Below are 55,859 nucleotides of genomic sequence, written 5' to 3'. Positions count from 1 at the left end.
CGAGCGACACGATGCCGGCGTAACCCAGGATCAGGTCGAGCGAGAGCGCGAACAGGCCGATGATCATGATCTGGCTGACCAGCACCAGGTAGTCCGGGAACAGGAAATACGACGCGACCGGCAGCAGCCAGAACGCGATTTCCAGCGGCTTCCAGCGGTCGTTCGGCAGGCGCAGCGCGGACCGGTTCACGGCGCCGGCGGGGCCGGCTTCGCGCACGGCCTCGGGCGCGGGGGTGTTGGCCTGGGCGGCCGAATTCGAATAAGCCCTCATGCTTTCCTCCGCACTAAACCGAATGGGAACAGGATCAGGAGCACCACCATCAGCGTATAGATGACGAAGGCCCCCACTTCCGGCACGTAGTACTTGCCGGCGACGTCGAAGACGCCGAGGATCAGCGCGGCGATCAGCGGCCCCTTGATCGAGCCGGCGCCGCCGACGGCCACGACCAGCAGGAAGTAGACCATGTACTTGACCGGGAAGCTCGGGTCGAGGCCGAGCACGTCGATGCCCAGGCCGCCGCCCAGGCCGGCCAGGCCCGAACCGAGCGCGAAGGTCAGGCTGAACACGCGGCTGACGTTGATGCCAAGGCCCGCGGCGGCCGTCTGGTTGTCGACCGAGGCCCGGATCTGCGCGCCGAAGCGGGTGCGCTCGATCAGCAGGTACAGCCCCAGCGTGACCAGCACCACGACGGCGATCAGGAACAGGCGGTAGGAGCCCAGGTCCAGGCCCAGCACGTGCACCTGGCCGCGCAGCCAGTCCGGCAGGTTGACCGGCTGCTGGGTCGGGCCGAACAGGAAGGTGGCGCCGGCCACGGCCATGAAGGTAAGGCCGATCGAGAACAGCACCTGGTCGAGGTGGGTGGCCTGGTACAGCTGGCGGTAGAGCGTGCGCTCGAGGACCAGGCCGACGACGGCGGCGACGAGGAAGGCGACCGGCAGCGTGGCCAGGAAGGGCATCCCCAGCTTCTGCAGCAGGGTCACGCAGACGTAGCCGCCGACCATGGCAAAGGCGCCGTGCGCCAAATTAATGAAGTTCATCAGGCCCATCGTCACCGAGAGGCCGACGCTAATCAGGAACAACAGGCTGCCGTAGGCAATCCCGTCGAAGAGCACCCCCATGAAATTACCGATCATGGCTGCCTCCTGCTTGTGATGTCGTGCTGGTTCATGCTTGTCTCCTGCTTATCGTATTTTTACTGCGGTTTCTACTGCACGCGCCGGATCAGACCCGTTCGATCACCATGGCGATGCCCTGCCCGACGCCGATGCACATGGTGCACAAGGCGTAGCGGCCGCCGGTGCGGTGCAGCTGGTACATGGCCGTCGTCACCAGGCGCGCGCCGCTCATTCCGAGCGGGTGGCCGAGGGCGATGCCGCCGCCGTAGGGGTTCACCCTTGGATCGTCGTCGGCAATGCCGAGTTCTCGGAGCACCGCCAGGGCTTGCGAGGCGAAGGCTTCGTTCAGCTCGATGATGTCCATCTGGTCGAGCGTCATGCCGAGCTGTTTCATCAGCTTCTTGGTGGCAGGCGCCGGGCCGATGCCCATCACGCGCGGCGGCACGCCGGCCGTGGCCATGCCGACGACGCGGGCGCGTGGCGTCAGGCCGAACTGCTGCGCCGCCTCCGCACTGGCCAGCAGCAGCGCGCAGGCCCCGTCGTTCACGCCCGAAGCGTTACCGGCGGTGACGCTGCCTTCCGGATGCACCACGCCCTTGAGTTTCGCCAGCGCTTCGATGCTCGTTTCGCGCGGGTGCTCGTCCTGCTCGAAGGCGATGTGGTCGCCTTTTTTCTGCGGGATCAGCACCGGCACGATTTCGTCCTTGTACAGGCCTTCCTTCCATGCGCGCGCCGTCTTCTGCTGGCTCGCCAGCGCAAACCGGTCCTGGTCCTCGCGCGACACCTTGTAGTCGACGGCCACGTTCTCGGCCGTCTCCGGCATCGAGTCGGTGCCGTACAGGTGCTTCATCTGCTTGTTCGGAAAGCGCCAGCCGATGGTGGTGTCGTAGATGGTGGCCTGGCGCGAGAAGCTCGATTCCGCCTTGCCCATGACGAAGGGCGCGCGCGTCATCGACTCGACGCCGCCGGCGATCATGAGCCGGGTTTCGCCGGCCTTGATGGCGCGCGCGGCGATGCCGATCGCGTCCATGCCGGAGCCGCACAGGCGGTTGACGGTGGTGCCGGCGACTTCCGGGGGCAGTCCCGCCAGCAAGGACGACATGTGCGCCACGTTGCGGTTGTCTTCGCCGGCCTGGTTGGCGCAGCCGAAGATGACGTCGTCGACTTGCGTCCAGTCGACACCGGGGTTGCGGCGTACCAGTTCGCGCAGCGGCACCGCGCCGAGGTCGTCGGCGCGCACGTCCTTCAGGGCGCCGCCGTAGCGGCCGATCGGGGTGCGGATTGCATCGCAAATGAAAGCGTCGGTCATGCTTGTGCTCCTTGGTCGGTTGGCGACAGCAGGGGCGCGCTGGTGGCGGACTGCAGCTCATCGAAAGTCAGGCCCGGCGCCATCTCGCGCACGGCCAGTCCTGCAGGCGTCACGTCGAGCACGGCCAGGTCGGTGTAGATGCGGTTCACGCAGGCGACGCCGGTCAGCGGGTAGGTGCATTCGCGGACGATCTTGCTCTCGCCCGTCTTGGTCTGGTGATCCATCATCACGAACACCTGCTTGGCGCCGATGGCCAGGTCCATCGCCCCGCCGACGGCGGGAATGGCGTCCGGCGCGCCGGTATGCCAGTTGGCCAGGTCGCCCTTTTCCGAGACCTGGAAGGCGCCCAGCACGCAGATGTCGAGGTGGCCGCCGCGCATCATTGCGAAGGAATCCCCGTGGTGGAAATAGGCGCCGCCGACCAGCAGGGTCACCGGCTGCTTGCCGGCGTTGATCAGGTCTTCGTCTTCCTCTCCAGGCGCGGGCGCGGGGCCCATGCCGAGCAGGCCGTTTTCGCTGTGGAGGAAGACTTCGCGCTCACGCGGCAGGAAGTTGGCGACCTTGGTCGGCAGGCCGATGCCGAGGTTGACGTAGGCGCCCTCGTGGATGTCCTGCGCCACGCGTGCGGCGATCTGGTCGCGGCTGAATCGGTTCAATACCTGGCTCATGCTGCCTCCTTCACCACGCGCTGGACGAAAATGCCCGGCGTGACGATCACTTCGGGGTCGAGTTCGCCGAGCGGAACGATGTCGGCTACCTGTGCGATGGTGGTCTTGGCGGCCATCGCCATGATCGGGCCGAAGTTGCGCGCCGTCTTCCGGTACACCAGGTTGCCCCAGCGGTCGCCGCGCAGCGCCTTGATCAGCGCGTAGTCGGCGTGGATCGGCGCTTCCAGCACATAGTGGCGGCCGTCGATCAGGCGCGTTTCCTTGCCCTCGGCCAGCAGCGTGCCATACCCCGTCGGGGTGAAGAAACCGCCGATGCCGGCGCCCGCGGCGCGGATGCGCTCGGCGAGGTTGCCCTGCGGCGTCAGTTCGAGCTCGATCTCGCCGGCGCGGTAGAGCGCATCGAAATGATGCGAGTCGGCCTGGCGCGGGAAGGAGCAGATGATCTTGCGCACGCGCTTGGCCTTCAGCAGCGCGGCGAGGCCGGTTTCGCCGTTGCCGGCGTTGTTGTTGACGATCGTGAGGTCGCGTGCGCCCTGCGCGATCAGCGCGTCGATGAGCTTTGATGGCATGCCGGCGTTGCCGAAGCCCCCGATCATGACGGTCGCGCCGTCGTGCACGTCGGCGACGGCCTGCTCCAGCGATGCATAGGTTTTGTCGATCATGTTTTCACCTTGGTGTTTCCACCCTGTCGCGCGCCGGGACCGGCCGGCGCGCTTGAAACGCAGTTGAAATAAATGAGGCGTTGTTCGATAATCGCACTAATGATTGATTACCGCCCAACCCAGTGTAGTAGCACGCTGGCCGAAAGGTCAAGAAAAAAGACCAATCGAAGCGCCCTGCCCTGCTTTAAAATCGCGCCATGACAAATTCGACAACGACACCCTCCAACGAGATCCTCGACGGCGACGCGCCGGACGACCGCGAACCGACGATCGCCGAGCAGATCGACGCCCTGACCGACCCCAGCTTCATGACTTCGCTGGCGCGCGGCCTGGCCGTGGTGCAGGCCTTCAGCGATTCGCGCAAACCCCAGACCATCGCCCAGATCAGCCAGAAGACCGGCATCCCGCGCGCGGCCGTGCGCCGCTGCCTGTACACGCTGCAGCAGCTCGGCTATGTCGACGCCGAACTGAACAATTTTTCGCTGCGCCCGAAGGTGCTGACGCTCGGCTACTCCTACCTGTCGTCGACGCCGCTGACCGTGTCGAGCCAGCCCTATCTGAACGCCATCAGCCAGAAACTCGGCGAATCCTGCTCGCTGGCCGTGCTCGACGACGGCGAAGTACTGTACGTGGCGCGCTCGGCCGCCTCGCGCGTGATGTCGGTGGCCCTGAATACCGGCAGCCGCCTGCCGGCCTACTGCACCTCGCTCGGACGGGTGATGCTGGCCCACCTCGCCCCCCAGGAGCTCGACGCCTATTTCGCGCGCGTAAAGCTCAAGGCGATGACCGACAAGACCGTGACCTCACAAAAGCGCCTGCGCGAGATCCTCGCGAACGTTCGCCAGGACGGCTACGCCATCAACGACGAGGAACTCGAACTCGGCCTGCGCTCGATCGCGGTGCCGGTGCGCGGCGCCTCGGGCCAGGTGCTGGCGGCGCTGAACGTCGGCGCCCAGGCGGCCCGCATCAGCAACGAGCGGATGCGGGAAGAGTTCCTGCCCGTCCTGCAACGGGGCGCGCAGGAACTCGCGGTGCTGCTGCCTTAGAAGTGGTGGCGCAGGCCGACCATGACGCCGGTCTGGGCGAGGCCGGCGCCGACGGTGCCGCCCGCGTCCAGCGCCACCGCCGAGGTGCCGTCGTTGTCGATGCGGCCGACCGCCGTGTAGACGAAGGTGCGCTTCGACATCCCGTAGGTCAGGCGCGCGACCAGCATGTCCACGTCCGATTCCGAGTTCTTGGTGTCGCGGCGCGCGACCTGGGCGTCGATCGTGAAGGCGCCGATCGGGTGGCTGGCGCCGAAGTAATACAGATTCGATTCGAGGGGGCCGGTCGCGGCCTTCAGGTCGCGCGCGATGACGCCGGCGCCGAGCTTGGTCGGGCCCAGCATCAGGTAGCCGTTGACGGTGGTGCGGGTGTCGGTGTTCGCGCTGCTGGTCAGGCCGCCGGCAGCGCCCGTGTTGCCGTACATGCGGTCGTAGGACGCATTCAGGCCGAAGGCCTTGGTCTCGTAGCCGACCAGGCCGGTGTACTGGCGGCAGGCCTTGGAATTGCCCGGCACTTCGCCGGCGCAATTCGTCGCGGCGGGGCCGCCGGCGGCTGAACCGTCGCGGCCCAGGCTGTAGGTGGCGCCCAGCACGAAGCCGCCGAAGTTGCCCATGTAGCCAATCGCATTGTCGCTGCGCGCGTTCGGCAGATAGGGATCGATGCTGCCGATGGCGAACAGGTGCGGCCCCAGCACGTCGGTCTTCAGGCCCGAAATATAGGTCATGTTCTGCTGGCGTCCCAACGTGACCGTCCCCCACGCCCCTTTCAGGCCCAGGTTCGCCGCGCGGCCGAACAGGCGGCCGCCCTGCTGCTGGGTGCCGGTGTCCATCGCCAGACCGTTTTCCAGCACGAAGAAGGCCTGCAGGCCGCCGCCGAGGTCCTCGGTGCCGCGGAAACCGATGCGCGACGGGAAGGAACTGGTCAGCGAGGGCATCTTGGTGACGGAGTCGCCCGCACTATTGACGTTCGTCATGCGCGCAAAACCACTGTCAACGATACCGTAGATCTGGACCGAGGTCTGGGCCTGGACGGCGCCGGTGGCAGAGGCGGCAGCGATGCCGCACATCAGCGCGACGGCGCTGCAGATGGTGTTCTTCATGTTGTCTCCGTGAGTTTGTTGTAGCGTGTGCGATTACCGAACAAGAGGTTGTTAATCGAACGCAAAATGGATACTATGGTTGTCACGGAAAGTTGTCAACAATATGCTTGCGACAGTTATGATGCAGTTGTGATAACGACACGCCGCTGCCCGGGGCGCTCCGGAACAACCGACAAGACCAACCAGAGGAGACAGACATGAAGTTCACGATGCTTGCAACCGCTTGCGCCCTTACTTTCGCTTTCGTCCCCGCCGCCCAGGCGCAGGACACCATCAAGGTCGGCGTCATCGCCCCCTTCTCCGGGCCCTTCGCCGACTATGGCAAGCAAATGCAGGGCGGCATCAACGCCTGGGTGGCCCAGCACGGCGACAAGGTCGCGGGCAAGAAGATCCAGCTCATCTACAAGGACACCACAGGCCCGGCGCCGGAAGTGGCCAAGCGCCTCGCCCAGGAACTGGTCGTGCGCGACAAGGTCGACTTCCTGGCCGGCTTCGGCCTGACGCCCGAAGCGCTGGCCGTCGCTCCGATCGCCCAGCAGGCGAAAAAGCCGATGATCATCATGAACGCGGCCACGTCGGTCATCACCACCAAGTCCGACTACATCGCCCGCTTCTCGATGACGCTGCCGCAGATCTCGGCGCCAATGGCCGACTGGGCCTTGAAGAACAAGATCCAATCCGTGGCAACGGTGGTGGCCGACTACGGCCCCGGCATCGATGCCGAAAAGGCCTTCAGCGACCGCTTCGTGAAGAACGGCGGCAAGGTGGCGGAAGCCATCCGCGTCCCGCTGCGCAACCCGGAATTCGCCCCCTTCATCCAGCGCATCAAGGACGCGAAACCCGACGCCGTGTTCGTCTTCGTGCCCGCCGGCGAGCAGAGCATCGCCTTCATGAAGGGCTACCGCGAACGCGGCCTGGCCGCCGCCGGCATCAAGGTCATCGCCACCGGCGACCTGACCGACGACCACGTGCTGCCGGCCATGGGCGAAAACACCCTGGGCGTGATCACCACCTTCCACTACTCGGCCGCGCACAAGTCGCCCGAGAACGACGCCTTCCTGAAGAGCTTCGCCTCAGCCAACCCGCAGGGCGGCCGCCCGAACTTCATGGCGGTGGCGGCTTACGACGGCATGAACGCGATCTACCAGGTCAGCAACAAGCTCGGCGGCAAGATCGACGGCGCCAAGGCGATGGCGGTGCTCAAGGGGATGAAGATCCAGAGCCCGCGCGGGCCGATCACCATCGACCCGGCGACGCGCGACGTGGTGCAGACGGTGTACGTGCGCAAGGTGGAGATGGTGAATGGGCAGCCGTATAACGTGGAGTTTGATCAGTTCAAGGATCAGAAGGATCCGGGGAAGTAAGCGGCTCGGACACCGCCAACCCGCCTCGGCTGGGTTGGCGTGTCACAGCTGCCCGTGGCGACCTTTGCGGTCGCCCCACTTGCCGAGCCTGGCAGGCCCTCCGGTCAAATCCCCTGCACGCTCAGCGCCCGCACCGCGCCCCTCAACTGCCCCAGCAGTTGCACACGTCCGGCTTCATCCAACTCCGGAAACATCGCCCGCTCCACCTCCACCACCTGCGCATCGCAGGCAGCCAGCACGGCATGCCCCGCCTCCGTCAGGCTGATCTGGATGATCCGCCCATGCGCTGGATCGGGCGTGCGCGCAATCCATCCCTTCCCTTCCATCTGCTTGACCATCTCGTTGGCCGACTGCGGCGAAATCATCGTGCGCGTGGCGAGCTGGGCGTTCGACAGCGAGCCGTGGGCGCGGAACACCGACAGCGCCGTGTACTGGGGCACCGTCAAGCCGGCGGGCGCCAGGCTGTCGCGCAGGCGCTGGTTCAGCACGTGGTCGAGGCGGCCGACGAGGTAGGCCAGACCCATCGGTTTGCTGGCTCCGGGGGCGCCCACGGAGGCCGTTGAAAGTTTTTTTGAAGTGGTCATAAAAAAGTGCTTGTCATGGCAATCAGGTGCGAATAGTATAAGCCACATATCAGGCAGCCTGATAACAAACTTACTAACGAGGAGACATTGTATGTCCAAATACGAAGCGCGCTGGCAAACCGTCAAAGTGGACGTGGAGAACGGTATCGGCTGGATCACCCTGAACCGCCCGGAGAAGCGTAACGCCATGAGCCCGACGCTGAACCGCGAGATGATCGACGTGCTCGAGACGCTCGAGCTCGACGACGAGGCGCAAGTCGTCGTCCTCACCGGCGCCGGTGACGCCTGGACCGCCGGCATGGACCTGAAAGAATATTTCCGCGAGACCGACGGCAAGCCGGAGATCATGCAGGAGCGCATGCGCCGCGACTGCTCGCAGTGGCAGTGGAAACTGCTGCGCATGTACAGCAAGGCCACCATCGCCATGGTCAACGGCTGGTGCTTCGGCGGCGCGTTCTCGCCGCTGGTCGCCTGCGACCTGGCGATCGCCGCCGACGACGCCGTGTTCGGCCTGTCGGAAGTGAACTGGGGCATCCCGCCGGGCAACCTGGTCAGCAAGGCCGTGGCCGACACCATGGGCCACCGCCAGGCGCTGCACTACATCATGACCGGCGACACCTTCACCGGCAAGGAAGCCGCAGCGATGGGCCTGATCAACAAGAGCGTGCCGAAAGAGCAGCTGCGCGAGGCGGTCATCGAACTGGCCGGCAAGCTGCTGGAAAAGAACCCGGTCGTGCTGCGCTACGCGAAGATCGGCTTCAAGCGCTGCCGCGAACTGACCTGGGAGCAAGGCGAAGACTACCTGTACGCCAAGACCGACCAGTCCAACCACCGCGATCCGGAAAAAGGCCGCAAGGAAGGCCTCAAGCAGTTCCTGGACGACAAGACCATCAAGCCGGGCCTGCAAACCTACAAGCGCCCGGGCTGAGCGGCCGGCGCCGCAACGAAATAATTGCGGCCAGTTAATAATAAGAACGTAATCACAGCGTCACAACGTCGGCGGCGCCCGTTAAGCGGGTGACCGCCTTCCATCCAGTTGCCAGAGGAGACCTCTGATGTTCCAAGCAGACCTGCTGTTGGGCGGACAAGCACGCCCCGCATCGACCGGCGCCACCTTCGAGCGCCACAATCCCGCCACCGGCGACGTCGCCACCCGCGCCGCCGCCGCCACCCTCGACGACGTCGACGCTGCAATCGCGGCTGCGCAAGCCGCCTTCCCGGCCTGGTCGGCGATGGCGCCCGGCGCCCGCCGCAGCTTGCTGTTGAAAGCCGCCGACAAGATGGAAGCGCTGCGCGGCCAGTTCGTCGAAGCCGCCGTCGCCGAGGCTGGCGGCGCGCCGATGTGGTACCAGTTCAACGTGACGCTTGCCTCCAACATGCTGCGCGAAGCGGCCGCCATGACGACGCAGATCGCCGGCGAAGTCATCCCGTCGGACGTACCCGGTTCGCTCGCCATGGGCGTGCGCCAGGCCTGCGGCGTGGTGGTCGGCATCGCGCCGTGGAACGCGCCGATCATCCTCGGCACGCGCGCGGTCGCCATGCCGCTCGCCTGCGGCAATACCGTGATCCTGAAATCGTCCGAGCTGTGCCCGGCCCTGCACCGCCTCATCGGCCAGGTGTTCGTCGACGCCGGCTTCCCCGAAGGCGTGGTCAACGTCATCAGCAACGCCCCTGCCGACGCGCCCCAGGTCGTCGAACGCCTGATCGCCCACCCTGCCGTGCGCCGGATTAACTTTACCGGTTCGACCAGGGTCGGCCGCATCATCGCCCAGCAGGCGGCGAAATACCTGAAACCGGTGCTGCTGGAACTGGGCGGCAAGAACCCGGTCGTGGTGCTGGACGACGCCGACCTCGACGCCGCGGTGGAAGCGGCGGCCTTCTCCGCCTTCTTCAACCAGGGCCAGATCTGCATGTCGGCCGACCGCATCCTGGTCGACCGCAAGATCGCCCCAGCCTTTGTCGAGAAGCTGGCCGCGAAGACCGCGACGCTGAAGGCAGCGCGTTCGGACGCGCCGCTGGCCGGCATGGTCGACCCAAGCGCGGCCGCGCGTGTCGAAAGCATGCTGCAGGATGCGCGCGAGCGCGGCGCCAAAGTGACGCAGGCGGGCGCCGGCGTCGAGGGCAACATCATGCAGCCGGCGATCGTCGACGACGTGACGCCGGAGATGCTGGTGTACCAGGAAGAATCCTTCGGGCCGATCGTCTCGGTGCTACGCTTCGATTCCGACGAGGAGGCGATCCGCATGGCCAACGACAGCGAATACGGGCTGTCGTCGGCCGTCTTCAGCCGCGACATCGGCCGTGCGATGGCGGTAGCCCAGCGCATCGAATCGGGCATCTGCCACATCAACGGGCCGACCGTGCACGACGAGGCGCAGATGCCCTTCGGCGGCGTGAAGGGCAGCGGCTACGGGCGCTTCGGCGGCAAGGCGGCCATCGCCGAGTTCACCGACCTGCGCTGGATCACGGTGCAGACCACGCCACGCCACTTCCCGATCTGAACGGAGCACGCGCATGACCCAATCATTGCCTCCCAGCGGTGTGAAGCGGCGGCATGTCGAACTCGGCGATCCGGAAATCGCCGTGTCGCAGACCGGCGGCGTCTGGCACATAGACGCCGTCACCCCGCTCGCCCCCTACCCGGCGCGCTACACCGACCGCCTGGTGTCCGGCGCGCGCGCGCATCCCGAGCGGACCCTGGTCGCCCGCCGCGGCGCCGACGGCGAATGGATCCGCCTGTCCTATGCGCAGGTGCTGGAGAACGCGCGCCGCATCGGCCAGGCCCTGCTCGACCGCGGCCTGTCGGCCGAACGCCCGCTCGTCATCCTCTCCGGGAACGACCTGGAACACTTCCAGCTCGCGCTCGGCGCGATGTATGCCGGCATTCCGTATTCGCCGCTCTCGCCGGCCTACTCGCTGGTGGCAACCGATCCTGCCAAGCTGGCCGACCTGATCGAACAGCTGACGCCGGGCGCCGTGTTCGCCTCCTGCGGCACCGCCTTCGGGCCTGCCATCGCCGCCGTGGTACCGGGGGAGACCGAACTGATCCTGGCCGGCGGCGACGCGCCGGGACGCACGGCCACCGCCTTTGCGAGCCTGCTGGCGACGCCGCCCACCACGGTCGACGCACGCAACGCCGAGGTGGGGCCGGCGACGATCGCCAAGTTCCTCTTCACGTCGGGCTCGACCAAGAAACCGAAGGCGGTCATCACCACCCACGGCATGCTCTGCTCGAACCAGCAGATGCTGCTGCAGACCTTCCCCTTCTTTGCCGAGGCGCCGCCGGTGCTGCTCGACTGGCTGCCGTGGAACCACACTTTCGGCGGCAGCCACAACGTCGGCATCGTGCTTTACAACGGCGGCACCCTGTACCTCGACGATGGCCGCCCCACCCCGCGCGACTTCGGCACCACCTTGCGCAACCTGCGCGAGATCGCGCCGACCGTCTACTTCAACATTCCGGTGGCCTGGGAAATGCTGGCCGAGGCGCTGGAGACGGACGACGCGCTGGCGGCCAACTTCTACTCGCGCGTGAAACTGTTCTTCTGTGCCGGCGCCGGGCTGTCGCAGGCGGCCTGGGAGCACCTGGACCAGGTGGCCATGCGGCGCTGCGGAGAGTCGATCCGCATCATGACCGGCCTGGGCATGACGGAGACCTCGCCTTCGTGCACCTTCGGCACCGGGCCGATCATCAAGGCCGGCTATGTCGGCGTGCCGGCGCCGGGCTGCAAGGTCAAGCTGGTGCCGATCGGGGACAAGCTCGAAGCCCGCTTCCACGGTCCGCACGTGACGCCGGGCTACTGGCGCGCACCGCACCTCACCGCCGAAGCCTTCGATGCCGACGGCTACTACTGCACCGGCGACGCGCTGCGTTTCGTCGACGACGCCCATCCGGAACTGGGCTTCATGTTCGACGGCCGGATTGCGGAAGACTTCAAGCTCAGCTCGGGCACCTTTGTCAGCGTCGGCCCGCTGCGTGCGCGCGTCATCAGCCAGGGCGCGCCCTACGTGCAGGACGCCGTCGTCACGGGCCTGAACCGCCACGCGATCGGCCTGATGGTGTTCCCGCGCATGGACAACTGCCTGCCGCTGTCGGGCCTTCCGGCCGGTACCCCTGCCGCCGAGGTGCTGGCCAGCGAGCCGGTACGCGCATTTTTCAGGAATCTGCTCGACGAACTCAATCGCGGCGCGAGCGGTTCGTCGAAGCGGGTCGAGCGCCTGCTGCTGCTCAGCGAACCACCCTCGGTCGACGCGCGCGAGCAGACCGACAAGGGTTCGATCAACCAGGCCGCGGTGCTGAACCGGCGCGCGGCCCTGGTCGATGCGATGTACGACGGAACGGAAGCACAGACCATCATTGCAGCTTAAGTACTTGCGACATAACACCTACAACGACAAGGAGACGATATGAAACTCAAGACTCTGGCCTGCCTCGGCCTGGCCATCCTGCCCTTCGCAGCCGCCCCGGCCTTTGCCCAGGACACCATCAAGATCGGCGTCATCGCCGCGCTGACGGGACCGTTCGTCAACATCGGGAAGCCCTTCGAAGACGGCATCAAGGCTTACATGAAGCTGCATGGCAACCAGGTCGCCGGCAAGAAGATCCAGGTCATCTACCGTGACGACGGCGGCAGCAACGTCGAACTCTCCAAGCGCGCGGCGCAGGAACTGATCGGGCGCGAGAAAGTCAACTTCCTGATCGGTTTCTCGCTCACCCCGAGCGCGCTGGCCGTGGCGCCCGTCGCCACCCAGGGAAAGACCCCGATGATCGTCATGAACGCCGTGACCACCGGGATCACCGCCAAATCTCCCTACATGCTGCGCACGTCGATGACGATGCAGCAAATGACCGAACCCTTCGGCACCTGGACCGCGCAGAACAAGATCAGCAGGGTGTATTCGCTGGTATCCGACTACAGCACCGGGCACGACGCGGAAAAGCTGTTCGCCAAGGGCCTGACCGAGGGCGGCGGCAAGATCGTCGGTTCCTCGCGTACGCCGATGGCCAACCCGGACTATTCTCCTTTCGTGCAGCGCGTGAAGGATGAGAAGCCCGAGGCCCTGTTCTTCTTCGCGCCGGGCGTGGAAGACGGCACCGGCCTGCTCAAGGCCTTCAGCGACAAGGGCCTGGACAAGGCCGGGATCAAGTTCCTCGGCGTGGGCGACATGACGAGCGATTCGCCGACGCTCGAGGCCCTGGGCGACCGTGCCCTGGGCGCAGTCACCGTGCTGAACTACTCGACCGCGCTCGACAACGAGGCCAACCGGACCTTCCTGAAGGCCTATGCCGCCGCCAACCCGGGCCGCCCGGCACCCACCTTCGTCACCGTCGCCGCCTACGACACGATGGGCATGATCTACGAGACGGTCCGCAGGCTGAACGGCAATGTCACGGGCGACGCTGCCGTCAAGGTGCTGTCGAACATGAAGTGGGATAGCCCACGCGGCCCGATCAGCATCGATCCGAAGACCCGCGACATCGTGCAGAACATGTATATCCGCGAGGTCAGGAAAATCGACGGCAAGCTGGTCAACCACCCCATCAGCACCCTCAAGGACGTCCGGCCGGACTAAGCACGGCCCGCCTTCGCCTCATCCGGCAGGCGAGATGCCGCGCCCCCCCTTGCAGGGGCCGCGGCCGCCGGCCGCCCACACATGTTGTTTTGATCTGTTCCCCAGCAGAGGAGTGCTTACGCATGTACACACGACACATCGGCATCATCGCGGCCCTCGCCGCGCTTGGCCTCACCGGCTGCAGCGACAACGACGACCCTGTCGCCGCGGCGCCCCTTCCGGCCCCGCCCGTGCAGACGCTGCCGCAACTGCCGCAGCTGTCGCCCGCGGCCGGCGCCACCCTTGGCGCCTGCGCCGACCTGGCCACCCGCATCAGCTATCCCGACACCGTCATCACCGCCGCCAACCCGGTCGCCGCAGGAACCCTGACGGTCGGGGGCAAGCCGGTTGCGGCCCACTGCCAGGTCACCGGCCAGATGCTGCGCCGGGTCAGCCCGGTCGACGGCAAGAGCTACGCGATCGGTTTCGAAATGCGCCTGCCGCAAAACTGGAACGGCCGCTTCTTCTACCAAGCCAACGGCGGCGTCGACGGCAGCGTCGTCACCGCCACCGGACCGGTCGGCGGCGGCGGCCCGCTCGACAATGCGCTCAACCAGGGCTTTGCCGTGATCAGCTCCGACGCCGGCCACCAGCCGGCCACGCCCTTCTTCGGCATCGACCCGCAGGCGCGCCTGGACTACGGCTACGCCGCCGTCGGCAAGCTCACGCCGATGGCCAAGAGCGTCATCCAGACCGCCTACGGTAAGGGGCCGGACCGTTCCTACATCGGCGGCTGCTCGAACGGCGGGCGCCACGCGATGGTCGCGGCGGCGCGCTACGCCGACCAGTACGACGGCTTCCTGGTCGGGAACCCCGGTTACCGCCTGCCGCTCGCGGCGATCGCCAACGTCGCCGGCGCCAAGACCTATGCGTCGCTCGCCTCCACGCCCGGCGATCTCGCCACCGGTTTCACGCAGGCGGAACGGGCACTGGTCTCGAACGCGGTGCTCGGCAAGTGCGACGCGCTCGACGGCGCGGCGGACGGCCTGGTCCAGGACGTGGGGGCCTGCCAGGCCGTCTTCGACCTGAACCGCGACGTGCCGACCTGCGCCGGCACGCGCGACGGCAGCTGCCTGAGCGCCGCGCAGAAGAGCGGCATCGCCGCGCTCTTCGCCGGTGCCAAAACCGAAAGCGGCGCCACGATTTACACCAGCTTCCCTTACGATGCGGGTCTCGCGACGAATGGCTGGGCGAGCTGGAAGTTCAGCGCGCCGATCGACCGCGATTCGGGCGCCATCGCCTTCATCTGGTCGGTGCCCCCGGAAGACCCGGCGACCTTCAACGGACGCGAGTTTGTACTGAACCGCAGCCTGGACCAGATGCTGGCGCGCGTGAACGCGACCAGCGCCACCTATCCCGAAAACGCCCTGTCGTTCATGGTGGCGCCAAACGCAACCGACCTGTCCACCCTGAAGAACCGGGGCGCCAAGATGCTGGTTTACCACGGCACGAGCGACCCGATCTTCTCGAGCGACGACACCCGGGCCTGGTACCACGGGCTGCGCACGGCCAACAACTTCGACGCCTCGAACTTCGCCCGCTACTTCCCGGTACCCGGCATGAACCACTGCTCCGGCGGTCCGGCCACCGACCAGTTCGACATGCTGACGCCGCTGGTGAACTGGGTCGAAAAAGGCCAGGCGCCGGACAGCGTGACGGCAAGCGCCCGCGGCGCCGGCAATGCGGGCGGCGTGAACACCGACCTGCCGGCAAGCTGGGCGGCGACGCGTACCCGCCCGCTGTGCCCGTTCCCGAAAGTGGCGCGCTACAAGGGCAGCGGCAGCATCGAGGACGCGGCGAACTTCAGCTGCCAGTAAGGGCGGCGCATCCGCAAGCACGGGCGTCCCGCCGGCCGGGACGCCGGGGAGGCCACCTTGCGGTGGCCTTTTTTCATGGCCCGCCGCAACCGGCGCCTTTACGGGCAGGCTGCCGGCAGGGATCGACGGGTACGCCAGGCCCGGCACATTTGCAGCCGCCGGCTTGCCTTCTGGGCTGGTCGATGCCTATACTCCGCACAGGCGTTCTGTTATCAAACATTCGTTCGATTAACGAACGCGGCCGGCCGGCAGCACGGCCGGCGTATCGCTCGCGATTCCGATCACAACATTGCGGAGACAGGGATGAGTCAACAAGAAGCCACGCTGGTCACCGGCGGCAGCGCCGGCATCGGCCGCGCTATCTGCGAGGCGCTGCTGGCGCAGGGCCGCACCGTCGTCAACCTCGACTACAACAAGCCGGACTGGGGCCACGAACACCTCGTTTCCTTCCAGGCCGACCTGACGCAGCAACAGGAAACGCAGGAGGTCGCGCGCCGGATCACGTCGGCCTATGCCGTCACCGCCCTGGTCAACAACGCCGGCGCCACCCGCCCCGGCACGATCGACACGGCCACGATGGCCGATCTCGACTACGTGGTCGGCCTGCACCTGAAAGCGAGCATCATCCTGGTCCAGGCCGCCCTGCCGGCGCTGCGCGCATCGGGCCGGGGCCGCATCGTCAACATGTCCTCGCGCGCGGGGCTGGGCAAGGCCGAACGCATCGTGTATGCGGCCACCAAGGCCGGGCTGGTCGGCCTCACGCGCACGCTGGCGCTGGAGCTCGGCGGCGATGGGATCACGGTGAATGCCGTGGCGCCAGGCCCGATCGCGACGGAGCTCTTCCGCAAGAGTAATCCGGAAGGCGCGCCCCAGACCAGGCGCATCCTCGACAGCATCGTCGTGGGCCGGCTCGGCACGCCGGACGACGTCGCGCGCGCCGCCATGTTCTTCCTTTCGCCCGACAACGGCTTCGTTACCGGCCAGGTGCTGTATGTGTGCGGCGGCACGACGCTCGGTGTCGCACCGGTTTGACCCGGCTACGCTGCGGGGCCGGGCAAGCGCCCTGCACCCGTGCTTTTCCGTGAACGGGTCCATCCCGTTCGCTTCGCCGGCAAGCGGCATCGTACCGCTGCCGGATTCACCACCCTGGAGACCATTCATGCCACGTTTCGTCCTTGATACCGTCCTGAAGTACCGTACCCGCTCGCTGGCCACCGCTGCGGCCGGCGTCCTGTCGCTGGTCCCCCTGGCCGCGCAAGCCCAGGCTGGCTTTCCGACCAAGACCATCACGATCGTCGTGCCCTTCTCGGCCGGCGGCACTACCGACATCCTGGCGCGCGTCGTCGGACAGTACATGAGCAAGGACCTGGGCCAGACCGTGATCGTCGACAACCGCGCCGGCGCCGGCGGCAACATCGGCGCCCAGGCCGTCGCCCGTGCGGCGCCCGACGGCTACACCCTCCTGATGGGTACCGTGGGCACGCATGCCATCAACCAGAGCCTGTACAAGAAATTGTCCTTCGACCCGATCAAGGACTTCACGCCCCTGTCGCGCGTGGCGCTGGTGCCGAACCTGCTGGTGGCCAATCCCTCGCAACCGTACAAGAACGTGAAGGAAATGATTGCCTATGCCAAGGCCAATCCGGGCAAGCTCACCTTCGGCTCCTCGGGCAACGGCAGCTCGATCCACCTGTCGGGCGAGCTCTTCAAGCAAATGGCCGGCGTCGACATGCAGCACGTCGCCTACCGCGGCAGCGCCCCCGCGCTGACCGACCTGCTTGGCGGCCAGATCGCAGTCATGTTCGACAACATGCCCTCGTCGATCGGACACGTCAAGGCAGGCAAGCTGCGCGCCCTCGCGGTCACCACCCCGCAGCGCTCGCCGGCGCTGCCGGACGTGCCCACCATCGCCGAGGCCGGCGTGCCCGGCTACGAAGCCACGTCCTGGTTCGGCCTGCTGGCCCCGGCCAAAACGCCCGCGCCGGTGGTGGCAACGCTGAACGCGGCCATCCTCAAGGCCCTCGCCGATCCGGAAGTAAAGAGGAAGATGGCGGAGCAAGGCGCCGAGCCGCATGGCGAGAAGCCCGAGCAGTTCGCGGAGTTCATCCGCAACGAGACGGCGAAGTGGGGCAAGATCGTGAAGCAGTCGGGCGCGACTGCGGAATGATCGACAACGCGGGGCCGGAGGCGGCCCGGAACTGGTAAAGCTGTGTTCCGGGCCCTGGCGAATCGCTTCGGCGTTTGTCCCGCGATTCCAGCTGTTAGGGTCCGCGGGCATTCCTGTCTTTATTTCGTCGAGCCCGAAATGCTGCTTGAAAGCTATGCATATTGCATGTGGTAAATTTAATACAACGGCTCCTGGCTGCCTATGATATCTTTACGGAAATTTTATAGGCTTGGAGCATCATGAAAATCGGACTGGCAAACGACGAGAACACCGTCGCCCCGCAACCCACGGTGGCCGAGCACATCGGTGCAGCTGCAAGCGTGGTCAAGTCCTTCCTCGGCCGTTTCGCCCAGCCCCGCAAGTCCGAAGCCTGGCTGTCGGGGTACAACGCTTTTTACGAGGGCGTGAGCGCCAATCCCCATGCGCCCGACACCGAGGCCTGGAAGGAATGGAACCTGGGCAGCAAAGCCTTCGAGCAAGATTTCGAGTGGTGAGCCGGGCTTCGCCCTTCCCCTCTGTTTTCGCCATCCATCCCCACCGCACGCTGCCCATCGCTGCGTGCGCGCAAACCGCATTCCCTGACTGCTGACGATACTCCTCCTGGCTGAGGAGAGAGGCAGGCGCGGCGCTTTCTTCCCTTCGCGTTCCACATGCTTTCGGCCCGGCCGACGCGGGCGGCCTTGCTGCGCGCTGCGCAAGCGCACGCCGCTGTACGATGTCGTGCATGCCGGCGTACCGGCGGCTTGCCGTTGTCAACACGATTGGGGATGGGATGAACGGACGGATGAGCGAACTTCCCGCACTGGCCGGGCTGGCGGCCCGGCGCCGCAGCCTGCTGCTGCGCGTCCACTGCTGGGCGGCCCTGATCGCTTCGCCCTTCATCCTGGTGGCGACGTTGACCGGCCTGGTCTATGTGTTCACGCCCCAGGTCGAAGCGCGGCTGTATGCCCACCTCGAGCGCGTCGAGCCGCGCGGCGCGAGGCTGCCGCTGGACGCGTCGGTGGCGGCGGCGCAGCAGGTCGCCGGCGCCGGGCTCGCCCTGCGGACGGTCACGCCGCCGCATGCCCCCGGCGATCCCGTCCGGGTCGGCTTCGAACCGGCGCAGGCGCACGCAGGCGGCGCACACCATCATGCGCCCGCCGCTGATCCGGCCGCCGCCGCGCAAGGAGCGACGCCGCTGACGGTCTTCGTCGATCCCTACGACGCGCGGGTGCTGGGCTCGCAGGTTCCGGACGAACGTTTCAGCGAGTGGGCGCGCACCCTGCATTCGCGCCTGCTGCAGGGCGAGGGATGGCGCTGGATGATCGAGCTGGGGGCCAGCTGGCTGTTCGTGATGCTGCTCAGCGGCGTCGTCCTGTGGTGGCCTGGGCGCACTCGAGCGTTCCTGCCGCGGCGCGGCAAGACCGGCCGCGCGGCCTGGCGCCAGTGGCATGCCTTTGCCGGCGTGTCGCTCGGCATCCTCAGCCTGGTGATGGTCGCTACCGGCATCACCTGGAGCCAGTATGCGGGCGACCGGGTGCGCCAGCTGCGCGACGCCGCCGGCCAGGCCTCGCCCCAGGTACCTCGGCACTTGCACTCGACGCCGCTCGCGGGCGCCGCATCCCTCAACTGGCAGCAAGCCTGGCAGCATGCGCGCGAGACGGCGCCGGCGGTGGCCATGCAGCTCAGGCCGCCGCAGGGCGCGCAGGGCGTCTGGCGCGCCACCGGCATCGACCGCACCCGCCCCGCCGACCGCTTCGACCTGGTGTTCGACGCCTACAGCGGCCGCACCCTGTACCGCTCAGGCTGGGAGCAGCAGACCGCGTTCGGCAAGGCCACCGCGCTCGGCATCCCTTTCCACCGCGGCGAGTTCGGGATCTGGAACCAGGTGCTGCTGTTCCTGTTCGGCGCGGGCGTGCTGTGCTCGCTGGTGTCGGGCTGGGGGATGTTCTTCAGGCGCAGGCGGGCAGGCCGGCAAGGTGCGCCGCCGCTGTTGCCTACGCTCTTGCCGGCGCTGTTGCCAGGCTCGTGGCGCTCGGTGTCGCCCGTCGCCGTCGCCAGCGCGCTGGCGCTGTGCGCCCTGATTCCGCTGCTGGCGCTGTCGGCCGCCGTCGTGCTGGCGCTGGAGTGGATGATGTCGCGGGGCGACGGCCGGGGCCCGGCCCGGGCCTGATCGGCGCGGGCGCCGGATCGGTGCTCCCTGTCGCCTAGCTGCCCTGGTAGATCAGTACCGCGCAGACGGCGGCGCCGACCGCCAGCAAGCCATACAGGAAGTAGCGCATCGCCGTCGCGAGGCCGGCGACGGCCTTGTTGGCGTCTTCGTTGAGCATGCCGCGCTTGCGGCTGTTATTCATCAGCATCGCGATGAAGACGAAGGTGCCGAACAGGACCAGGACAAATTTCATGCGTAATTGACTAGATAAGGGATCAGATAAGCGATCAGGTGCGTGCCAGCACCAGTGCCAGCGAAATGACGGACAGGAGGCCCGCACCGGCGGCCACCAGCCCGATCGTCGTCATGCGCTCGCGCGCGGTTTCGATGCGGGCGATCAGTTGGGCGTTCTGGTCGGCCAGTTCCGTGATCAGCTTCGACGCTTCGCGCACCTGCCCGTGCAGTTGGGCGATGGTGGCATCCTGCTGCTCGATGCGCGCGGCGAGGATCGCCACGTCTTCGTCGATGGGCGCATGCGCCATCGCTTCGCCCAGGTCGAAACCGGGCTCGGGCACGCCGCGCCGCCCGACCGTTTCCCACAGCCTGCGCGCGCTGCCCGCCACCTGGGGCGCCGCCGCGAGCACCTCGCTCCAGGGTACCGCCTTTAACATCTTGAGCCAACCTGCTGCCGCCATGTCGCATCCTCCGTATGTTCACATTTTTACATTTTCCAATGTACAGAATAACATCGGGCATGCCCTGCCCCCTGCTCGCGGCAGCCAATCGTGCGGCTGACTGTTTTGCAGTACCATGCCTTCCATGTGTGGACGATTTGATCAAAGCCAAACGGCACGGTATTACGCAAGCGTCTTCGGCTGGGCCGATGCGCAGTACGACAGCGAGTCCGTGCCCGCCTTTAACGTGTCGCCCGGCACGTATCGCCCCCTCATGCACATCCAGGACGGAGAGCGCCGCATCGACGACGTGTTCTGGAGTTACCGTGCGAAATGGGCGGAAGGCAAAGTACCGATCACCATCAACGCTCGCCTCGACAAGCTGACCAACCGCTACTGGAGCCGGCTGCTGAAAAACGGGCGCGCGGTGGTCCCGGCCGAAGGCTGGTACGAGTGGACCGGCGAAAAAGGCAAGAAGCAGCCCTGGCACATCCACCGCAAGGACCGCGCCCCGCTGTTCATGCTGGCGCTGGCGAACTTCGGCACCTTTACGGAAAACCGCGCCGAGGCCGGCTTCGTGATCGTCACCGACGATGCCGCCGAAGGCATGCTCGACATTCACGACCGGAGACCCGTCGTGCTCGACGCCGCCGACGCCGCGCTCTGGCTCGACCCCGACCTGCCGCCCGAAGGCGCCCTCGAACTGGCACGCCGCGCCGCCCTTCCGCCCGAAGCCTTCGAGTGGTTCAAGGTCACGCCTGAAGTGAACCGCGCCGGCGCCAACAGTCCGCAGATGGCGCTGCCGATGCCGGAGTAACGTGCCGGCGAAGACCGTTCAAGCCCTTTGCGGGCTGAACGGCCGTGCCATCAATCCATTGCCGTCAGCAGCGCCACCACGCCCATCGATATGCCGATCAGCAGGCCCGCGCGGCTGCGCAGGCGGCGGCCGCGTTCGACGAGTTCCTTGGCGACGCGGCGGCGCGGCCGGCGTCCGCCTTCCGTGCCCGGCTGTGCCGAAGTCTGTTTCCGGTTCATCTCTACTCTGTCCATCGTAGGCTTTCTTTACACTGGCGAATTGAAAAATGGCTGGCGCGCCGCAGCGCGGCAACTGGTCGTTGGGGAATGTGGCCGCGTTCCCGCGGCTCAACAGGAGCAGGCGGATGGGGCCGGGAAGCCGGCCTTGCCCTGGCGCGGGGCACAAAAGAAAACGGCGCAGACCGTGGCCGCGCCGTGGAAGGACGTGAAACTGAACGACTCTTGTTGCTGAATGCGTGACATGCCAGGTACCGTGTTCGATCGGGTGCGCGTGGCCGGCTGACACCGGTCGCCGGGACACCCGCCCCGGCTCGCACCCTGAAAGATTTGATTCTACACGAAGCCCTTGACACATCAATACGCATTTGAACGCAAGGTTTGCGCCGCCTCAAAACGGCGCCAGCAATCGCGGCAAATTGCGTAACGGGCCGGCCGATATCCGCTTGCGCCCCCCATGGGTGCCCTGCGCCGGCCGTAAAAAAACCCGCGCGCCTTGCGGCTGCGCGGGTTTCTCCCGGACTGTGCCGGGAGCGGCTGCCGAGACTGCTTAGTGCTGGTAAGCACCCATGTCGTAGCCGGTGGTCGCGTTACGCGGACGGCCGACGATGTCGGTGGTCGGCGCGTAGGTCGAGATGCCGCGGCCGATCACAGGCGAGCTGGCGCTCGGCTTGAAGTTCGGCATGGCGGCGGTACGCGAGTAGCCGGCCAGCAGCGGATCCGAGGTGATGGTGCCGGTGTGCTTCAGGCCGTTACGGAGCTGCCAGTTGTAGGTCGTGTTCTTGAACACCAGGTTGTTCTTGTAGGTGTTCGCGGTGCCCGTCTTGCCCTGCTCCGAGATGCCGTACTTGTTGTCGTACACGATGTTGTTGTGCACGTGGACGTTGTTCGCGCCGGCCGAGGTGAAGTAATAGTTGCCGCCGCCGACGATGATGCCGAAGACCGAGGAGCTCACCGTGTTGTTGATGATCTTCAGGTTGGTTGCATCGTGCCACAGGTGGATCGCGGCCGAACCGACGCGGTAGACCACGTTGTTCTTGATCGAGCCCGAAGTGCTGTGATAGATGCCCTGGACATAGGTGCAGCCGGCCGGGCCGATGTCGTGCACGACGTTGCCGATGACGTCGCCCATCACGCCCTTGTAGTAGCTGTCGACGCCGATCGCCGAGCCGCCGGCGCTCGAGCAGGCGATGGTGTTGGCGGTATGGTGGACGTGGTTGCCTTCGATGACGTTGTACGAACCGCCGGTGTAGATGCCCAGGGTCCACTTGGTGCCGCTCTGGATCCGGGTGCCGTCGACTTCGAAGCCGATGATGCTGACATAGTGACCGCGGTTGTCCCAGGCGGTCTTGTTGACCGAGCTGGCAGGTGGAACGATCTTGGCGCCCCACTTGGTGGTCGAGACCCAGTAGATGCGCGAAGCCGCGGTGCCGTTACCGGTGGTCTTGAAGCCGCCGGCATAGGTGCCAGGAGCCACGAAGACGGTGGTGCCGGCGCGGGTCGCGGCCTTGGCGGCGCGGGCCAGGGTCTTGAACGGAGCAGCCTTGGTGCCGGCGGCGGTGTCCGAGCCGGTCGGCGAGACATAGTAGTTGTAGGCGGTTGCCGGCAGGGTCGCGTTGCTTTGCACGCTAGGGGTGGCGCTCAGGTCGTCGTAGCCGGTCAGGGTGACCGAGGTCTGGGCGTGGGCGCCGGCAGCGGCGGCGGCCAGGACGAGGGTAGCGACGGCGCGGGCGATGGTGGCTTGCTTTTTCATGCGGATATTTCCTAACGTAAAAAGTTGAAGTACGTAACCTTTGAGCGGAGGAAACTTCCTTAGTTCAATGTTTTCTCAAATAAATTTTCTAGGAGTATCAAAGGGTTAAACACATTTTCCGCTGAGAAATCGAACAATGCGCTGCCCTGCAATTGTTAAATCGACCCCAGCCCCAGCATCCCGATCCCGTACCACGGCCGTGTCCGCCAAGGCGTGGCGGCAGCGTTTCCCGATTCGCCATGCCCAGCACCGGGCCGCGCTACGAGGCATAAAAAAACCCGCGCGGCCTGCCGGCCGCGCGGGTCACTGGACAGGCGGATGCCTGCGGGCTTGCAGCTGGCGCCCGGTGCCGGGATTAGCGCTGGTGCGCGCCGATGTCGTAACCGGTGCTGGCGTTACGTGGGCGGCCGTCGATGTCGGTCGACGGTGCGTAGGTGGCGATGCCGCGGCCGAAGACAGGCGAGCTGGTGCTTGGCTTGAAGACCGGCAGCCAGTAGGTGCGCGAGTAGTTGGCCAACAGCGGATCCGAGGTGATCGTCCCCGTGTGCTTCAGGCCGTTACGCAGCTGCCAGTCGTAGGTCGTGTTCTTGAACACCAGGTTGTTCTTGTAGGTGTTCGCGCTACCGGTCTTGCCCTGCTCCGAGATGCCGTACTTGTTGTCGTACACGATGTTGTTGTGCACATGGACATTGTTGGCGCCGGCGCTGGTGAAGTAATAATCGCCGCCGCCGACGATGATGCCGAACACGGACGCCGTGACGGTGTTGTTGATGATCTTGACGTTGTTCGCGTCGTGCCACAGGTGGATCGCCGCCGAACCGACGCGCGACACCACGTTGTTCTTGATCGTTCCCGAGGTGCTGTGATAAATGCCCTGGACATAGGTACAGCCGGCCGGACCGATGTCGTGCACGACGTTGCCGATGACGTCGCCCATCACGCCCTTGTAATAGCTGTCGACGCCGATCGCCGAGCCGCCCGCGCTGCTGCATGGAATCGTCTTGGCGATGTGGTGCACACGGTTGCCTTCGATGACGTTGTACGAACCGCCGGTGTAGATGCCGAGCGTCCACTTGGTGCCGGCAGCCGTGTTCGCGCCGTCGATGTTGAAGCCGACGATGCTGACGTAGTTGCCGCGGTTGTCCCAGGCGGTCTTGTTGGTCGAATTGGCCGGCGGGACAATTTTCGCGCCCCACTTGGTGGTCGAGACCCAGTAGATGCGCGAAGCGGCCGTGCCGCTGGCCGTGGTCTTGAAGCCGCCTGAATAGGTGCCGGGCGCCACGAAGACGGTCGTTCCTGGACGGGTGGCAGCTTTCGCGGCACGCGCCAGGGTCTTGAACGGCGCGGCCTGGGTGCCGGCCGCGGTGTCCGAGCCGGTCGGCGAGACGTAGTAGTTATAGGTGGTTGCCGGTGTCGTGGCGTTGCCGGTGGCGCCCAACTTTACGCTCACTGCGTCCTGGCCATCGTAGCCCGACATGGTAAAGCCGGTTGCGGCATGGGCACCGGTGGCGCCCAGCGCCAGGATGACGGCGGCTGCAGTTCGGGTGAGTGCGTTTGGACGGACAGCTGAGGCGAAAGAGGTGAAGCTTTTCATCAATGGTTTCCTTACGGTTAGTGCGAAATGCGAAAGGTTTGAGGGCTGGAAACTGCCTAAGTTCAATGTTTCCGGGACATTATTTCCGTGGGTTATCATGGGTACAAATGTAGTTTCCCCATAGCTAATTCTCCACAGCAAACATTGTCTGGTCCGGAAGGTCGGCAATTTCCTTCACGCCCTCCCCTGCACGGACGCAAAAAAACCCGCGCGCCTTGCGGCTGCGCGGGTTGGAAAGGAAAACCCGACCGGGCGGGGCCCGGCGTGGCTCAGTGCTGCTCAGTGCTGCTTAGTGCTGGTAGGCGCCCATGTCGAAGCCGACCGTCGCGTTACGTGGACGGCCGTCGATGTCGGTCGCCGGAGCGTAGGTCGAGAGACCGCGGCCGATCACAGGCGAGCTGGTGCTCGGCTTGAAGTTGGGGAAGGCCGCCGTACGCGAGTAGCCGGCCAGCAGCGGTTCCGAGGTAATGGTGCCGGTGTGGGTCAGGCCATTGCGCAGCTGCCAGTTGTAGGTCGTGTTCTTGAACACCAGGTTGTTCTTGTAGGTGTTCGCGGTACCGGTCTTGCCCTGCTCCGAGATGCCGTACTTGTTGTCGTACACGATGTTGTTGTGCACGTGGACGTTGTTCGCACCTGCGGTCGTGAAGTAGAAGTCGCCGCCGCCGACGATGATGCCGAAGACCGAGGAGCTCACCGTGTTGTTGATGATCTTCACGTTCGTCGCGTCGTGCCACAGGTGGATCGCTGCCGAACCGACGCGGTAGACCACGTTGTTCTTGATCGTGCCCGAAGTGCTGACGTAGATGCCCTGCACGTAGGTGCAGCCGGCCGGGCCGATGTCGTGCACGACGTTGCCGATGACGTCCGTCATCACGCCACGATAGTAGCTGTCGACGCCGATGGCCGAGCCGCCGGCGCTCGAGCAGGCGATGGTGTTGGCCATGTGGTGCACGCGGTTGCCTTCGATGACGTTGTACGAACCGCCGGTGTAGATGCCGAGCGTCCACTTGGTGCCCGAACCGAGCTTCGAGCCATCGACGTCGAAGCCGATGATGCTGACGTAGTTGCCGCGGTTATCCCAGGCGGTCTTGTTGGTCGAGCTTGCAGGTGGGACGATCTTGGCGCCCCACTTCGTGGTCGACACCCAGTAGATACGCGAAGCCGCGGTGCCGCTGGCGGTGGTCTTGAAGCCGCCGGCATAGGTGCCAGGCGCAACGAAGACGGTGGTGCCGGCGCGGGTTGCGGCCTTGGCGGCGCGGGCCAGGGTCTTGAACGGGGCAGCCTTGGTGCCGGCCGCAGTATCGGAGCCGGTTGGCGAAACGTAGTAGTTGTATGGGGTGACTGGCACGGCGGCGTTGGCAGCGGCGGCACCCAGGGCGAGCAGGACGGCGGCGGTATTACGAACGATTGCTTTGGTGCGGATGACTTGCGACTTCATTGAAAAAGTTCCTAACGTTAAAAGTGAATACGTAACCTTTGAGCGGTGGAAACTTCCTAAGTTCAATCTTTTTGAAAATAAATTTCTTAGGAATATCATATACTTAAACCCTGTTTCCTCACGGATACCGAACGGGGCGTCACGACAATTGTTAAATGTTTTGGCGAGCCTGGTCGCCACGTCCTGCCTCGGCCATCGGGACGTTGGTGAGCGTTTGCCGCGTCAGTCCGAGGCGGCAACACGGCACGACGGACAGGCTCCACCTCGCAAGTCCTTCTGGCTCGATGTCACCGCGCCAGCCGCCTTGCGCGCCCCAGCGGTAGCTGGACGGTGGATCGAATGCGATGGCCGAACGCAAAAAAACCCGCGCGCCTTGCGGCTGCGCGGGTTGGAAAGGAAAACCCGACCGGGCGGGGCCCGGCGTGGCTCAGTGCTGCTCAGTGCTGCTTAGTACTGCTTAGTGCTGGTAGGCGCCCATGTCGAAGCCGACCGTCGCGTTACGTGGACGGCCGTCGATGTCGGTCGCCGGAGCGTAGGTCGAGAGACCGCGGCCGATCACGGGCGAGCTGGTGCTCGGCTTGAAGTTGGGGAAGGCGGCGGTACGCGAGTAGCCGGCCAGCAGCGGGTCCGAGGTAATGGTGCCGGTGTGGGTCAGGCCATTGCGCAGCTGCCAGTTGTAGGTCGTGTTCTTGAAGACGAGGTTGTTCTTGTAGGTGTTCGCGGTGCCGGTCTTGCCCTGCTCCGAGATGCCGTACTTGTTGTCGTACACGATGTTGTTGTGCACGTGGACGTTGTTCGCACCTGCGGTCGTGAAGTAGAAGTCGCCGCCGCCGACGATGATGCCGAAGACCGAGGAGCTCACCGTGTTGTTGATGATCTTCACGTTCGTCGCATCGTGCCACAGGTGGATCGCTGCCGAGCCGACGCGGTAGACCACGTTGTTCTTGATCGTGCCCGAGGTGCTGACGTAGATGCCCTGCACATAGGTGCAGCCGGCCGGGCCGATGTCGTGCACGACGTTGCCGATGACGTCCGTCATCACGCCACGATAGTAGCTGTCGACGCCGATGGCCGAGCCGCCGGCGCTGGAGCAGGCGATGGTGTTGGCCATGTGGTGCACGCGGTTGCCTTCGATGACGTTGTACGAACCGCCGGTGTAGATGCCGAGCGTCCACTTGGTGCCCGAACCGAGCTTGGAGCCGTCGACATCGAAGCCGATGATGCTGACGTAGTTGCCGCGGTTGTCCCAGGCGGTCTTGTTGGTCGAGCTTGCAGGTGGGACGATCTTGGCGCCCCACTTCGTGGTCGACACCCAGTAGATACGCGAAGCCGCGGTGCCGCTGGCGGTGGTCTTGAAGCCGCCGGCATAGGTGCCAGGCGCAACGAAGACGGTGGTGCCGGCGCGGGTTGCGGCCTTGGCGGCGCGGGCCAGGGTCTTGAACGGGGCAGCCTTGGTACCGGCGGCGGCGTCGGAGCCGGTCGGCGAAACGTAGTAGTTGTATGGGGTGACTGGCACGGCGGCGTTGGCGCTTGCGGCGAAGGCGGCGAACAGGACGGCGGCGGTACGGAGTGCGAAGGCTTGCTTTTTCATGGGGAAAATTTCCTGGCGTAAAAAGTGAATACGTAACCTTTGAGGGCAGGAAACTTCCTTAGTTCAATCTTTTCGCAGAAAAATTTTCTTCGAGTAACAAAGAAATAAAACATTTATTCCTTTGAAATCGAACAGCGTTCTGATCTATATCGTGTTTGAAGTGGCAACTAAGGTGCCGAGGCCGGTGTCTTACCGTGTGACCAAATAACGCAATCTCTGCGCGGAGACCCCGATGGGCATTTATATGCAACTACGAGAAACGCTGAAAGAAGGCGAGCACTACGCTGGCATCATCCTCGGCAAGGACGGTGCACCCGACCACCACCTGATCCTGCTGCCCGGCGACGCCGCCGACGTCAGCTGGCCCGGCGCGCTCGACTGGGCCGCCACCCAGGGCGGCGAGCTGCCCAACCGGCGTGAGCTGTCACTGTTGTTTGCCAACCTGCGCGAGCAGTTCGTGCGCGAATGGTACTGGTCGTCCGAGCCGCACGAGACACGGGCGCAGCTGGTATGGGGCGAGAATTTCGCCAGCGGCATCCAGACGGTGTACGGCCGGCCATTCCGCGGTCATGCGCGGGCGGTCAGGCGCGTGCCGATCGAGTGAGCTGACTGGCGGCTGGGTTCGCGCCCGAGATTCCGGGGCGACGGGTTGCGCTCGAGATTCTGCACCGGCGTTGGGCCAACCGGCAGCGTATAGGACACGCCGCCGCCACGCGGGCGACTGCCGCCGGCACCCGTCACCGAAGAGGTGCGGCCCCGGACACACCGGGGCCGCGCTTGCTTACATCGATGCCGAACGCGCCTGCGCCGGCGACATGCTGCTGCCTTCCCGGCCGCGGTTGGCGGCCATGACGCCGACGCCGAGCAGCGCCAGGCCGACCACGGTGCCGATCGACGGGCGCGGCATCCAGCGCACCGCCGCGCGCGTGGCGGCGGCCGGGCTTTCGCGTTGCGGGTCCGAGTGGCGCCGGCGTTGCGCGCCGCGGCTGCCGGCTTCGCCCGCGTACAGGGCGACCATCTCGCGCACGAAGGGCACCATGTCCTGCGGGCCGCGGCTGGTGACGAGGTTACCGTCGCGCACCACTTCTTGGTCGAGCCAGGTGGCGCCGGCGTGCACCATGTCGTCGCGCACGCCCGGCCAGGAAGTCAGCGTGCGGCCCGAGAGCAGTCCGCTCGAGGCCAGTACCCAGGGGCCGTGGCACAGGGTGGCGATCGGCTTGTCGAGCAGGTCGAAGGCGCGCACGAAGTCGCGGACCTCCGAGGACTGGCGCAGCAGGTCGGGATTCATGAAGCCGCCCGGAATCAGGAGGCCGTCGTAGTCGCGCGCGCTGACCTCGTCGACCGTGAAGTCGACCGGGATCAGGTCGGCCGGCATGTGCATGTTCATCCCGCGAATCTTGCCCGAGCGCAGCGAGATGATGTCCACCTGCGCGCCCGCCATGCGCAGCGCCGCCACCGGCGCCGTCAATTCCACCTTCTCGAAGCCGTCCGCCGCCAGTACGGCGATGCGTTGTCCCATCAGTTTCCCGCGTCCTGCCATGGTGTCCTCCCTTGAGCGATGTGAGCAGGAAGTCTACCGAAACAGGCAGGGAGGCCGCGTACGGTTCACGTGGCGTCCCGGCGCCGCGGCCGGCAAGGCGAAAGCGTGGCGAAAAGGTGGCGAAGCTGCGGGGCACGGCGACATTGCCTACGATGAGAGCCCCGCACAGGCCGCTGCACGACGGCCCATGACAGCCGCTGCGGGGCAGCGAGGGACAGCGCCGAATCCACCGGCACTGCGCCACCGCGGCAGGCCCGCGCCTCGGACCCGCCCTCCCCCGGATCAGCGCGCCGGCACGTTCGCGCGCCCGATCGGCTCCTCGACATTGGCCAGGAACCAGGCGGTCGCCGTCATCACCGCCACGTGGCGGCGCAGGTTCTCCGGGTCGACCTTGTCGAGCGTGTCGGCCGCGGTATGGTGGTAGTCGAAATAGGTCGAGGTGTCGAGCAGCGGCGCGAAACTCGGCACGCCGGCGCGCTCGAGGCCGGACAGGTCGCCGGTCGAGAGCGCATCCTCGCGCCGGAACAGGCCGGCGCCGATCGGGTGCAGCGCCGCCTGCAGGGGCGCGAACAGGCGGCTCGAGGTCGCCGGCACGCTGGCGCGCAGGCCGAACGGGCGTCCGGCGCCGTTGTCGCTCTCGATCGCGCCGATGTGACTGGCGGCATTCGCCTCGTTCGCCGCCAGGTAGGTGCGCGCGCCGCGGGTGCCGTTTTCCTCGTTCATCCAGGCGATCATGCGGATCGTGCGGCGCGGGCGGTAGTCGAGCTTTTTCAGGGTGTCGAACACGGCCATGGCGCTGGCCACGCCCGAGGCGTCGTCGTGGGCGCCGGTGGCCAGGTCCCAGGAGTCGAGGTGGCCGGAGACGATCACCACTTCGCCGGCCTTGTCGGTGCCCGGCCAGTCGGCGATCACGTTGAAGCTGTCGGCGTCGGGCAGGTTTTGCGGCGTCAGCACCAGGCGCATGGTGAGCGGGCCGCGCTTGGCCAGGCGGCGCATCAGCATCGCGTCCTCGACCGACACGGCCGCGGCCGGGATGCGCGCGCCGTCCTGCAGGCCGGTATTGCCGGTATGCGGCAGGCGGTAGTTGGCGCCGCCGACCGAGCGCACCAGGGCCGCCGCCGCGCCCAGCTCGGCCGCCATGCGCGGACCGTTGGAGCGGTAGTTCGACCCCTGGCCATAAGCCTGGCCGGCCAGTCCGCGCTCGGCCATGCCCTGGTCGAAAGGCACGTCGAACAGCACGATGCGCCCTTTCACCTCGTTCGCGCGCGCCTTGAGTTCGTCGAAACTGGAGACCACGACCACCTGCGCGCTGAGCCCCTCGGCCGGTGTGGCGCCCGAGCCGCCGAGGGCGGTCAGGACCACGCGCTGGCTGATGCCGGCCGGGCGGCCCCGGTACTCGACCAGTTCGCCGGTTTCCAGGCCGCGCACCCAGTGCGGCACCTTGACCGGCTGCAGCGTGACTTTCGCGCCCAGCTTGCGCATCGCCTCCGCCACCTGCGTCACCGCCGCGGCGGCGCCGGCCGAACCGGACAGGCGCGGGCCGATCAGGTCGGTCATGTCCGCCATGCGCTCCCAGGCGTAGTCGCTCGCCATGGCGGTGTCGCGGATCTTCGCCAGCGCGGCCGGGTCGTTGCCGGGGCTGGCGGCCTGGACGCTGCCGATGAAGAGCGAGGCCACGGCCAGGCCGAGGGCGTGCGCGTGGGCGAATGAGCGGAGGCGGTTCATGCGTTCTGTCCTTCGATGGTTTCGAGAAAGAGAACGATAGCGCATTCGGCAACGTTTGGCTGTCTTTACACTCCGGTGACGCCATCCCGTCGCGACGCAAACAAAGGCCTTAGGCAGGCACCAAGCGTACTAAAGTGATCTCCGACGGCGCCCCGAAGCGCTTCGGCGGCCCCCAGTAGCCCGTGCCGCGGCTGGTATAAACCCACAGCCGCTCCACCCGGTGCAGCCCCGCCACGAAAGGCTGCTGCAAGGGCACGAACAAATTCCAGGGGAAGAACTGGCCGCCGTGGGTATGGCCCGACAGTTGCAGGTCGAAGCCGGCCCGGGCCGCCGCCGTGGCGCTGCGCGGCTGGTGCGCCAGCAGCACCTTGACGGCCGCGTCGCGCGGCGCCCCGGCGAGCGCGGCCTGCGGGTCGCTGCGGTGGGACGGATTGAAATGGTGGGCCGAATAATCGGCCACGCCGGCAATCACCAGCGACGCGTCGCCGCGCCGGCGCAGCACGTGCCCGTTGAGCAGCACGGTCAGGCCCAGGCGCCGCACCTCGGCAATCCATTCCTCGGCGCCCGAATAGTACTCGTGGTTGCCGGTCACGAAAAAGGCGCCGTCCGGCGCACTCAGGCGCGCAAGCGGCTCGGTATGCAGGGCCAGGCGCTGCACGCTGCCGTCGACCAGGTCGCCGGTCACGGCGATCGCATCGGCCTGCAGCGCGTTGACGCGGTTGACGATGGCGTTCAGGTAGGCGCGCTTGATCGTGGGGCCGACGTGGATGTCGGAAATCTGGGCGATCGAATAGCCGTGCAGGGCCTCGGGCAGGCCGGCGATCGGCACGTCCACCTTCACCACGCGCGCCACCCGGCGTGCGTTGACGAAACCGACGAAGCTCACCACCAGCGCCAGCAGCGGCACGGCGACGGCGCTCCAACCCGTCACGTCGGCACTCCCGAGCCCGCCGATCCAGGCCAGCAGCAGGACGATGTCGCGCAGGAAGGTCAGCACGAATAAGGAGGAAAACAGGCCCATGGCCAGCAGGCCCATCCAGCCCAGCTGTTCGGACCAGCGGCGCCGGCGCAGGGAGGAGGACATCAGCCCGACCGGCACCAGCAGCAGCGTGGAGAGCAGCAGCACGACGGTCAAGGCCAGCAGGACCGGGCGGCCCATGCCGATGTCGGGCAACAGGCGCACGCCCAAATAAACATGCAGCAGGACGTGCAGGGCGAGGACGACGAAGAGCTTACGGCTGGCCGACATGGAGATCCAGGGTGGGAAAGGTCACCCGAAACAAGATGGGGCGGCCACGGCGGTCTGCAAGGGCAACCGCCGATTGTTACAGGCCCAGTACCACTTGTAATAATCTGTATTAGCTGATGAATGCCGTGGCGGCCTTCGCTATAGTGTACTCATGCCCCGGCGTCACAGCGATCATCCCGATCCCCGTTGAGGCAAAAAAGGAAGAGCCATGTTGAACAAAAAATGCTTTGGTGCGGTGATCCTGGCCGCCGTTGCCGTCTCGCCCTCGGCATTCGCTGGCGACCGCGGCGTCAATACGGCGGTCGGCGCGGTGCTCGGCGCAGCAATCGGCCACAGTGCAGGCGGTAGCGGCGGCGCAGTCGTCGGCGGCGTGCTCGGCGCGGCAGTCGGCAACTCGATCGGCGGCCACCACAACGACCGCGGCTATTACAACAATCGCGGTTATTACGATAACCGCGGTTACGCCCAGACCCAGGTCTACGTCCAGCCGCGTCCGGTGTATGTCCAGCCGCGCCCGGTCTACTACGAAGCGCCGCGCTACTACCGCCAGCCGGACGTCGTGTACGTGGCGCCACGCCACCACCGTCACCGCGACTACGACCGCGGCTATCGTGACCGCGGCTACCGCGACCACGGTCATCCGGGCTACTACCACGACGGCTACCGCCGTTAATCTGCCCCTGCAGTTCCCTGAAAGCCGCGTCGCCCGACGCGGCTTTTTTATTTTCCACCTCCCTCCGCTAGATCCCGGCAGCGGCGCCCTTGCCGCATTACCGGGGGAAGCATGGTCCAGAGCGGCGACATCGTGACACTGGCGGGCGGGCATTACCGGCTGCGCGAACGGATGGCCGCCTCCGCCTACGGCGTGGTCTGGCAGGCGCAGCGCGACGGCGTCGGGGCCGTCGCGATCAAGCTGGTCAACCAGGAACAGATGGCGCGCGCCGAGCCGGCCCTGCGCGAGCGCTGGCGCGCCTGCGCCGCAGGCGAAATCGCTTTCCTGTCGGCGCTGGCGCCATGGGACGCGCGCCACATCGTGCGCCTGCTCGACCACGGCGTCCACGAGGGCCTGCCGGCCATGGCCCTGGAACTGCTCGACGGCGACCTCGCCGCCCACATGGCCGCCCACAGCGCCGGCGGCGGGCGCATCGGGCTGGCCCAGTCGCTGGCCTGGCTGGGCCAGGTCAACGCCGCACTCGCCAAAGTCCACCAGCATGGCTGGCGCTACCTCGACCTCAAACCTGGCAACCTCCTGCTCGACAAGGGGAGCGGCACCCTGAAGCTGGCGGACTTCGGCACCAACCGGGCGCTGGTCGACGCCGGCGCCCACTCGTATGCCGGCACCGCCAGCTGGCAGGCGCCCGAACAGTTCTTCCCCGCCGCGCCCGGGGGCTACCTGACCGATGCCCGCACCGACTACTTCGCGCTCGGCGCAGTCTTTTTCTGGCTGGTGACGAACGGACGCACGCTGCGCTATTCGACGGCCTGCCTCGACGCCTGGCGCGCCCATGGGAACGAGGCCCCTGCCCGCCTGCGCAGCGACTGCGGCGGCGCCCTGCCGCCGGTCTTGCTCGAGGCCGAGGCCGCGCACTTCCTCGCCTGCGCCGCCGACGACGCGGCCGACCCGCGCGCCGCCCTGGTGCTGCTGCGCGCCCTGGTGGCCAGCCGCCGCGAAGACCGGCCGCGCCACGCGCTGGAGATCAGCCGCCTGATCGGGGCCGCCCAGGCGGGCATCGAGGACTGCAGGAGGGCCGCCTAATGCGCGCCGCGGCACGCCTGGGCGTCCTCGTCCTCCTGTTCCTGCTGTGCGCCCTGCAGGCGCTTGCCCTGCTGCGCAGCCCGCCGGCCCACCTGCCGAAGCACATTGATATCCGGCTCGCACCGGGCGCCGCCATCGAACTGGAGGGTGCCGCGCTGGCCGCGCCCGGCGCCGACGTCCGCCTGCGCCTGCGCCGCGATGAGCAAGGCGGCTGGTGGGCGGGCGGCACGGGCGCCGGCGCGTTGCGCTTCGAGCGCGCCGGCAGCACGGTGCGCAGCGCTACGCTCGTCCTCCAGCCGGGCACGCGCTTCCAGCTCGGCGCCCTCCATTACACCGTCGAAGCCGCCGGAGAGGCCGGCGTGCGCCTCGACGACGGCAGGCAGCTGTGGCGCTACGACGGCGCCGTCGCCTGGCGCGACGGCGCGCCGCTTCCCGCCTGCCCGGGAGACGGACCGGGCGCGCGCCTGGCGGGCATCTGGAACCGCTGGCTGCCCGCGCTGCTGGCGATCGAACGGCCGCTCAGTTTCGGCGGCAACCTCAGCTGCGGCGCCCGGGTCGGCAATCCGGACGCGGCGCCGGGCAGCGCCGTCCTGCGCATCGCCGACGGGGTTCCCATGCTGACCGCGGCGGCCGGCGCCGCCCGCACGCCGCTCCTCGTCGAGCAAGGCGGCATCCCCTTCGAGCTCGCGCTGGCCGAACAGGCGCTCGAAGGCGTCGAGGCCGTCACGGTCGGCCGCACGCGCATGGGGGTGAGCCGCCACGAGGGCGGCTTGCGCCTGCACCCGCTCAGCCGCGTCGCCCTCGCTACCGAGCCGCGGGCCGCGCTGCCCGAGGGCGTGCGCTGGGAATGGGAGCGGCGCGACCCGTGGGCCTGGCCGGCCGGCGCGCCAGCCTTCCTCATTGCCGCGCTGGCCGCGGGCGCCCTGGCCGGCGGCCTTGCGCGTGCGGGCAGAACATTCCCCCTTCCCGACGCTGCACGCCTGAGCGCCGGCGTCGCGCTGGCCGTAGCCGGCCTGGCGCTGCTGCTGGCCCAGCGCGCCGGCAATTCGCCCGGCGTCGGCTGGTCGATGCTGCTGTGCTGGGCGGCCCTGTACTACGGCCTCGCCTGGCGCGCTGCCAACGCCGCCGTCACCGTCGGCGTGCTGCTGCTGGCGGCGGGCCTCCTGCTCCAGCTGGAGCTCGGACTGGGCGCGCCGGACACTTCCTGGCTGCGCCACTTCCAGAAAACGGCAGCCGCCGCCGCGCTCGGGATGGGCGTCGCCGGCGCCTCCACCGCGGTGCGCCATGCTGCCCGCGCGGCGCCGATGACGCAGAGCCGGATCGAGGCGCTCCTGCTGCTGCTGGCCGCCTGCGCCGTCGCCGCCCTGCTGGTGCAGGTCGGCTGGGGCAACGAGACCGGCGTGTTCGACATGCAGCCCGTCGAATTCGCCAAGCTGGCGCTGACGGTGCTGGCCGCCCATTGCATCGCACTCGGCCTGGGCAAGCGCGCCGGCCGGGACGGCCCCGGAGCAGCCCTGCTGCGCTGGCTGCGCCTGGCCGCGCCGGCGCTGCTGTTCGTCGTCCTGCTGGGCGTGGCGCTGGTCCAGGTGGACGATTACTCGCCCCTGATCCTGCTGCTGGTCTGGGGCGCGGCCATGCTGCTGGCCTGGTCCTGCGCCGCGCGCCGCATGGGGCCCGGGCTGGCGGTGGCGGCACTGGCCTGCGCTTGCCTCGCGGGCCTGGCAACGCTGCGCGCGGCCGGACTGGAAGACAGCAACGGCTGGCGCTTCTACGGCGAGCGCTTCGCCGTCTGGCTCGACCCGGCGGCGCACCCGCACACGGGCGCCCAGCTGCTGCTGGGGGCGGCGGCGATCGGCAGCGGCGGCTGGTTCGGAGCGGACGGCATCTTCGGCCTCGCGGCCCTGGGCCAGGGCGCTGTCGAGGCGCTCGCGATTCCGGCGGTGCAGGACGATTTCGCCCCCGCCTTCCTGCTGCAGCGGCACGGCCTGGCGGCGGCCCTGCTGCTCTGGACGCTGCAGGCGCTGTTCCTGTGGACGCTGCTGCATGCGGCGCTGCGCGCCTGGCGGGGCGGCGCACTGGCACGCGACTTCCGCCACGCCTGGCGCGGGCGCTTCCGCTGCTTCGTGCTGTGCGGCGGCGCCGCTTTCCTGTTCGGCCACTTCCTGCTGTCCTGGGGCACCAACCTCGCCTTCTTCCCGATCATGGGACAGCCGATGAGCTTCCTGTCGGCGGGCGGCTCGCACCTCCTGTTTTTCATCTTCCCCCTGCTAGCGTTTGCTGCCGCGGGCGCTCCCGCAGCCGCAGCCGCCGCCGCACATACCATCGAGGAGAATTGAATCATGCCGGTCTACGTCCAACACGAAACCTTGAACCGCGTCAGCGACGTGTTCAATGCCGAGGCCCTCTGGCAGGCGCCGGGCCTGGCCCTGTTCAACCGCCGCCCGCTGCTGCGCGACCTGTTAGAACGAGCGCCCCGCGAGCAGCGCGGCAGCGCCGTGACACGGTGCTTTTCCCACGTGACCCTGGTGCTGCCCCAGGACGAGGTCGACGACGACCGCCACCTGACGCGCGGCGCGCGCGTGCGCGACCTGGCGCAGACCCTGCAGGCGCTGCACCAGAAGGACTTCGGCGACCTGCTCGGCAGCGACGACGTGCGCTACCACGTGCTCGGCTCCGAACACCTGGAACCGGGCCACGTGGAGGTGAAGTTCGGGCATGCCGTCTACCTGCCGGCGCCGGGCGAACAGGTGCAGTACACGGTGAGCGTGTCGCGCGACAGCGCGATCTGGCAGCCGGTCTGCCCGGTCTACCCGAACCAGCGCCTGACGGTGCTCGGCCGCGACGCCGCGAGCGCCACCTATGCCGTGCCGGGCTGGCCCTTCGCGCTGGAGGCGGCCATCCTCCTCATCAACGACGGACCCGAGACGGCGCTTGAAGTGCAGGTGCGGCCGAAAGACGCCTTCGAATGCAGCTTCGACGCCGCCGGCGGCTACTACACGGTCCGCGCGCGGCGGCGCGAGGGAGAGCCTGATGCCGCGGGTGGTGCGCGCCTGTTCCTGAAGATTGCGGCGAACATGGCGGCGGCGCCGGCGAAGGCGGCCACCTCCGCGCCACGGGCGCCGGCCGTCTGGAAGACGCGCGAGCGCATGCCGGACGATGCCGAGCTCACCGCGGTGCCGGCGCTGGCCCGCGCCCGCGCCCCACTCGACGCCGCCCCGCCCCAACTCGACGCCACCTACGCCCCGGTCGCCCGCCAGCGCGTCACGCTCGCTGCGATCGCCCTGCCGCGCCTGAGCCGCTACCGCGACACCGGCGCGGCCATCGTCGAATTCGGCATCGGACGCGACCTGGCGGTCGGCGCCCTCGACGCCGACTCCCTGATCGGCTTTGCAAGCGACGAAGCGGACCAGGTGCATGCGGTGACCCGCGACGGCCGCCAGCGCATTGCCGTGCCGAGCCGGTTCGCCCCGCTCGACGGCGTCGACCTGCGCGTGCTGGCCCCGGCCGCGCCGATGGCCGAGCGCTACAGCGCGATCGTCTGCCTGCCCCAGGCGCCAAGCCTGCCGGTGCTGGCCGGCGCCCGGATCGCTTTCGGGCGCGCCGCACCCGCGCTGGCCGGCCTGCGCGTGCTCGATGCCGCCCGCTGCCTGCGCGGGGCCGATGGGGTCGACCTTGGGGGCGCCGACCGCCTCGGGCTCTCGCGCAATGCCTTCAGTTTCGAAGCGACGCCGGACGGCTACCGCGTCAGCCGAGGCTCGTCCACGCAAGCCCTGTACCACCTCGACGAGCAGCTCGGCTTCGTGGCGGCGATCGAGGCAGCCGAGGATGCGCCCTGCCTGGTGCCGAACGGGCACCACATCGTCGCCGGGCATTACGTGCTGCGCGTCGAGGCGTGAGCATGCCGGCCGCGCTTCTGCCCTTGGCCTGCCTGGGAGCGGCGCTGCTGGCGACGCTGACCTTCGCCGCGCGCCTGACGCCGGCCGCCTGGTGGCGCCGCCCGAATGCGCGCGCCCTCGCCGTGCTGGTGCTGGGCACCTGCGCGATCGGCGGCGCCTTGTGGTGGATTGCAAAGCCGCAGCCCGAGGCGCCGGCCGTGGCGCGCGCATCGGGTTGGGAAACCCCGCTGCCTGGCCGCAGCTACCGGGTCGCCGACGCGCTCAACCTGCGCGCGTCGAAGGGCGTCGGCGCGCAGCGCGTGGCCGTGCTGCCGGCCGGTTCGGTCGTGACGGCGACCGGCGTACGCGAGGGCGACTGGTGGCAGGTGCAGGCGACGCTCGATGGCGAACGCTTCGAAGGCTGGGCCAGCAGCCTGTGGCTGCGGCGCGCGGATGAACGGCGGTGATTTAACGCGGGGTGTAGCGCATCGGGTTGAAGTACAGGCCCTTCACGCATTGCGTGGGCGCGGTGCGCTCGAAGCCGAAGGCCTCGTACACCGCCACCGCATGGTTCGACGCGTTCACCGTGAAGCTGCCGCCCGCACCGCGACGGATGGCAGCCAGGCGTGCAGCCTCCCACAGCCGGCGCGCCAGTCCCTGCCGGTGCCAGCGCCGGTCCACGAACAGGTGGAAGACGTGGTCGTTGTTGCGGATCGCGACGAAACCCGCGAGCTCGCCGCCGTCGAGCGCAACGTGGTAGACATGGCCGGCCTGGACATACCCGCGCAGGCCCGTTTCGTCGTTCTCGCGCAGGAAGGTGCAGGCCCCTTCCGGCGGCGACTCGTGCACGATGTACTCGAGGGCGCTGGCGCGCAAGAGGCGCGCCATGGCGGGCAGGTCGGCGTCTTCACAGGGGCGTATCAGCATGGGCGTCTCGGGACGAATTCGGGATCACTGAAGCAGGCTTTGCCAAAACGTCAAGCTACCATATGATGAAAGCCCTGAACAAGATCTTCGACGGCATGCTCGAACACCTGCATTTCGGCCCCTGGCTGGACGTGGCGGCGCACAGCGCGGTCGGCGCCGGCCCCCTGACGCGCCCCGAAAACCAGGACAACCTCCTGGCGATCGACGCCGCCGGCCGTGCCGTCTTCCTGGTCGACGGCCTGCCGCGCACGGCGAGCGTCCCCGGCTGGCCGCCGGGCCACGTGCGCCTTGCCGTCCTCGACGGCATGGGCGGGCACGGCCACGGGCGCGAGGCGGCCGAGGCCGCGGCCGCCGGCCTGCTCGCGATTCCCGCCTGCGACGAGGTCGACGCCCTGAGCACCCACCTGGAGCGCCTGCACGGCGAACTCCAGCGGCGCTTCGACGGCATGGACGACAGCGTGGCGCGCCCGGGCACCACGCTGACCCTGCTGGAACTGCCTGCCTGGGATGCCGGCGGCGCCCTGCTCTGGCATGCCGGCGACTCGCGCCTGTACGAAGTCACCCACGGCGGCGCGGCGCCGCTGACCATCGACCATGTACCCGCCACCGTGCTGGCCACCGCCGGGCTGATCGAGGAAGACGCCTGGCGGCGCCAGGTGCATGGGCGCCACGGGCCGCAGATCGCCCAGGCATTCATCCTCGGGAACACCTTTGCGGACCCGGGCCGCCTCGACGACGCGCTGTTCCCGCTCACGCCCGCGATCCTGCCGACCTGGCTGCGCGCCCTGCCCGACCGCCGCGCCCTCGCCTTGCGCGCCGACGCCCTCTACCTGCTGGCCACCGACGGTTTCTGGTCCTGCGCCGATCCTGCCGCCTTCGTCCGGCGCTGGCCGCAACTGCTGGCGGACAAAAGCGCGCCTGACGCCATCGCGGCCCTGTTCGGCGCGATGGAGAACGGCCCGCCCGAGGGCTTGCAGCCGGACAACCTGACCGCGGTGGCGCTGCGCCTGCGCGGCGGCGGGCGCGAGGAGACGGCGCTGCCGCAAATTTGCTGAATGCGCGGCTGAATCGGGGATTGATTTACAGCAGGAAATACTGTGCTCCAATAACAACTAGTGCGCGCCACGGCTGGGCGAATCCGCGTAAGCTTGACCGGTCCACGAGGTCAGCCCACGAGCTCAGCCATTTCATGAAGCGTTGCAGCCATCCCGATCATCCGCACTGCACCGTCTGGGTGATGCCAGGGGATCCGGCCTGCGCGCACGGCCACGTCCAGCCGGCTGCGGCGGTCCCGGCTCCGGCTGCGGCCGACGCCTCGGCCACCCCAAGTGGCCCGCCCTCCCGGCGTCCCCATCTGCACGTGAGCGGCTTCGACCCGCGCGCCGCCGGCGGGCGCCAGCTGCTCAAGCTCGAGGTGCGCGGCATGCCGGCCGACTGTCCTCCCGAACTCGCACTGCTGGCCAGTTCGCGCCTGCGCCTCGATGGCGGCGAGCGCCTGTGCTTCACGCGCACCGTGCGCGGCGACTGGCTGCCGGTCTTCCTCGAATTTTCTTCGCGCGGGCTGGAGCACGGCCAGTACCGCATCGACATCGAACTCCAGGGGCAGCCGGACAACGGAGGCGCGCGGACCTGGATCGCCACACTGGCCATCCTCGCACCCCGTCCAGACGCCAGCCTGCACGAGATCCACAGTACCTTCCTCGCCACCCACAAGAACGTGCGCGTGAGCGCCACCGACGCCTCGATCGCGCGGGTGCGCGCCCAGGTCGGCGGCGGCAGCCTCGACATCGACGTCAAGGCCGACAATGCGGGCATCGCCCACCTCGACCTCGATGGCAGCCCCGGCAAGATCGACCTCGGCTTTGCCAGCATCGCCTGGGATGAAGACCTGCTGGAGCTCGACCAGCCGCGCATTCAGCTGCCCGTTCAGCCACGCATTCAGCCAGAACGCCGTGCGCTCGACCTGCCGCCCGTACGGGCGCCGCAACATCCCTGCCCGGCCAGCACGGCCTGCCTCGTGTTCGATACCCAGGACGCGAGCGAAGCCGGCGCGCCGCACGGCCAGTCGCGGCAGGTCCGCCACCTGCGCCTGTTCGCCCTCGACGAGTGGGTGCTCGGCCGCTACGAGCCCGGCGCCGGGGCCGAGGCCGAGCTGCTGCTGATGCACCACCGCGACAACGGCCCGACGCTTGAGGGCCTGACGCGCCGCATCTCGGCGCGCCACGCCGTGATCCGCCGCGCGCGCGAGGGCTTCGAGATCGAGGACGTGTCGCGCTATGGGTTGCTGGTCGACGGTGCCTGGCCCGGCAAGCATGCGCCGGTGCCCCTGTGCAGCGGCATGCGCCTGGAACTGACGGCCAGCATCCCGGGCGTCGCCGTGCTCGAGGTAGGGCCCGTCCTGCCGAATGGCCTGGTGCTGTACCGGGTGGATGCCGGCATGACGCACGAAGCCTTCTGCCTGCTCAATCCCGAACACGATCCGGGCGCGGGCATGAGCGCGCCTGGACTGCCGCTGCTGTTCCATCGGGACGGCGGCTTCTGGCAGCGCGACGGCGCCGGGTTCGAAGCGCGCCCGCTGGCGCCGGCGAGCCAGTTCGCAGCGCCCGCAGGCTGGCCCCGCGTACTGCGTTTCGCCACCCGGCCTTATCCGGAACTGCGCGGCGCCTCGGCCGCAGCGCGGCGCAGAGTCGCAGGCGGGCTGAGCGCAGCCGCGGAGTAGCACGCGCAGTAGCGTCTCCGCCGGCGCGCCCTGTGGCGTGTCAGCGGCTCATCAGGAAGAAAATCAGCGAGCATCCCGCAAGCAGCGCCGCTTGCAGCCCGAAAACGATCGCGGGAATGCGCAGCTCTTCAGGGAGTTTCATGGCGCGTCCTTTCGTGTTCGGTAAAAAGACCGTTTGAAAGGCTTCAGCCTACTCCTGCCGCGGGCAGGTTTCCACACCCTATCGCGGGGAAATCGCACTCAGGAAATGTCGGTTCCATCCTCGCCGGCGGGCAGCCCGCGCGCCACGCGAAAACCGACGATGTCGTTCGACATCACCGCCGAAAACGCATTGCGCAGGGCCGAGCGCAGGTAGCGCGGGTTGTACAGCCAGCAGCCGCCGCGCAGGATGCGGCGCGCGCGGTCGCCTCCGCGCTGTTCGACGTCCTCCCAGGCGCTGCCGTCGCAGGGCGCGCCCTCGTAGCTGTCGTGCATGCGGTCCTGCACCCACTCCCAGACGTTGCCGTGCATGTCGTGCAGGCCCCAGGGATTGGGCGGGAACCGGCTGACCGGGGTCGTGCCGCGCCGGTAGTCGCCGTGGGGGCCGCCGTTCCAGCTGAAGTTGCCGTCGTAGTTGGCCAGGCTGGTGTCGATGCCGTCGCCAAAGCTGAAGGCCGTCCTGGTGCCGGCGCGGCAGGCGTATTCCCACTCGGCCTCGCTCGGCAGCCGGTAGCGCGCGCCGGTGCGCGCGGACAGCCAGTCCAGGTACAGCTGGGCGTCGCCCCAGGACACGCCGACCACCGGATGGGTGTCGTCCTGCGCGAAGCCGGGCGCGGCCCAGTCGACCTCGCCGCCGGGCTGCCAGCCCGTGGCCTCGGCGAACAGGCGCCATTCGCCCACCGTGACCGGATAGCGCCCGAGCGCGAAGGGACGCCCGATGCCGACCCAGTGCTGCGGGGTTTCGCGCGCCAGCCAGTTCTTCTGGGCGCCGGCCGCCATCGCGATCTTCCGCTCGTGCTCGGGTGAACCCATCTGGAAGCGGCCGGCCTTGAGCACGACCAGTTCGGGGCCTGCACCGGCGCCGTCCAGGAACCGGTCGCGCAGGAGGGTGGGTTCGATGGCCGGCGCACCGGCGGCCACCGCCGGCGCAGGCTCGAGGGGAACCGCCGCCGGCTGGGCACGGGCGCGCTCCTGCTCGGCGAGGTAGGCCGCAGCCGCCCTGGCCTGCTGCGCCTTGCGCTGCGCCTGCTCATGGGCTTCCTGCGCCTTTGCCAATTCCTCGGCGCGGCGCGCGGCCAGCTGTTCGCGCAGGGCTTCGCGGCGCAGGCGGCGCGCCGCATCCCCGGCCTGGCGCTCGCGCTTTTCCTGCTCGCGGCGCAGGCGGACCGCAGCGGCGCGGGCCGCTGCCGCTGCTGCCGCCTCAATGCTGGCCTGCCGGTCCTCGCCGGCCGGCGCCGGTTCAGGGGCTTGCGCGGCCGCATCCGCCGGCTTGTCCTCGTCCGCGAGGGGCGCGGGCGCAAGGCGCGCCAGCAGCGCCGACACGCTCTCCGGCCGGGCCGCGGGATCATGCGCCAGCCCCGCTTGCAGCGCCTCCCACTGCCCGTCGGCCAACCCCTCCGGCCGCGCGAACGCGCCTTCGGCCGTGGGCGGCACGCCGGACAGCATCTGGTGCACCATCGCCGCCACCGCATACACGTCCAGGCTGCGCGCCGGCATGCTGTCCGGCGCACCGGCTTCCGGCGCGCGGTAGCCGCGGGTGCCGGACCGCGCCGGCGCCTCCAGCGCGGACGGAGCGCCGCCGCGCACCCGCGCCGCGATGCCGAAGTCGAGCAGCTTGACCTCGCCGCGCGCAGTGACGAACACGTTGGCCGGCTTGATGTCGCGGTGGACCAGGCGGTGCTTGTCCCAGGCATAGTCGAGGGCCGCGGCGACCGGCGCCAGCAGCGCCAGCACGCGCGCCGCCGGCAGCGCCCCCTCCCTCGCCAGCAGGCTGTCGAGGTCCTCGCCCTCTAGGCACTCCATGATGACGAAATAGCTGGACGTGGCCGGGTCCTGGGCCCAGTCGTAGACCCGCACAATGTGCTCGTGCGCCAGGCGCCGCGCGCGCGTGGCTTCCTGCACCAGCAGTTTCGCGTGGCTGCCGTTCTCGGTGAGCTCGGGCGACAGGATCTTCAGCGCCACCTGGGCGCTGTGGCCCAGCTCCGCGTGGGTCGCGAGGTCGGTCGCCTGCCACACCTGCCCCATGCCGCCGGGCGCGATCAGGCGCTCGAGCCGGTAGCGGCGGTTGGATGGACCGACGTGCTGGCCCTGCATCAGCCCGAGTTCGGTGCCACGCGCAGTGACCGAAGAGACCACTGCCGGCGGCGCATGCGCGGCATCGAGGATCGCGTTCCGGCGCTGCTCGAACTCCTGCTCGCTCAGCAGGCCGTCCTGGTGCAGCGCGCGCAGCTCGCGGATCTTGTCGATGGCAGTCTGCATCGGGCCCCGCTCAGGCCTGCAAGGCCGCGCCGCAGGCGCCGCAGAAGCGGTCCTGGGCGTCGACCGGATGGCCTTGATGGCAAGACCGTACGGCCTGCGCCTGCGCGTTCAGAGCGGCCTTGTTGACGTCGTTCTGCAAGCCGAGCAGGTCGAGCTGGTGGCGCCGGTCCTTGTCGACCTCGAGGTCACGGCGCTGGCGTTCGCGCTCGGCCGCCTCCTGGGCCAGGCGGGCCGCCTCGAAGGCATCGATGCCGCCGCCGCTCGCGACCACGCCCGCCAGCGCGCCGAGCTGGCCGGCGTCCATCCCCGCGTGCACCCGGGTCTTGAGGTAGTCCGACAGGATGGCGGCATTGGGCGCGGCGGCCACCGCCAGCTTCGTCGTGTCGTCCAAAGCGTCGAGCGCTTCGGCGCGCCGGATCTCGAAGCGGGCCAGTTCCAGCTGGTGCTGCCAGGCCGCCTCCTGCTCGGCACGGCGCGCGGCGGCGCGGCGCTCTTCCGCCAGCAGCGCCACTTCTTTCTCCTGGCGCGCCTGGCGGTGCTCGGCGTCCAGCGTGCGCAGCAGCTTTTCGTGCTGGGCGATGGCGTCCTGGCGCCCGCCTTCGCGGCGCAGGGCCTGGAGCTGCTGCTTCCCCCCTTCCAGTTCCAGGTCGGCGGCCTGCAGCGAAGCGCGCAGGCGCGCCTGCGCCTGCTGTTCGTCCCACTCGGCTTCGCGCTCGGCGGCGCGGCGGCGCGCGGCATTGGCCAGCACCACCAGCTCGTACTGCGCCTTGTGCTCCTCCTCGTCGAGGGCGCGGGCGCGTTCCGCCGCCGCTGTTTCGTCCGCACGCAGGCGGGCCAGTTCGGCGCGCCGGGTCGACGCATCCTCGATGACCGATGCCTGCTCGACCTTGTTGCGGATCTGCTGAACCAGCAGCTGCTGGGCGAAGCGCTGCTGCGCCATCCGGCGCGCCTGCAGGGCTTCCTGCTGGGCCACTTCGAGGGCGCCGCGCATGCGGATCTGCGCCATCGCCTGCAGGTGCGCCCACTCGGCCTGCTTGCCCGCCCGCTGGCCGCGCTTCTGGGCCAGTTCGTGTTCCAGTTCTGCCAGGATCTCGCCGGCGCCGCGCGCCACCGCCTCGCGCCGCGACTGCGACTCGGCCACCCGCGCATACAGGTCGAGCTCGCGTGCGCGCACCGCCTGCGCCCGTTCGCCGTTCGCCAGCGTCAGCTCGGCGCGCTCGAGGGCCTCGTCCTGGCGCTGCCCGAGGCGGCGCAGGCGCAGGCGCGCGGCCTGGGCCTCGCGCTCGATGCGGTGCCATTCGCCTTCGTCATACAGTTCTTCGAGCTGGCGCGCGTGCTCCATGCGCACCCGGCGCTCGTCGGCGGCCAGCCACAGGGTGCCGATGCGGGCGCGGTTGGCGTCGAATTTGTCGTGCCGCAGCGCCAGCGTCTCGACCCCGGCCACGCCCAGGCCATACCCGGCCAGCAGCAGGCGCAGGCCACCCTGCAGGCGCTCGTCGAACTGGGCGCGCAGGTCGGCGTTGCCGGCCATGTCGCGCAGCGAGCGGGCGCCGACGAATTCGGCGGCCAGCTGGCGCAGCGCGGGAGTCAGCAGTTCGCGCAGCTGGGCGCTTGCGATCGTGCCGGGCATGGTCATGAAATGGCGCGCAAAGGCGGGCACGTTCTCGATGCGCAGGCTGACCGTGAAGCGGCTGGAGACCACCAGGTGCTCGCTGGTCTCCAGGTCGTCGAAGGCGAATTCGACCGGCAGCGCGCCGGTGCGTGTGATCAGGATCTCGGCATGGCCATCGCGCAGCAGGTGGTTAAGGCGCCCGAAGAAGCCCTCGATCTCGTACTCGCCCTGCGGCACTTCGGTCGCGTCCCCGCCCTGCAGGATATAAGCGCGGGCGGTGGCCGGCACCCGCAGCGTCTTGACGAACAGGCCGGAGAGCGCCTGCACGCCGAAGAACACGGCCAGCTCGTCGGGCCCGGCGACCCAGCGGTTGTCGACCAGCACCGGCGCATTGCGCGGCGCGCCCAGCGTGATGCCGCAGGCCGTGCAATAGCCCGCGCCGCCCGCATTCTTGTGCTCGCAGCGCGGGCACCGGGTGCCGCCAAAACCGAACATCTGGAACATGATCCGACTCCTGTGGTAACTCTGCCGACTGCCAAACGATTCTAGCGGCCCGGCGATTAAATGATCCCGATCCTGTCCACGCAGGCGACGCTCGCGCCTTTGCGCCTCAACCGATCCGCGAAACCGGCCGGCAGCCCGGTTTCCCATGCCCGCGGCAGCAGCACGCGGTCGCCCGCCTGCGCCTCGCGTTCGATCAGTGCGCACTTCGGGCCCAAGCCTTCGACCGCCTCCACCTGGCCCGCATGCCAGGCCGTTGAACAGCCGCTGGCGATGATGCGCCCGCGCGGGATGAATTCGCGGCCGCGCGCGATGCGGTCGGCCAGGACCAGGGCCAGCTCGTAGGAATTGCCGTGGAAGCCGTCGACGCCGAAGCGCACCGTCGTGCGCCAGCGCGAGCCGGCCTGGCCGTCGAAATGGCGCGCCCCCGCCAGCGCCTGGCGCAGCGCCGCCTGGCGCGCGCCGTCGAGGCCGGGGGCGGCAACCATGTCCTCATCGTCACTGGCATCCAGCGGAAAGACGCTGACTTCGACCCAGCCGAGACTGTCGTGGACACCGCCGCTGTGCAACGGGAACCAGGCGCGCGCGCTGGCCACCGAGGCCGCCACGTCGGGCTGGCCCGCCAATGCGCCGAGGTGGTGCAGATGGCCCGGGCCGCCCAGCAGCGTGCCGGCGGGCGCCGCGCGCAGGTCGTGGCCTTCGATCCGGCCACGCTCCCAGGCACCCGACCAGCCGTTGGCGACCAGGCCCGCGCGCGCCGGCAGCACGCCGCGCACCATGCGGTCGGCCAGCACCACGGCCAGTTCCCAGTCGCGCTCCTGCGGGCCCGGCGCCCGGTCCAGGCTGATCACGACCTGGTCGCGGCTGTCGTGGCGCGCCTCGGTGTGGCGCGCCAGCCGTGCCACCTGCGCCATGCGCGCAGCCAGAGCGGGGATGCCGGGCGCGCTGCATTTGACCTCGGCGCGCCCGTCGCGCGCGCGCCGCGTGGCCGTGACCGTCACGCTGCTGCCGTCCGCGAGCAGGCTGCACACGGTCACGGTGTCCGGGCGCTTCGCGTTCATGCCTCGTCTCCCGGTGGCGCCACCTGCTTGCGTCCGTCCATCGCCTGTTCGAGGTTGGCGACGATGCGCTCAGCTTCGTCCAGCAGGGCCGCCAGCACCCCGTCGTCCCCCTCGTCCGCGCATTCGAGGCGGGCCAGCAGGGCCCAGGCCTCGTCCAGCGCCGCCTGCGCGCGCAGGCTGTGGCGTGCGCGCCGCGCTTGCTGGCCTGCGCCCAGCGGCTGTCCGGGCGCCGCCAGCGCCAGGGCCGGCATGGTGCCCGCCGCGAGGCTGAGCAGGTCGAGCCGGGCCAGCAGCTCCTGCTGGCGGCGGAACAATCCTTGCCCGTGCGGCAGCGCGGCCAGGCGCACGCGGCACATCAGGCAGGGCAGTTCGAGGAAGAGGCGGCGCAGCGCGCGCGCGTCCGCCGTCGCCGGATCGAAGGCGGCCGGCAGGCTTTCCGGCTGTGCCGCAACCTGGACTTCCGGTACTGCCTCCACCCGCGCCCGCAGTTCGCGCGCGTAGTCGCGCGTACCGGCCAGGTCGACCGGCACGCAATCGTCGATGGTGACGCCGAAGCGCGTGTACATCAGCTGGTTGAAGCCGCCACGGAAGGCGTTCCACTCGTCGAGCGTGGTACAGGGCGGCAGCTCCAGGTTGCCCTGCGCCAGCTCGCGCTGCAGGGCCGCTTCCATCTGCGCGGCGAAACCGGCCAGGCTCAGTTCAGCGGCGCCTTCGCTGGCAAGGTAGAGGTCGAAGCGCTGCTGGGTCACACGCGGGTCCGGGCTGTCGACGGCGAAGTGCACGCGCAGGCCGATCTCGGGCGCGGCTGCGAAGGGCAGCAGGTCGCAGCCGTAGGGTCCCGGATGGAAGCACCAGGCCAGGTCGCCGCCGGCCAGCACCATGCGCCCGCCCGCACTCACCCGGCGCGTGTGGCCGGCGCCGTCGACGACCACGCCGAAGGTCCCGGCGGGCAGCAGGCAGCCGGCGCCGATCGGGCGCGCGAGGACCTGCGTCCCGAGCCCGTCGGGGTCGAAGGGCGGCGCGCCCGCGATGCGCCTGAACAGCTCGAGCATCATGGCGTGGGGCGCACCGTGAAGCGCGCGCCGTGGCGCTGGAAGTGCGCCGCAGGAGCCTCAGCGAAGGGCCACGCCGCTTCGCATTCGCCGTCGAGGTCGAGCCGGCCCGCCAGCACCTCGGTTCCCGCACCATCGAGCACAGTCACGGACGCGGTCACGCGCAGCAGGCGCGCCGCGAACGGGGCCTGCGGCAGCAATTGCAGGATCACCCGGCGTGCCGCGCCCGCGCCCAAGAAATGCAGGCGCCAGTAGCCGTCGTCGGTGGCGAGGGCCTCCAGCGGCCCTCCACTGTCGGCCGCGCGCAGCATGCCGGCGCTGCCGGTCCAGGCATCGTTGGCGGCCGCGCGCCGCTCGAGCGCCAGCGTGCGCAGGCGGCGCGCCGTCAGCGGCGACGCCTGCAGGGCCGCGCGCTCGCCGGCCGTCAGGGGACGGCTGCCGTCCAGGGCCGCCAGCAGCACGCCGTCGGCCAGCACCAGGCGGTCGCCCTCCACGCGCCGCGCCAGCAGCAGGCTTTCCTGCAGCTTGCGGTCGATATCGCTCGTCCTAGTCACTTTATCCTCCCATTCGTGGTGCTGCATAAAGCCGCGCTTTGCAGCTTGACGATGGCGGCGTCGCGCCGCTTGCGCAGCGTCGGCAGCGAGACCGCGTCCAGCGCCGCCAGCTGCGCCATCGTTGGCAAGGCATTGGTAGCCGGGTCGCGCCAGGCGTCCGGATAGCTGTCGTCGACGCCGCCGAGCAGCTTCAAATAGACCGCCAGGCGCACCGGCAGCGATTCGGCCGCCAGCAGCCGCGCGCTCCAGCTGCCCGCATCCTCGGCCGCGCGCGCCACTCCCATAAAGCCGGGGGGAAGTGAAACCGACTGGGCCCGCACAGTGTCGAGCGGGTCGTCTTCCGCCACCGGGGCCGGGGACGCGTCCTCGCCGGGTTCGAATGCGTCCAGCGCGTCCTCGGCCGCTTCCAGGATCTGGTCCGGCCCTGGCGTACTGGTCCCTTCAGACTCGTCCAGCACGCGCCAGTAGTCTTCCAGCCAGGCGCCGGCCGCCTCGCGCTCGTGCAGCCAGTCGCCGTCGCGGTTGCTCGACAGGGCTTCGTATTCGCCGATCTCGGCCAGCATCTCGCCGATCCTGACCGGATTGTCCTTCAGGCTGTCGAAGCGCTTCGAGCGCGTGTGCAAGGGACCGGGCGAGCCGGCGAAGCGCTCGAGGGTCGCGCTCCAGCGCAGGATCCACTCGGGGCGGCAATCGGCGATGGAGCGCAGCTGGCGCACCTCGATCGGCAGCGCGTCCCCGAACGGGCGGCCGAGGATGGCCGCGACCTGCGCAGCGTGCTCGCGCCAGCCGGCGAACAGGCGCGCGATCTCGCCGTAGGCCGTGTCGAGCATGCGGTAGGCATAGATGCGGTTCGCGCTGCACGGGCGGCCGCAGGCGGCCCGGTAGTTGTCGGCGTCGACCTTGTCGCGCAGGACGGCGAACATGTCGTTCACCTTCTTGCGCAGCAGCGCTTCGCCGCCCGGCCGGCGCCAGAAACCGGGCGCACGCGTGTGCTCGTTGGCCAGCGCGGTGCGGAAGGCCTCCCAGTCGCCGGGCCGCGCTGCCAGTTCATAGACGAGCGTCAGGGCCAGTTCGCCGGTGGAGTCGCCATAGCTGTTGCCCGGCGCCTGGGCGCGCGCACTGCGGATTGCCGCGTGCAGCGCCTCGGCCAGGGCGTCGACGTACAGCGCCAGCGCATCCTCGCACGGCACCGGCTCGAGCAGCGTCGATGGCTCGCAGCGGCCAAACACGGCCAGCGAGCAGCTGCCCAGCAGCTTGCGCACCCCTTCCCATCCAGGTTCCTGATACCGGGTTCCCGGCAGTCGCATACCTTCCTCTTCGATGTGCTGGCATATCCGCTGGATAACGGATTTTGTAAATCATGCCACACAAACTCAGGAGTAAGGCGCGCAGAAGAAGCCCGGTCGGCCTTCAATTCCGCCTTTTGGTTTCGTTCAACAACATCGAGCGCAGCAGGCTGGCGACCACCGGCGCCGCGTGCTCGCCGCCGGTCGCTTCCGAACGGCTGACAAACGCCGCAAACGCGACCCGCCGCGTCAAGCCGGGGATGCTGCCCGGCTCCAGCCAGCCGGTGAACCAGACCGTGGCCTGGCCGTCCGGCCCGCTGGGCGCGGTGCCGGTCTTGCCGTACAGGCCGCCGCGCAGCCCGTCGAACTCGGGCGCGCGGAAGGCGCTGGCCGCCGTGCCGTGAATGACGACGCCCTTCAGGCCGGCGCGCACGCGGTCGAGTCGTACGCCCAGCGGCGCGCCGGGCCGGTGCTTCGCCTCGCGCCCATCCAGGGAAAGCAGCAGGCGCGGCGCGATCGCCCGGCCTTCTCCGACCGCGCCGGCCACCATCGCCATGTGCAGCGGCGTGGCCTGCATGCGCAGGCCGATCGCCATCTGGCGCAATTCGTGGCGCGCGCCGATCGGGTCGATCCCGGCGCGGCTGGCCTGCAGGGCGTCCCAATGGCGCCAGTCGTAAACGGCCGGCAGCAGGCCGCCGTCGAGGGCCAGCGGCTGTTCGAAGCCGAGGCGGCGCGCCATGTCGGCGATCGGGCGCACCCCGGCCAGCGCTTCCGGGTCGAGCGCGCGCAGGCTGGGCGCCCCGCCCGCCGGCTTGCCGAACAGGCTGGCGTCGCCCAGTTCCGCAGCCCAGGCGAACCAGGTGTTGAGGCTGTAGGCAAGCGCCTGTTCCAGTCCCAGCTTGCCGTCCTGCACGCGGCGTTCGAGGGTGCCGTCGCGGAAATTGGTGATGCGCGTGCCCTTGCCCGTGGCCGGATAGGTGGCGGCGTCGCTGCGGAATGCCCAGCCGCCTTCGCGCGCCAGCGCATCGATCCTGGCGAGCGGCAGGCCGTCCAGCAGCGCGTCGAGTTGCGGATCGCGCCGGGCCGCCAGTTCCAGCCCGAGGGCGCTGACGATCTTGAAGGTCGAGCCGGGGCTGCGTTCGGATCCGCCGTCGTGCTGCAGCGCCGCCTGGCGCAGCGCGCTGCGCGCCGGGTCGACGCGGTCGAAGTCGCGCAGCTCGCTCCAGGGCGTGGCGGGCGACACCCCGCCTCCCGCACCGGCGGCGGCGAGGATGTCGCCGCTGCCGGTATCGAGCAGCAGCAAGCCCGCCTGGCGCGCGGCAGGCGGGGCCGTGCCGCCATGGCAGCGGGCGCCATCCCAGCTGCCGCGGCGCAGGCCCGCGCAGTCCAGCGCGCCCTGGGCGGCCGCCTGCAGACCGAGGTCGAGGCTCAGGCGCGCCGCATGCGGGCGCCCATCCGGCGCCGGCAGCCGCGCCAGCATGCCGGCGATGCTGTTCGCATGCCCGGGGTGCAGCCCCAGCAGCGAGGCCAGGCCCGCCGCCTGCGCGGGCGGCGTGGCGCTGCCGGCCTGCCACAGCGGCCTGCCCGCGCGGTCGGCCAGCATCACCGGCGCGGAAGCCATCGACGCCCTGCCCTGGCCGGGGGCCAGCGGCTGCCAGGCCAGGCGTCCGTCCTGCAGGCGCAGGTGGCGCCAGGCTGCGTCGCCGGCGCCCCCCATCGCCGCCAGGTCGAGCGGCTCGGCCTCGACGATGATGCGGCGGCTGCCCGCCAGCGGCGCCAGCACCAGTTCGGCGACGTCGTCGGCTTTCGAGCAGGCGCGCCCGCCGCAGGCCGGCCCTACGTGTGCCAGCTGCGCGCCCTCGACGGCGCGCACCCGCCCCGCCAGCAGCAGGGCGACGCGTTCGTGTCCGGTGGCCGGCTGCGGCAGCGCCAGCGTCAGCCGCGCAGGGCTGTCGGCGGCGGGCCAGTCGCCCACCCGCCGCCAGGGCGCCCAGCCTTCGGGCAGGCGCTCGAACAGGCGCGAGGCGGCCAGTGGCATCGGGGCATCGGCGGCGAGCGCGACGCCGCCCGCCTGCGCCTGCCAGGCGCCAGCCGTACCGGGACGCACGCGCCAGGCCAGCAAGCGCCGCTCGGCATTGAAGATCCTGACCTGCTCGCGCACATAGGCGCCGTCGGCCCGGCCGTGCAGGCGCTCGAGCAGGCGGCGCGCGGCGTCGTCCAGCACGACGCCGTCCCAGGCGCGCAGGTCGGCCGAGCGCAAGGAGGCGCCGGCCGCGCGCCAGTGCGCGAGGTCGCGCGGGGCCAGTTCGATCATGCCGCCCGGCGTCGTGCGCACCAGCCCGCGCGCCAGCAGGCTGTCGAACAGGGCGCCGTCCTCCAGCCGCGCCGGCGCCTCGTTCGGCACCCGGTACTCGCCCGGCGCCAGCGTCGCGCTGCGGACAGGGCCGCGTTCCGGGAAAGCGCTGACCAGCGCGGCCGCAGCCGGCCCGGGCGCGGCCTGGTAGCGCGTCAGCACCAGTTCGCCCGCCCCGGGACAGGCGGCGCCGGCGCGGCGCACGACGCGCAGCGCGTCCTCCCCTCCCCAGACCAGCCAGCCGCCACGGCCCAGCACGGCCTGCCCGCGCTCGCCGCGCAGGATGGCGCCGGCGCCGGCCTCGCCCACCCAGCGCGCCTGGCCCTGCCAGGCCAGCTGCAGGGATCCGCCCGGCGCGACGCGGCCGGTGATGTCGACCCGCGGCATCGCCGCGCCGGCCAGCACCACGTTCCTCAGCGTGACGGGACTGGCGCTGCCCTCGTTGCGCGCCGCCCAGCGCGCCACGTCGGCGAAGCGGTAGCCGATCCGCAGCGGCGCCAGGCGCCCGTCCGTGCCCGCCAGCGCCTGCTCGCACAGGTCGATGACGACGGGCTGCCCGGCGCGCATGCCGGACAGGATCAGCAGCGCCCCGCCCGGCTGCGCCGCCAGCACGACGCCGGGCTGGGCCGGCACGCTGAAGGCGAGGCCAGGGAGCGCGGCCTGGAAGGCGTCGAGCGAACGCACGGCGCCGCCGGCGGCCAGGGCCCGGCTGGAAGCGGCGGCCGCGAGCGCGCGCGCATGGCTGGCGATGACGATGGCGCCGATGAGCAGCAGCGCGCAGGCCGCGGCGCCCAGCCAGAAACCGGGGTCGGCGCGGAAGGGCCTGGCCTGCGCTCCTGGCATCCGCGCGCTCGGGGCACGCGCACCGGCGCGCAGGTTGCGCGTGCGCCGCCACGCCCTGCGCTGCGCGTCCAGCCCTGCGAAAAACGTGGCGATCATGCTCCCATCCTTTCCCTCTGCCGGCCCCGGCCGTCCAGGCCTGCCTAGCGGGGGGATGGAGAAAGCATGCAGATACCGTCGGGTTAAGCTGCATTAGGCACCGTTTTGTGCAGGTCATCCCGCTTTTCATGCGGCTTGTCGCAATCCGGTGGCCTGGCGCGGGCGCCTTGGCTACAGTGCACACATCGACCAACCACCCGCAAGGAGAAACACCGTGAACATCGCCAAGCACATGGAAGCCGTTTTCGTCGTTGCCCTCGCAGCAGCCGGTTCGGCAAGCTACTTTACCGACGCCGTGCCGCAAGCCCACGCCAGCCCGGCCGTCATCCTGGATTCGAGTATCGCCACCGAAACCAAAATGGCCGTCGTCGTGGTGAAAGCCAAGCGCCTGAGCCCCGCCGAACAAGAGACCATCGTGCTGGCGGAGCGTCGCACCGGCGGGAGCCGCATTTGATTGCCCGTCGAGGCCGGGCCGCGCCCTGACGCGGCCCGCCTTGTTCCCTCTCGACGTCCCGCCACGTTTCCCCCCTCCCCGCATTCCCCCGCTGTTGCAACACAGTTCCTGCAATCTGTTTCAGATGTAAGCACATGCGTCAAACGCCCCATTGCGCCCAAGCGATTGATACTATGAATCATCCGCTTTGGATTATGGAGAACGAACATGAAACGCAGCCTCTCTCTCGCAGCCCTGATCGCCCTCGGCGCCGCCGCTTATGCGCCTCTGCCGTCGATGGCGCAAACCGATGTCCAGCTGTATATCGGCTCGGCGCCGCCGCCACCGATGTACGAACGCGCACCGGCCGTCCGCCGCGGCTACGTGTGGTCGCCAGGCTACTGGGAGTGGACCGGCCGCCGTCACCACTGGATCCCGGGCAGCTACATCGTCGAGCGTCCTGGTTATGTGTATGCCCCGCCGGCCTGGCGCGAACGCGGCGGCCGCTGGTACATGCAGCAGGGCGGCTGGTCTCCATACCGCGGCGACCGCCACTATGCCCGCCATGACGGCTACCAGCGCGAGGTCTATTACGACCGCCACGGCCGCCCGCAGGAATACCGTGGCCGCGACCGCGACCGCGACGGCATTCCGGACCGGATCGAGCGCCATGGCGGCGACACCGACCGCGACGGCATCCCGAATGCCCGCGACCGCGACCGCGACAACGACGGCGTGCCGAACCGCTACGACCACGACCGCGACGGCGACGGCCGCCGCAACAGCCGCGACAGCAGCCCGGACAATCCGTACCGCCGTTGATGGATGGATGAATGAAAAAGCGCCTCGAAAGAGGCGCTTTTTTTATTTCAACGCAGCCTGGGCAGCTCCGGGCGCCGGCGCGCCCTTCAGGTGCCGGTCGAGGAAGGCGAGGATCTTCGCGCTGGCCTCCGCCTGGTTCTTCTTCTTCGAGAAACCGTGCCCCTCGTCGCCGAACACGATGTACTCGACTTCGACCCCGTTCTTTTTCACCGCTTCGACCACTTCGTCGCTTTCCGGCTTGATCACGCGCGGGTCGTTCGCGCCCTGGATCACCATCAGCGGCTTGCGGATGTGCGAGGCATGGAACAGCGGGGAGGTCGCGACCAGGAAGTCCCTGTCCTTGACCGGGTCGCCGATCTCGTCGTACAGGGCCTTGCGCTGCGACTCCCAGTACGGCGGGATGCTCTCGAGCGTGCGCACCCAGTTGCTGACCCCGAAGATGTCGATGCCGACCTTGAACGCTTCCGGCCGGAAGGCCATCGCCGCCAGCGTCATGTAGCCGCCGTAGCTGCCGCCCATGATGCCGATGCGCTCGGGGTCGACCCAGCCCAGGCTGGCCAGCCAGGTCTTCGCCTCGACGCAGTCCCACAGCGGCTCGCGCCCGTGCTTGCGGTCGTCCGCCGTGAAGAAGGTCTTGCCGTAGCCCGAGCTGCCGCGGTTGTTAATGCCCAGCACCGCATAGCCGTGGTTGACCAGGTACTGCACCTGGGCGCTATAGCCGCGCATCGTCTGCCCGCCGGGGCCGCCGTGGACCAGCACCACGGCCGGCACCTTGTTCGTGTTCGAGGCGCCCTTCGGCTTGTAGAAGATCGACGGGATCACGGTGCCGTCGAAGGATTTAAAACGCACCACCTCGGCTTCGACCAGGTCGTCCGGGTCGATGTCCTTGCTCAAGCTGCGCGTGAGCTGGGTCGTCTTCCTGCTGCGCAGGTCGTGCACATACAGGTTGTTCGGCGAGCGGTCGCCGTTGACATAGAAGGCGACCAGGTTGCCGCTCGGGGAGAAGGTGGTCTGGCGGATTTCGCCGGCCAGCTTCGGCATCGGCACCGGCTTCCCGCCCGCGCTCTCCACGACGCGCACGCGGATGCTGCCGTCCTCGTTGACATAGCTGATGCGGTGGCGGCCGTTGCGCGAATAGGTGGTGCCGACCAGGTCCCATTCGGCCCGTTCGACGTCGGTCACCGCGCCGGTCGCCAGGTCGTAGGCGCGCACGCGCATGAATTCGCCGCCGTCGTTGGTGGTGAACAGCAGGCGCTTCGATTCCGGGTCGAAGGCCTCGGCGCTGTAGCTGGCGGTCTCCTTGTGCGGCGACAGGTGCTTCGTCTGGCCGGTGGCGATCTCG

The 55,859-nt window shown here is 68.8% G+C and carries 48 protein-coding genes (2 of these 48 cut by a window edge); 22 read left to right on the top strand and 26 right to left on the bottom strand.

Features of this window, described 5'->3' with window-relative positions:
* From ACWCIA_RS01260 to ACWCIA_RS01240, 5 genes are all read right to left on the bottom strand, one after another.
* On the bottom strand, positions 1-271 hold the start of the coding sequence (locus ACWCIA_RS01260; RefSeq protein WP_454160197.1) for a branched-chain amino acid ABC transporter permease. 788 nt of this gene lie to the left of the window's left edge; 271 of the gene's 1,059 nt are visible here — the first part of the coding sequence; it begins with the start codon at positions 269-271; the stop codon falls past the left edge of the window.
* Positions 268-1,134: a branched-chain amino acid ABC transporter permease gene (locus ACWCIA_RS01255; RefSeq protein ID WP_454160195.1), complete on the bottom strand. Its 867-nt coding sequence runs from the start codon at positions 1,132-1,134 to the stop codon at positions 268-270. Before ACWCIA_RS01255 ends, ACWCIA_RS01260 begins: the two co-directional genes overlap by 4 nt.
* 88 nt (positions 1,135-1,222) lie before the next feature.
* Entirely contained in the window at positions 1,223-2,425 is a 1,203-nt protein-coding gene (gene pcaF, locus ACWCIA_RS01250) for a 3-oxoadipyl-CoA thiolase (protein WP_454160193.1), read from the bottom strand.
* Positions 2,422-3,081, bottom strand: a complete 660-nt coding sequence (locus ACWCIA_RS01245; protein WP_454160559.1) for a CoA transferase subunit B — start codon at positions 3,079-3,081, stop codon at positions 2,422-2,424. The genes pcaF and ACWCIA_RS01245 overlap by 4 nt, the downstream gene beginning before the upstream one ends.
* An 8-nt stretch (positions 3,082-3,089) precedes the next feature.
* Entirely contained in the window at positions 3,090-3,755 is a 666-nt protein-coding gene (locus ACWCIA_RS01240; protein ID WP_454160191.1) for a 3-oxoacid CoA-transferase subunit A, read from the bottom strand.
* Between the two features lie 197 nt (positions 3,756-3,952).
* On the opposite strand from ACWCIA_RS01240, the gene ACWCIA_RS01235 reads away from it, so the two are divergent.
* The gene (locus tag ACWCIA_RS01235; protein ID WP_454160189.1) at positions 3,953-4,801 is read left to right on the top strand and encodes an IclR family transcriptional regulator domain-containing protein; all 849 of its coding nucleotides are present in this window, start codon (positions 3,953-3,955) and stop codon (positions 4,799-4,801) included.
* Here ACWCIA_RS01235 and ACWCIA_RS01230 read toward each other — a convergent pair.
* Complete coding sequence (locus ACWCIA_RS01230; protein ID WP_454160187.1) at positions 4,798-5,898, bottom strand: porin; 1,101 nt, start codon at positions 5,896-5,898, stop codon at positions 4,798-4,800. The genes ACWCIA_RS01235 and ACWCIA_RS01230 overlap by 4 nt on opposite strands.
* Positions 5,899-6,095: 197 nt before the next feature.
* On the opposite strand from ACWCIA_RS01230, the gene ACWCIA_RS01225 reads away from it, so the two are divergent.
* Positions 6,096-7,262 (top strand): ABC transporter substrate-binding protein, encoded by a 1,167-nt coding sequence (locus ACWCIA_RS01225; protein ID WP_454160185.1) that lies wholly within the window; start codon positions 6,096-6,098, stop codon positions 7,260-7,262.
* A gap of 104 nt (positions 7,263-7,366) precedes the next feature.
* On the opposite strand, the gene ACWCIA_RS01220 is transcribed toward ACWCIA_RS01225, so the two are convergent.
* Positions 7,367-7,786, bottom strand: coding sequence for a MarR family winged helix-turn-helix transcriptional regulator (locus ACWCIA_RS01220; protein ID WP_454160183.1), 420 nt, complete (start codon positions 7,784-7,786; stop codon positions 7,367-7,369).
* 151 nt (positions 7,787-7,937) lie between these two features.
* On the opposite strand from ACWCIA_RS01220, the gene ACWCIA_RS01215 reads away from it, so the two are divergent.
* The 9 genes from ACWCIA_RS01215 (at position 7,938) to ACWCIA_RS01175 (ending at position 19,595) form a co-directional block, all read left to right on the top strand.
* Positions 7,938-8,774 carry a p-hydroxycinnamoyl CoA hydratase/lyase gene (locus ACWCIA_RS01215; RefSeq protein WP_454160181.1) on the top strand — a complete coding sequence of 279 codons (837 nt, stop codon included), beginning with the start codon at positions 7,938-7,940 and terminating at the stop codon, positions 8,772-8,774.
* Between the two features lie 127 nt (positions 8,775-8,901).
* Complete coding sequence (locus ACWCIA_RS01210; protein ID WP_454160179.1) at positions 8,902-10,347, top strand: aldehyde dehydrogenase; 1,446 nt, start codon at positions 8,902-8,904, stop codon at positions 10,345-10,347.
* A 13-nt stretch (positions 10,348-10,360) separates the two neighbouring features.
* A complete protein-coding gene (locus tag ACWCIA_RS01205) occupies positions 10,361-12,214 on the top strand; it encodes a feruloyl-CoA synthase (protein ID WP_454160177.1) in 1,854 nt (617 codons plus the stop codon).
* 39 nt (positions 12,215-12,253) lie between these two features.
* The gene (locus ACWCIA_RS01200; protein ID WP_454160175.1) at positions 12,254-13,420 is read left to right on the top strand and encodes an ABC transporter substrate-binding protein; all 1,167 of its coding nucleotides are present in this window, start codon (positions 12,254-12,256) and stop codon (positions 13,418-13,420) included.
* A 122-nt stretch (positions 13,421-13,542) separates the two neighbouring features.
* The gene (locus ACWCIA_RS01195) at positions 13,543-15,276 is read left to right on the top strand and encodes a tannase/feruloyl esterase family alpha/beta hydrolase (protein WP_454160173.1); all 1,734 of its coding nucleotides are present in this window, start codon (positions 13,543-13,545) and stop codon (positions 15,274-15,276) included.
* A gap of 303 nt (positions 15,277-15,579) precedes the next feature.
* Complete coding sequence (locus tag ACWCIA_RS01190; protein ID WP_454160171.1) at positions 15,580-16,308, top strand: SDR family NAD(P)-dependent oxidoreductase; 729 nt, start codon at positions 15,580-15,582, stop codon at positions 16,306-16,308.
* A 127-nt stretch (positions 16,309-16,435) separates the two neighbouring features.
* Positions 16,436-17,443, top strand: a complete 1,008-nt coding sequence (locus ACWCIA_RS01185; RefSeq protein WP_454160170.1) for a Bug family tripartite tricarboxylate transporter substrate binding protein — start codon at positions 16,436-16,438, stop codon at positions 17,441-17,443.
* A gap of 239 nt (positions 17,444-17,682) precedes the next feature.
* Entirely contained in the window at positions 17,683-17,937 is a 255-nt protein-coding gene (locus ACWCIA_RS01180; protein WP_454160168.1) for a hypothetical protein, read from the top strand.
* Between the two features lie 290 nt (positions 17,938-18,227).
* A complete protein-coding gene (locus ACWCIA_RS01175; RefSeq protein WP_454160166.1) occupies positions 18,228-19,595 on the top strand; it encodes a PepSY-associated TM helix domain-containing protein in 1,368 nt (455 codons plus the stop codon).
* Between the two features lie 34 nt (positions 19,596-19,629).
* Here ACWCIA_RS01175 and ACWCIA_RS01170 read toward each other — a convergent pair whose 3' ends face one another.
* Both ACWCIA_RS01170 and ACWCIA_RS01165 read right to left on the bottom strand, forming a co-directional pair.
* Positions 19,630-19,827 (bottom strand): hypothetical protein, encoded by a 198-nt coding sequence (locus tag ACWCIA_RS01170; protein ID WP_454160164.1) that lies wholly within the window; start codon positions 19,825-19,827, stop codon positions 19,630-19,632.
* 34 nt (positions 19,828-19,861) lie between these two features.
* Positions 19,862-20,269, bottom strand: a complete 408-nt coding sequence (locus ACWCIA_RS01165; RefSeq protein WP_454160162.1) for a hypothetical protein — start codon at positions 20,267-20,269, stop codon at positions 19,862-19,864.
* Between the two features lie 115 nt (positions 20,270-20,384).
* Here ACWCIA_RS01165 and ACWCIA_RS01160 point away from each other — a divergent pair, with 115 nt between their 5' ends.
* On the top strand, positions 20,385-21,065 hold the full coding sequence (locus ACWCIA_RS01160) for an SOS response-associated peptidase (RefSeq protein WP_454160160.1): 681 nt from the start codon (positions 20,385-20,387) through the stop codon (positions 21,063-21,065).
* Between the two features lie 50 nt (positions 21,066-21,115).
* Here ACWCIA_RS01160 and ACWCIA_RS01155 read toward each other — a convergent pair whose 3' ends face one another.
* From ACWCIA_RS01155 to ACWCIA_RS01135, 5 genes are all read right to left on the bottom strand, one after another.
* Complete coding sequence (locus ACWCIA_RS01155) at positions 21,116-21,283, bottom strand: hypothetical protein (protein WP_454160158.1); 168 nt, start codon at positions 21,281-21,283, stop codon at positions 21,116-21,118.
* Between the two features lie 547 nt (positions 21,284-21,830).
* On the bottom strand, positions 21,831-23,033 hold the full coding sequence (locus ACWCIA_RS01150; RefSeq protein WP_454160157.1) for a choice-of-anchor Q domain-containing protein: 1,203 nt from the start codon (positions 23,031-23,033) through the stop codon (positions 21,831-21,833).
* 355 nt (positions 23,034-23,388) lie between these two features.
* Positions 23,389-24,627 (bottom strand): right-handed parallel beta-helix repeat-containing protein, encoded by a 1,239-nt coding sequence (locus tag ACWCIA_RS01145; protein ID WP_454160155.1) that lies wholly within the window; start codon positions 24,625-24,627, stop codon positions 23,389-23,391.
* Positions 24,628-24,916: 289 nt separating this feature from the next.
* Complete coding sequence (locus ACWCIA_RS01140) at positions 24,917-26,065, bottom strand: right-handed parallel beta-helix repeat-containing protein (RefSeq protein WP_454160154.1); 1,149 nt, start codon at positions 26,063-26,065, stop codon at positions 24,917-24,919.
* A gap of 457 nt (positions 26,066-26,522) precedes the next feature.
* Positions 26,523-27,656: a right-handed parallel beta-helix repeat-containing protein gene (locus ACWCIA_RS01135; protein ID WP_454160152.1), complete on the bottom strand. Its 1,134-nt coding sequence runs from the start codon at positions 27,654-27,656 to the stop codon at positions 26,523-26,525.
* Positions 27,657-27,900: 244 nt separating this feature from the next.
* Here ACWCIA_RS01135 and ACWCIA_RS01130 point away from each other — a divergent pair, with 244 nt between their 5' ends.
* Positions 27,901-28,260: a DUF1566 domain-containing protein gene (locus ACWCIA_RS01130; RefSeq protein ID WP_454160150.1), complete on the top strand. Its 360-nt coding sequence runs from the start codon at positions 27,901-27,903 to the stop codon at positions 28,258-28,260.
* A gap of 177 nt (positions 28,261-28,437) precedes the next feature.
* Here the strand turns inward: ACWCIA_RS01130 and ACWCIA_RS01125 are convergent, their stop codons facing one another.
* From ACWCIA_RS01125 to ACWCIA_RS01115, 3 genes are all read right to left on the bottom strand, one after another.
* Positions 28,438-29,175 carry a type 1 glutamine amidotransferase domain-containing protein gene (locus ACWCIA_RS01125; protein WP_454160149.1) on the bottom strand — a complete coding sequence of 246 codons (738 nt, stop codon included), beginning with the start codon at positions 29,173-29,175 and terminating at the stop codon, positions 28,438-28,440.
* Positions 29,176-29,478: 303 nt separating this feature from the next.
* Complete coding sequence (locus ACWCIA_RS01120) at positions 29,479-30,921, bottom strand: M20/M25/M40 family metallo-hydrolase (RefSeq protein WP_454160147.1); 1,443 nt, start codon at positions 30,919-30,921, stop codon at positions 29,479-29,481.
* 109 nt (positions 30,922-31,030) lie between these two features.
* Positions 31,031-32,170, bottom strand: coding sequence for a metallophosphoesterase (locus ACWCIA_RS01115; RefSeq protein ID WP_454160145.1), 1,140 nt, complete (start codon positions 32,168-32,170; stop codon positions 31,031-31,033).
* Between the two features lie 208 nt (positions 32,171-32,378).
* On the opposite strand from ACWCIA_RS01115, the gene ACWCIA_RS01110 reads away from it, so the two are divergent.
* From ACWCIA_RS01110 to ACWCIA_RS01090, 5 genes are all read left to right on the top strand, one after another.
* A complete protein-coding gene (locus ACWCIA_RS01110; RefSeq protein WP_454160143.1) occupies positions 32,379-32,843 on the top strand; it encodes a glycine zipper domain-containing protein in 465 nt (154 codons plus the stop codon).
* 111 nt (positions 32,844-32,954) lie between these two features.
* Entirely contained in the window at positions 32,955-33,926 is a 972-nt protein-coding gene (locus ACWCIA_RS01105) for a protein kinase domain-containing protein (protein WP_454160141.1), read from the top strand.
* Positions 33,926-36,262: an FtsW/RodA/SpoVE family cell cycle protein gene (locus tag ACWCIA_RS01100; protein WP_454160139.1), complete on the top strand. Its 2,337-nt coding sequence runs from the start codon at positions 33,926-33,928 to the stop codon at positions 36,260-36,262. Before ACWCIA_RS01105 ends, ACWCIA_RS01100 begins: the two co-directional genes overlap by 1 nt.
* A 3-nt stretch (positions 36,263-36,265) precedes the next feature.
* Entirely contained in the window at positions 36,266-37,822 is a 1,557-nt protein-coding gene (locus tag ACWCIA_RS01095) for a hypothetical protein (RefSeq protein WP_454160138.1), read from the top strand.
* Positions 37,823-37,824: 2 nt separating this feature from the next.
* Entirely contained in the window at positions 37,825-38,268 is a 444-nt protein-coding gene (locus tag ACWCIA_RS01090) for an SH3 domain-containing protein (RefSeq protein WP_454160136.1), read from the top strand.
* 1 nt (position 38,269) lies between these two features.
* Here the strand turns inward: ACWCIA_RS01090 and ACWCIA_RS01085 are convergent, their stop codons facing one another.
* A complete protein-coding gene (locus ACWCIA_RS01085; protein WP_454160134.1) occupies positions 38,270-38,728 on the bottom strand; it encodes a GNAT family N-acetyltransferase in 459 nt (152 codons plus the stop codon).
* 62 nt (positions 38,729-38,790) lie between these two features.
* On the opposite strand from ACWCIA_RS01085, the gene ACWCIA_RS01080 reads away from it, so the two are divergent.
* Together ACWCIA_RS01080 and ACWCIA_RS01075 are read left to right on the top strand one after the other, a co-directional pair.
* The gene (locus ACWCIA_RS01080) at positions 38,791-39,783 is read left to right on the top strand and encodes a PP2C family protein-serine/threonine phosphatase (protein WP_454160132.1); all 993 of its coding nucleotides are present in this window, start codon (positions 38,791-38,793) and stop codon (positions 39,781-39,783) included.
* 134 nt (positions 39,784-39,917) lie between these two features.
* Positions 39,918-41,447: an FHA domain-containing protein gene (locus tag ACWCIA_RS01075; protein WP_454160130.1), complete on the top strand. Its 1,530-nt coding sequence runs from the start codon at positions 39,918-39,920 to the stop codon at positions 41,445-41,447.
* 240 nt (positions 41,448-41,687) lie between these two features.
* Here the strand turns inward: ACWCIA_RS01075 and ACWCIA_RS01070 are convergent, their stop codons facing one another.
* The 7 genes from ACWCIA_RS01070 to ACWCIA_RS01040 form a co-directional block, all read right to left on the bottom strand.
* A complete protein-coding gene (locus tag ACWCIA_RS01070; RefSeq protein ID WP_454160128.1) occupies positions 41,688-43,904 on the bottom strand; it encodes a bifunctional serine/threonine-protein kinase/formylglycine-generating enzyme family protein in 2,217 nt (738 codons plus the stop codon).
* A gap of 10 nt (positions 43,905-43,914) precedes the next feature.
* The gene (locus ACWCIA_RS01065) at positions 43,915-46,020 is read right to left on the bottom strand and encodes a hypothetical protein (RefSeq protein WP_454160126.1); all 2,106 of its coding nucleotides are present in this window, start codon (positions 46,018-46,020) and stop codon (positions 43,915-43,917) included.
* 56 nt (positions 46,021-46,076) lie between these two features.
* Complete coding sequence (locus ACWCIA_RS01060) at positions 46,077-47,078, bottom strand: hypothetical protein (protein ID WP_454160124.1); 1,002 nt, start codon at positions 47,076-47,078, stop codon at positions 46,077-46,079.
* A complete protein-coding gene (locus tag ACWCIA_RS01055) occupies positions 47,075-48,133 on the bottom strand; it encodes a hypothetical protein (protein WP_454160122.1) in 1,059 nt (352 codons plus the stop codon). Before ACWCIA_RS01055 ends, ACWCIA_RS01060 begins: the two co-directional genes overlap by 4 nt.
* Positions 48,130-48,684: a hypothetical protein gene (locus tag ACWCIA_RS01050; RefSeq protein ID WP_454160121.1), complete on the bottom strand. Its 555-nt coding sequence runs from the start codon at positions 48,682-48,684 to the stop codon at positions 48,130-48,132. Before ACWCIA_RS01050 ends, ACWCIA_RS01055 begins: the two co-directional genes overlap by 4 nt.
* On the bottom strand, positions 48,681-49,991 hold the full coding sequence (locus tag ACWCIA_RS01045; protein ID WP_454160119.1) for a hypothetical protein: 1,311 nt from the start codon (positions 49,989-49,991) through the stop codon (positions 48,681-48,683). Before ACWCIA_RS01045 ends, ACWCIA_RS01050 begins: the two co-directional genes overlap by 4 nt.
* 103 nt (positions 49,992-50,094) lie before the next feature.
* The gene (locus ACWCIA_RS01040; RefSeq protein WP_454160118.1) at positions 50,095-53,262 is read right to left on the bottom strand and encodes a penicillin-binding transpeptidase domain-containing protein; all 3,168 of its coding nucleotides are present in this window, start codon (positions 53,260-53,262) and stop codon (positions 50,095-50,097) included.
* A gap of 214 nt (positions 53,263-53,476) precedes the next feature.
* Between ACWCIA_RS01040 and ACWCIA_RS01035 the strand changes: the two genes are divergently transcribed.
* A complete protein-coding gene (locus tag ACWCIA_RS01035) occupies positions 53,477-53,716 on the top strand; it encodes a hypothetical protein (RefSeq protein WP_454160116.1) in 240 nt (79 codons plus the stop codon).
* Between the two features lie 207 nt (positions 53,717-53,923).
* Entirely contained in the window at positions 53,924-54,517 is a 594-nt protein-coding gene (locus tag ACWCIA_RS01030) for a YXWGXW repeat-containing protein (protein ID WP_454160115.1), read from the top strand.
* Positions 54,518-54,559: 42 nt separating this feature from the next.
* Here ACWCIA_RS01030 and ACWCIA_RS01025 read toward each other — a convergent pair whose 3' ends face one another.
* Positions 54,560-55,859 carry the 3' portion of a prolyl oligopeptidase family serine peptidase gene (locus ACWCIA_RS01025; protein ID WP_454160113.1) on the bottom strand. Its footprint extends 650 nt past the window's final position, so 1,300 of the gene's 1,950 nt are visible here — the last part of the coding sequence; the start codon falls outside the window, past its right edge; the stop codon is at positions 54,560-54,562.

It is taken from the genome of Massilia sp. SYSU DXS3249, from assembly GCF_053668055.1.
This window is presented reverse-complemented; position numbering and strand designations above follow the sequence as displayed.

Bases quoted from the DNA above. Each gene is read 5' to 3' on its own strand.
- ACWCIA_RS01255 (WP_454160195.1), bottom strand. From the start codon at position 1,134: ATGATCGGTAATTTCATGGGGGTGCTCTTCGACGGGATTGCCTACGGC.
- pcaF (WP_454160193.1), bottom strand. From the start codon at position 2,425: ATGACCGACGCTTTCATTTGCGATGCAATCCGCACCCCGATCGGCCGC.
- ACWCIA_RS01240 (WP_454160191.1), bottom strand. From the start codon at position 3,755: ATGATCGACAAAACCTATGCATCGCTGGAGCAGGCCGTCGCCGACGTG.
- ACWCIA_RS01235 (WP_454160189.1), top strand. From the start codon at position 3,953: ATGACAAATTCGACAACGACACCCTCCAACGAGATCCTCGACGGCGAC.
- ACWCIA_RS01230 (WP_454160187.1), bottom strand. From the start codon at position 5,898: ATGAAGAACACCATCTGCAGCGCCGTCGCGCTGATGTGCGGCATCGCT.
- ACWCIA_RS01225 (WP_454160185.1), top strand. From the start codon at position 6,096: ATGAAGTTCACGATGCTTGCAACCGCTTGCGCCCTTACTTTCGCTTTC.
- ACWCIA_RS01220 (WP_454160183.1), bottom strand. From the start codon at position 7,786: ATGGGTCTGGCCTACCTCGTCGGCCGCCTCGACCACGTGCTGAACCAG.
- ACWCIA_RS01215 (WP_454160181.1), top strand. From the start codon at position 7,938: ATGTCCAAATACGAAGCGCGCTGGCAAACCGTCAAAGTGGACGTGGAG.
- ACWCIA_RS01210 (WP_454160179.1), top strand. From the start codon at position 8,902: ATGTTCCAAGCAGACCTGCTGTTGGGCGGACAAGCACGCCCCGCATCG.
- ACWCIA_RS01205 (WP_454160177.1), top strand. From the start codon at position 10,361: ATGACCCAATCATTGCCTCCCAGCGGTGTGAAGCGGCGGCATGTCGAA.
- ACWCIA_RS01200 (WP_454160175.1), top strand. From the start codon at position 12,254: ATGAAACTCAAGACTCTGGCCTGCCTCGGCCTGGCCATCCTGCCCTTC.
- ACWCIA_RS01195 (WP_454160173.1), top strand. From the start codon at position 13,543: ATGTACACACGACACATCGGCATCATCGCGGCCCTCGCCGCGCTTGGC.
- ACWCIA_RS01190 (WP_454160171.1), top strand. From the start codon at position 15,580: ATGAGTCAACAAGAAGCCACGCTGGTCACCGGCGGCAGCGCCGGCATC.
- ACWCIA_RS01185 (WP_454160170.1), top strand. From the start codon at position 16,436: ATGCCACGTTTCGTCCTTGATACCGTCCTGAAGTACCGTACCCGCTCG.
- ACWCIA_RS01180 (WP_454160168.1), top strand. From the start codon at position 17,683: ATGAAAATCGGACTGGCAAACGACGAGAACACCGTCGCCCCGCAACCC.
- ACWCIA_RS01175 (WP_454160166.1), top strand. From the start codon at position 18,228: ATGAGCGAACTTCCCGCACTGGCCGGGCTGGCGGCCCGGCGCCGCAGC.
- ACWCIA_RS01170 (WP_454160164.1), bottom strand. From the start codon at position 19,827: ATGAAATTTGTCCTGGTCCTGTTCGGCACCTTCGTCTTCATCGCGATG.
- ACWCIA_RS01165 (WP_454160162.1), bottom strand. From the start codon at position 20,269: ATGGCGGCAGCAGGTTGGCTCAAGATGTTAAAGGCGGTACCCTGGAGC.
- ACWCIA_RS01160 (WP_454160160.1), top strand. From the start codon at position 20,385: ATGCCTTCCATGTGTGGACGATTTGATCAAAGCCAAACGGCACGGTAT.
- ACWCIA_RS01155 (WP_454160158.1), bottom strand. From the start codon at position 21,283: ATGAACCGGAAACAGACTTCGGCACAGCCGGGCACGGAAGGCGGACGC.
- ACWCIA_RS01150 (WP_454160157.1), bottom strand. From the start codon at position 23,033: ATGAAAAAGCAAGCCACCATCGCCCGCGCCGTCGCTACCCTCGTCCTG.
- ACWCIA_RS01145 (WP_454160155.1), bottom strand. From the start codon at position 24,627: ATGAAAAGCTTCACCTCTTTCGCCTCAGCTGTCCGTCCAAACGCACTC.
- ACWCIA_RS01140 (WP_454160154.1), bottom strand. From the start codon at position 26,065: ATGAAGTCGCAAGTCATCCGCACCAAAGCAATCGTTCGTAATACCGCC.
- ACWCIA_RS01135 (WP_454160152.1), bottom strand. From the start codon at position 27,656: ATGAAAAAGCAAGCCTTCGCACTCCGTACCGCCGCCGTCCTGTTCGCC.
- ACWCIA_RS01130 (WP_454160150.1), top strand. From the start codon at position 27,901: ATGCAACTACGAGAAACGCTGAAAGAAGGCGAGCACTACGCTGGCATC.
- ACWCIA_RS01125 (WP_454160149.1), bottom strand. From the start codon at position 29,175: ATGGGACAACGCATCGCCGTACTGGCGGCGGACGGCTTCGAGAAGGTG.
- ACWCIA_RS01120 (WP_454160147.1), bottom strand. From the start codon at position 30,921: ATGAACCGCCTCCGCTCATTCGCCCACGCGCACGCCCTCGGCCTGGCC.
- ACWCIA_RS01115 (WP_454160145.1), bottom strand. From the start codon at position 32,170: ATGTCGGCCAGCCGTAAGCTCTTCGTCGTCCTCGCCCTGCACGTCCTG.
- ACWCIA_RS01110 (WP_454160143.1), top strand. From the start codon at position 32,379: ATGTTGAACAAAAAATGCTTTGGTGCGGTGATCCTGGCCGCCGTTGCC.
- ACWCIA_RS01105 (WP_454160141.1), top strand. From the start codon at position 32,955: ATGGTCCAGAGCGGCGACATCGTGACACTGGCGGGCGGGCATTACCGG.
- ACWCIA_RS01100 (WP_454160139.1), top strand. From the start codon at position 33,926: ATGCGCGCCGCGGCACGCCTGGGCGTCCTCGTCCTCCTGTTCCTGCTG.
- ACWCIA_RS01095 (WP_454160138.1), top strand. From the start codon at position 36,266: ATGCCGGTCTACGTCCAACACGAAACCTTGAACCGCGTCAGCGACGTG.
- ACWCIA_RS01090 (WP_454160136.1), top strand. From the start codon at position 37,825: ATGCCGGCCGCGCTTCTGCCCTTGGCCTGCCTGGGAGCGGCGCTGCTG.
- ACWCIA_RS01085 (WP_454160134.1), bottom strand. From the start codon at position 38,728: ATGCTGATACGCCCCTGTGAAGACGCCGACCTGCCCGCCATGGCGCGC.
- ACWCIA_RS01080 (WP_454160132.1), top strand. From the start codon at position 38,791: ATGATGAAAGCCCTGAACAAGATCTTCGACGGCATGCTCGAACACCTG.
- ACWCIA_RS01075 (WP_454160130.1), top strand. From the start codon at position 39,918: ATGAAGCGTTGCAGCCATCCCGATCATCCGCACTGCACCGTCTGGGTG.
- ACWCIA_RS01070 (WP_454160128.1), bottom strand. From the start codon at position 43,904: ATGCAGACTGCCATCGACAAGATCCGCGAGCTGCGCGCGCTGCACCAG.
- ACWCIA_RS01065 (WP_454160126.1), bottom strand. From the start codon at position 46,020: ATGTTCCAGATGTTCGGTTTTGGCGGCACCCGGTGCCCGCGCTGCGAG.
- ACWCIA_RS01060 (WP_454160124.1), bottom strand. From the start codon at position 47,078: ATGAACGCGAAGCGCCCGGACACCGTGACCGTGTGCAGCCTGCTCGCG.
- ACWCIA_RS01055 (WP_454160122.1), bottom strand. From the start codon at position 48,133: ATGATGCTCGAGCTGTTCAGGCGCATCGCGGGCGCGCCGCCCTTCGAC.
- ACWCIA_RS01045 (WP_454160119.1), bottom strand. From the start codon at position 49,991: ATGCGACTGCCGGGAACCCGGTATCAGGAACCTGGATGGGAAGGGGTG.
- ACWCIA_RS01040 (WP_454160118.1), bottom strand. From the start codon at position 53,262: ATGATCGCCACGTTTTTCGCAGGGCTGGACGCGCAGCGCAGGGCGTGG.
- ACWCIA_RS01030 (WP_454160115.1), top strand. From the start codon at position 53,924: ATGAAACGCAGCCTCTCTCTCGCAGCCCTGATCGCCCTCGGCGCCGCC.